This window comes from Pseudomonas sp. NBRC 100443, assembly GCF_030268185.1.
GTDB classification, from domain to species: Bacteria; Pseudomonadota; Gammaproteobacteria; order Pseudomonadales; family Pseudomonadaceae; genus Pseudomonas; species Pseudomonas citronellolis.
Map to the genome: position 1 here is coordinate 56145 of NZ_BSQE01000009.1, position 55226 is coordinate 111370.

51 protein-coding genes (1 of these 51 only partly in view) are annotated in these 55226 nt (G+C 67.9%); 26 read left to right on the forward strand and 25 right to left on the reverse strand.

All coding sequences use genetic code 11. The features are described from left to right. Positions 1-57: 57 nt before the first annotated feature. From QSJ95_RS13625 to QSJ95_RS13645, 5 genes are all read right to left on the reverse strand, one after another. Positions 58-1509 carry a hypothetical protein gene (locus QSJ95_RS13625; protein WP_285643014.1) on the reverse strand — a complete coding sequence of 484 codons (1452 nt, stop codon included), beginning with the start codon at positions 1507-1509 and terminating at the stop codon, positions 58-60. A gap of 82 nt (positions 1510-1591) precedes the next feature. Then, on the reverse strand, positions 1592-2815 hold the full coding sequence (locus tag QSJ95_RS13630) for an ArnT family glycosyltransferase (protein ID WP_285643015.1): 1224 nt from the start codon (positions 2813-2815) through the stop codon (positions 1592-1594). Further along, on the reverse strand, positions 2809-4266 hold the full coding sequence (locus tag QSJ95_RS13635; protein ID WP_064584175.1) for a UbiA family prenyltransferase: 1458 nt from the start codon (positions 4264-4266) through the stop codon (positions 2809-2811). Before QSJ95_RS13635 ends, QSJ95_RS13630 begins: the two co-directional genes overlap by 7 nt. Positions 4267-4269: 3 nt before the next feature. Next, entirely contained in the window at positions 4270-4665 is a 396-nt protein-coding gene (locus QSJ95_RS13640; protein WP_064584174.1) for a DMT family transporter, read from the reverse strand. Positions 4666-4982: 317 nt separating this feature from the next. Then, positions 4983-5768, reverse strand: coding sequence for a crotonase/enoyl-CoA hydratase family protein (locus tag QSJ95_RS13645; protein ID WP_285643019.1), 786 nt, complete (start codon positions 5766-5768; stop codon positions 4983-4985). Positions 5769-5977: 209 nt separating this feature from the next. Between QSJ95_RS13645 and QSJ95_RS13650 the strand changes: the two genes are divergently transcribed. Continuing rightward, positions 5978-7369, forward strand: a complete 1392-nt coding sequence (locus QSJ95_RS13650; RefSeq protein ID WP_285643020.1) for a multicopper oxidase family protein — start codon at positions 5978-5980, stop codon at positions 7367-7369. Then, a complete protein-coding gene (gene tadA / locus QSJ95_RS13655; protein WP_043314914.1) occupies positions 7357-7875 on the forward strand; it encodes a tRNA adenosine(34) deaminase TadA in 519 nt (172 codons plus the stop codon). Before QSJ95_RS13650 ends, tadA begins: the two co-directional genes overlap by 13 nt. A gap of 321 nt (positions 7876-8196) precedes the next feature. Here tadA and mltF read toward each other — a convergent pair whose 3' ends face one another. After that, on the reverse strand, positions 8197-9666 hold the full coding sequence (mltF, locus tag QSJ95_RS13660; RefSeq protein WP_043271429.1) for a membrane-bound lytic murein transglycosylase MltF: 1470 nt from the start codon (positions 9664-9666) through the stop codon (positions 8197-8199). A gap of 314 nt (positions 9667-9980) precedes the next feature. Here mltF and purL point away from each other — a divergent pair, with 314 nt between their 5' ends. Beyond that, positions 9981-13877 carry a phosphoribosylformylglycinamidine synthase gene (purL, locus tag QSJ95_RS13665; RefSeq protein WP_285643021.1) on the forward strand — a complete coding sequence of 1299 codons (3897 nt, stop codon included), beginning with the start codon at positions 9981-9983 and terminating at the stop codon, positions 13875-13877. A gap of 536 nt (positions 13878-14413) precedes the next feature. Then, entirely contained in the window at positions 14414-14731 is a 318-nt protein-coding gene (locus tag QSJ95_RS13670; protein WP_043271426.1) for a YqfO family protein, read from the forward strand. Positions 14732-14780: 49 nt separating this feature from the next. Here the strand turns inward: QSJ95_RS13670 and QSJ95_RS13675 are convergent, their stop codons facing one another. Both QSJ95_RS13675 and QSJ95_RS13680 read right to left on the reverse strand, forming a co-directional pair. Beyond that, complete coding sequence (locus tag QSJ95_RS13675; protein WP_009616312.1) at positions 14781-15281, reverse strand: L,D-transpeptidase family protein; 501 nt, start codon at positions 15279-15281, stop codon at positions 14781-14783. Positions 15282-15340: 59 nt separating this feature from the next. Next, the gene (locus QSJ95_RS13680; RefSeq protein ID WP_009616318.1) at positions 15341-15895 is read right to left on the reverse strand and encodes an NUDIX hydrolase; all 555 of its coding nucleotides are present in this window, start codon (positions 15893-15895) and stop codon (positions 15341-15343) included. 136 nt (positions 15896-16031) lie between these two features. Between QSJ95_RS13680 and QSJ95_RS13685 the strand changes: the two genes are divergently transcribed. From QSJ95_RS13685 to QSJ95_RS13705, 5 genes are read left to right on the forward strand one after another with little or no spacing between them, the layout of a single operon-like run. After that, a complete protein-coding gene (locus QSJ95_RS13685) occupies positions 16032-16628 on the forward strand; it encodes a CoA pyrophosphatase (RefSeq protein WP_009616320.1) in 597 nt (198 codons plus the stop codon). Positions 16629-16666: 38 nt separating this feature from the next. Then, positions 16667-17191, forward strand: a complete 525-nt coding sequence (locus QSJ95_RS13690; protein ID WP_043314918.1) for a gamma carbonic anhydrase family protein — start codon at positions 16667-16669, stop codon at positions 17189-17191. Then, positions 17188-17376 (forward strand): DUF1289 domain-containing protein, encoded by a 189-nt coding sequence (locus QSJ95_RS13695; protein WP_269962478.1) that lies wholly within the window; start codon positions 17188-17190, stop codon positions 17374-17376. The genes QSJ95_RS13690 and QSJ95_RS13695 overlap by 4 nt, the downstream gene beginning before the upstream one ends. A gap of 38 nt (positions 17377-17414) precedes the next feature. Continuing rightward, entirely contained in the window at positions 17415-18596 is a 1182-nt protein-coding gene (purT, locus tag QSJ95_RS13700; RefSeq protein WP_285643026.1) for a formate-dependent phosphoribosylglycinamide formyltransferase, read from the forward strand. Next, positions 18593-19324 (forward strand): SGNH/GDSL hydrolase family protein, encoded by a 732-nt coding sequence (locus tag QSJ95_RS13705; RefSeq protein WP_285643027.1) that lies wholly within the window; start codon positions 18593-18595, stop codon positions 19322-19324. The genes purT and QSJ95_RS13705 overlap by 4 nt, the downstream gene beginning before the upstream one ends. A gap of 326 nt (positions 19325-19650) precedes the next feature. Here the strand turns inward: QSJ95_RS13705 and QSJ95_RS13710 are convergent, their stop codons facing one another. From QSJ95_RS13710 to QSJ95_RS13720, 3 genes are all read right to left on the reverse strand, one after another. Continuing rightward, positions 19651-20952, reverse strand: a complete 1302-nt coding sequence (locus QSJ95_RS13710) for an MFS transporter (RefSeq protein ID WP_285643036.1) — start codon at positions 20950-20952, stop codon at positions 19651-19653. A 281-nt stretch (positions 20953-21233) separates the two neighbouring features. Then, positions 21234-22532: an HlyC/CorC family transporter gene (locus QSJ95_RS13715; RefSeq protein WP_043271416.1), complete on the reverse strand. Its 1299-nt coding sequence runs from the start codon at positions 22530-22532 to the stop codon at positions 21234-21236. A 46-nt stretch (positions 22533-22578) separates the two neighbouring features. Continuing rightward, a complete protein-coding gene (locus QSJ95_RS13720; RefSeq protein ID WP_009616342.1) occupies positions 22579-23379 on the reverse strand; it encodes a cytochrome C assembly family protein in 801 nt (266 codons plus the stop codon). A 192-nt stretch (positions 23380-23571) separates the two neighbouring features. Here QSJ95_RS13720 and ffh point away from each other — a divergent pair, with 192 nt between their 5' ends. From ffh to rplS, 5 genes are all read left to right on the forward strand, one after another. Then, positions 23572-24945, forward strand: a complete 1374-nt coding sequence (gene ffh / locus QSJ95_RS13725) for a signal recognition particle protein (RefSeq protein ID WP_009616344.1) — start codon at positions 23572-23574, stop codon at positions 24943-24945. A 142-nt stretch (positions 24946-25087) separates the two neighbouring features. After that, the gene (gene rpsP, locus QSJ95_RS13730) at positions 25088-25336 is read left to right on the forward strand and encodes a 30S ribosomal protein S16 (protein WP_009616346.1); all 249 of its coding nucleotides are present in this window, start codon (positions 25088-25090) and stop codon (positions 25334-25336) included. A 5-nt stretch (positions 25337-25341) separates the two neighbouring features. Further along, positions 25342-25875, forward strand: a complete 534-nt coding sequence (gene rimM, locus QSJ95_RS13735; protein WP_009616348.1) for a ribosome maturation factor RimM — start codon at positions 25342-25344, stop codon at positions 25873-25875. A 24-nt stretch (positions 25876-25899) separates the two neighbouring features. Beyond that, complete coding sequence (gene trmD / locus QSJ95_RS13740) at positions 25900-26643, forward strand: tRNA (guanosine(37)-N1)-methyltransferase TrmD (protein ID WP_009616361.1); 744 nt, start codon at positions 25900-25902, stop codon at positions 26641-26643. Positions 26644-26687: 44 nt separating this feature from the next. Further along, the gene (gene rplS, locus QSJ95_RS13745) at positions 26688-27038 is read left to right on the forward strand and encodes a 50S ribosomal protein L19 (protein WP_009616363.1); all 351 of its coding nucleotides are present in this window, start codon (positions 26688-26690) and stop codon (positions 27036-27038) included. Positions 27039-27388: 350 nt separating this feature from the next. Here the strand turns inward: rplS and QSJ95_RS13750 are convergent, their stop codons facing one another. Both QSJ95_RS13750 and QSJ95_RS13755 read right to left on the reverse strand, forming a co-directional pair. After that, positions 27389-28066: a cyclic di-GMP-binding domain-containing protein, MshE-related gene (locus QSJ95_RS13750; RefSeq protein ID WP_009616368.1), complete on the reverse strand. Its 678-nt coding sequence runs from the start codon at positions 28064-28066 to the stop codon at positions 27389-27391. Between the two features lie 116 nt (positions 28067-28182). Beyond that, a complete protein-coding gene (locus tag QSJ95_RS13755) occupies positions 28183-30015 on the reverse strand; it encodes a cation:proton antiporter (RefSeq protein WP_285643049.1) in 1833 nt (610 codons plus the stop codon). A gap of 95 nt (positions 30016-30110) precedes the next feature. On the opposite strand from QSJ95_RS13755, the gene xerD reads away from it, so the two are divergent. The 5 genes from xerD (at position 30111) to QSJ95_RS13780 (ending at position 35425) form a co-directional block, all read left to right on the forward strand. Beyond that, positions 30111-31007 carry a site-specific tyrosine recombinase XerD gene (xerD, locus tag QSJ95_RS13760; protein WP_009616372.1) on the forward strand — a complete coding sequence of 299 codons (897 nt, stop codon included), beginning with the start codon at positions 30111-30113 and terminating at the stop codon, positions 31005-31007. A gap of 297 nt (positions 31008-31304) precedes the next feature. Then, positions 31305-32033 (forward strand): DsbC family protein, encoded by a 729-nt coding sequence (locus QSJ95_RS13765; RefSeq protein ID WP_009616374.1) that lies wholly within the window; start codon positions 31305-31307, stop codon positions 32031-32033. Positions 32034-32205: 172 nt separating this feature from the next. After that, entirely contained in the window at positions 32206-33510 is a 1305-nt protein-coding gene (locus tag QSJ95_RS13770) for a homoserine dehydrogenase (protein ID WP_249917588.1), read from the forward strand. 89 nt (positions 33511-33599) lie between these two features. Further along, positions 33600-35009: a threonine synthase gene (thrC, locus tag QSJ95_RS13775; RefSeq protein WP_276216397.1), complete on the forward strand. Its 1410-nt coding sequence runs from the start codon at positions 33600-33602 to the stop codon at positions 35007-35009. Positions 35010-35140: 131 nt separating this feature from the next. Next, positions 35141-35425 carry a DUF3509 domain-containing protein gene (locus tag QSJ95_RS13780; protein WP_009616381.1) on the forward strand — a complete coding sequence of 95 codons (285 nt, stop codon included), beginning with the start codon at positions 35141-35143 and terminating at the stop codon, positions 35423-35425. Positions 35426-35484: 59 nt separating this feature from the next. Here the strand turns inward: QSJ95_RS13780 and QSJ95_RS13785 are convergent, their stop codons facing one another. Both QSJ95_RS13785 and QSJ95_RS13790 read right to left on the reverse strand, forming a co-directional pair. After that, a complete protein-coding gene (locus QSJ95_RS13785) occupies positions 35485-35808 on the reverse strand; it encodes a hypothetical protein (protein WP_285643054.1) in 324 nt (107 codons plus the stop codon). Positions 35809-36222: 414 nt separating this feature from the next. After that, a complete protein-coding gene (locus QSJ95_RS13790; protein WP_285643055.1) occupies positions 36223-37422 on the reverse strand; it encodes a CaiB/BaiF CoA transferase family protein in 1200 nt (399 codons plus the stop codon). Positions 37423-37680: 258 nt separating this feature from the next. Here QSJ95_RS13790 and QSJ95_RS13795 point away from each other — a divergent pair, with 258 nt between their 5' ends. From QSJ95_RS13795 to recJ, 3 genes are all read left to right on the forward strand, one after another. Continuing rightward, positions 37681-38853 (forward strand): GGDEF domain-containing protein, encoded by a 1173-nt coding sequence (locus QSJ95_RS13795; protein WP_009616385.1) that lies wholly within the window; start codon positions 37681-37683, stop codon positions 38851-38853. A 69-nt stretch (positions 38854-38922) separates the two neighbouring features. Continuing rightward, a complete protein-coding gene (locus QSJ95_RS13800) occupies positions 38923-39462 on the forward strand; it encodes a YaeQ family protein (RefSeq protein ID WP_009616386.1) in 540 nt (179 codons plus the stop codon). Positions 39463-39619: 157 nt separating this feature from the next. Beyond that, positions 39620-41335: a single-stranded-DNA-specific exonuclease RecJ gene (recJ, locus tag QSJ95_RS13805; protein ID WP_043314930.1), complete on the forward strand. Its 1716-nt coding sequence runs from the start codon at positions 39620-39622 to the stop codon at positions 41333-41335. 202 nt (positions 41336-41537) lie between these two features. Here recJ and QSJ95_RS13810 read toward each other — a convergent pair whose 3' ends face one another. From QSJ95_RS13810 to QSJ95_RS13825, 4 genes are read right to left on the reverse strand one after another with little or no spacing between them, the layout of a single operon-like run. Then, complete coding sequence (locus QSJ95_RS13810) at positions 41538-43055, reverse strand: tripartite tricarboxylate transporter permease (protein WP_285643057.1); 1518 nt, start codon at positions 43053-43055, stop codon at positions 41538-41540. A 10-nt stretch (positions 43056-43065) separates the two neighbouring features. Then, positions 43066-43536 (reverse strand): tripartite tricarboxylate transporter TctB family protein, encoded by a 471-nt coding sequence (locus QSJ95_RS13815; RefSeq protein ID WP_285643058.1) that lies wholly within the window; start codon positions 43534-43536, stop codon positions 43066-43068. A gap of 17 nt (positions 43537-43553) precedes the next feature. Further along, a complete protein-coding gene (locus QSJ95_RS13820; protein ID WP_285643059.1) occupies positions 43554-44534 on the reverse strand; it encodes a Bug family tripartite tricarboxylate transporter substrate binding protein in 981 nt (326 codons plus the stop codon). Between the two features lie 22 nt (positions 44535-44556). Then, positions 44557-45849, reverse strand: coding sequence for an OprD family porin (locus tag QSJ95_RS13825; RefSeq protein ID WP_285643060.1), 1293 nt, complete (start codon positions 45847-45849; stop codon positions 44557-44559). Between the two features lie 185 nt (positions 45850-46034). On the opposite strand from QSJ95_RS13825, the gene tctD reads away from it, so the two are divergent. Next, positions 46035-46706 carry a two-component system response regulator TctD gene (gene tctD, locus QSJ95_RS13830; protein ID WP_009616396.1) on the forward strand — a complete coding sequence of 224 codons (672 nt, stop codon included), beginning with the start codon at positions 46035-46037 and terminating at the stop codon, positions 46704-46706. Beyond that, positions 46699-48114, forward strand: coding sequence for a two-component system sensor histidine kinase TctE (gene tctE, locus QSJ95_RS13835; protein WP_052267731.1), 1416 nt, complete (start codon positions 46699-46701; stop codon positions 48112-48114). The genes tctD and tctE overlap by 8 nt, the downstream gene beginning before the upstream one ends. A 342-nt stretch (positions 48115-48456) precedes the next feature. Here tctE and QSJ95_RS13840 read toward each other — a convergent pair whose 3' ends face one another. Together QSJ95_RS13840 and ygfZ are read right to left on the reverse strand one after the other, a co-directional pair. Further along, on the reverse strand, positions 48457-49293 hold the full coding sequence (locus QSJ95_RS13840; RefSeq protein ID WP_009616407.1) for an HDOD domain-containing protein: 837 nt from the start codon (positions 49291-49293) through the stop codon (positions 48457-48459). A gap of 48 nt (positions 49294-49341) precedes the next feature. Then, positions 49342-50286, reverse strand: coding sequence for a CAF17-like 4Fe-4S cluster assembly/insertion protein YgfZ (gene ygfZ, locus QSJ95_RS13845; RefSeq protein WP_269962486.1), 945 nt, complete (start codon positions 50284-50286; stop codon positions 49342-49344). A 162-nt stretch (positions 50287-50448) separates the two neighbouring features. Here ygfZ and QSJ95_RS13850 point away from each other — a divergent pair, with 162 nt between their 5' ends. Continuing rightward, positions 50449-50703 (forward strand): FAD assembly factor SdhE, encoded by a 255-nt coding sequence (locus QSJ95_RS13850; protein WP_009616418.1) that lies wholly within the window; start codon positions 50449-50451, stop codon positions 50701-50703. After that, positions 50687-51139 (forward strand): protein YgfX, encoded by a 453-nt coding sequence (locus tag QSJ95_RS13855; RefSeq protein ID WP_058073181.1) that lies wholly within the window; start codon positions 50687-50689, stop codon positions 51137-51139. Before QSJ95_RS13850 ends, QSJ95_RS13855 begins: the two co-directional genes overlap by 17 nt. Positions 51140-51141: 2 nt before the next feature. On the opposite strand, the gene pdxA is transcribed toward QSJ95_RS13855, so the two are convergent. The 4 genes from pdxA to QSJ95_RS13875 all read right to left on the reverse strand — a co-directional run. Beyond that, positions 51142-52143, reverse strand: a complete 1002-nt coding sequence (gene pdxA, locus QSJ95_RS13860) for a 4-hydroxythreonine-4-phosphate dehydrogenase PdxA (protein ID WP_058073180.1) — start codon at positions 52141-52143, stop codon at positions 51142-51144. An 18-nt stretch (positions 52144-52161) separates the two neighbouring features. Then, positions 52162-53400, reverse strand: a complete 1239-nt coding sequence (locus QSJ95_RS13865) for a four-carbon acid sugar kinase family protein (RefSeq protein WP_285643062.1) — start codon at positions 53398-53400, stop codon at positions 52162-52164. Next, on the reverse strand, positions 53397-54401 hold the full coding sequence (locus QSJ95_RS13870; RefSeq protein ID WP_058073178.1) for a 2-keto-3-deoxygluconate permease: 1005 nt from the start codon (positions 54399-54401) through the stop codon (positions 53397-53399). Before QSJ95_RS13870 ends, QSJ95_RS13865 begins: the two co-directional genes overlap by 4 nt. A 215-nt stretch (positions 54402-54616) precedes the next feature. Next, positions 54617-55226: the 3' portion of a DeoR/GlpR family DNA-binding transcription regulator gene (locus QSJ95_RS13875; RefSeq protein WP_285643063.1), read on the reverse strand. Its footprint extends 173 nt past the window's final position; the window shows 610 of its 783 coding nt (coding positions 174-783); its start codon lies beyond the right edge, outside the window; the stop codon is at positions 54617-54619.

Consider the following 55226-nt stretch of genomic DNA (forward strand, 5'->3'; position numbering starts at 1 on the left):
GCAGCAATGGCGCCAGGTGCGAGAAGCCCCTGGCGCTTTTTTGTCTTCGATCCGGCCTCACCTGCCGGGGGGCTGCTTCAGTGGCGGCCCTGCCAGCGACAGGCGGCCTGTGCCGTTGTCGTTGCTGAGGACCAGGCTCGAGGTATATCGGGCTAGGTTTCCTTGCCCTACCGGCAGCCAGGTCCCGTTGTCATTCAACTGGAGCTCGCCGCTTTCCCGTTGCACCGCAAAGATGCCGTCGGGGCGTATCAGGCGTAGCGCCTGGGCGGAAACCCCTGGCCAGTCGACATAGACGATCAGTCGATCGGCGGGGGCCTTGGCCACAGCCACTTCCAGACGATCCCATGCCGTGTCCCTCGCGTTGAAATAATGGTGAGTGAGCCGATAAAGCGGCTGCGGCAGGCGCTCGTTGCCGAGCCAGAAGAAGCCCTGCCCCAGGGCCAGCAACACCGCCAGAGTGATAGCGATGGATTGAAGCCGATTGCGGGCAAGGTGGGTGATGGACCACCCGAGCAAGAGGCAAAGGGCCGGCTGGAAAATGATCTGATAGGTTGGCTTCAGGTAGTAGACCAATGTGTAGAAGGCGAGCGCCGGAAGCAGCCATGAGCTTGTCAACAGGCCCATGGCGAAGCCGTTGCTGGTGCATCCGCGGCGTACATACAGGGCCAGCGCCAGCAGGACGGGGGCGGACCAGAAGGCGAACCAGGTCAGCAGGTGCGCGACCATCGCGGCATGGGCCCGAAGCGGGGCGCCGCCGAGTACCGAACTTGAGCGGAACGCCTGGCCCATCACACGATCCGCGGCCGCATGGTAGAGCGTCGGGCCGCCAGCAAGCATGACGGTGAGCAGGTAGGCAGTCAGCAAGGCTGGCGCCGTCCCACCGGCCGCGATCAGGATCCTGCGCCAGCGTATGGCTGGTAGGTCGCCATGGGCGGCACCGGACAGCCAGATCGCGGCGAGCCCCGCTGGCAAGAGCAGCAGGCAGCTTGTCGGGCGCATCAGGCCCAGCGTGAATTCCAGGGCTATGAACAGCGCAAGGCTGCGCTTTTCGCCCCTGCTGACAGCCAGGCCGCACGCTACCAAGGCCGCGCCGCCGAAGGCGTCGACGATATAGCACTCCGGGATCACCGTGGCGGCCCAGATGAGCGGGTGCGCTGCAAAAAGGACGGCGGCGACGCTGCCGGCCTGGATCGAGTCCAACTGTGCGCCGATGTACGTCAGCAGCAGACTGGTGCCGAGCAGCATGGCCAGGTTGACAGACTGGTAGGCGTAGGTTGCGCCGAGCGGATGCTGTGCCAGCCAGGCGAGGCCCACGTATAGGGGATAGCCTGGGGCATGCGGTGCGTCGTTGCTCACCGAGTAGTGGCGCAACGCGGAGAGGAAGTTGATGGGGTCGATGTCCGGTGGGTGCGACGACCAGGCGCTGATATGCAGCAGGGCCATGGCGAAAAGCGCGAGCGCCAGGCCGCCCAGCCACAGCCGGGGGGATTCGGAGGCGGAACTGGGCATACATTTCCTCTGCCTCGGGCAGGTCTTGTCGGGGAGGGGGCCGGAATTGCCGGGAAGAGGTTGCTGCAGCTCCGGAAGATTTTTAGTACTGCGCCGTTGAAGCGCGCCGCTGCAGGATGTGCTTGATGAGAAAAGCCGCGAACAGGGCGATGAAGGGGGCCATCGGCATGTGGTAGCGGTCCTGGCCGACTACCAGCAAGGCGACGGCGGCAAAGAGGGCGGGCGTTATCACCAGCGGGTCGAGTATTCGCCAGGGGTTTTCCCGCAGGTACAGTCCGACACCGATCAGGGACAGGGCGAAGATCGCCAGCCAGTAGGCGGCGGAGCAGGCCTTGAGCAGCGGTTGCGCTGCCGGTGGCAGCGAGTTCTGGTTCCAGGCCACGCCGATGCTTTCGCGGTCGAAGCTGTGGGCGATCCGCTTCAGGCACAGGCGAAGATAGCGACCGGGGTTTTCGCGGATGAAGCTGAGCGCCAATGCCTTGTAGTGGGCGTCGCGCACGGCCTCGTTGCGCGGCCCGCTCTCGGGCAGCGGCATATATGCGCCGTCGGATTGCGGGTTGTTGCCCATCCACAGGTTGCTGCCGAAGTTCGTCGAGATCAGCACCGGCTCGCCGAACAGGGCACGATTGCGCTCCGCCCAGGGGGTCAGCAGCAGCGCCGCGACGGCCAGCGCCAGCACGACTTGCAGGGCGGTCTGCGCCGGTTTGCCGAAGCCCTGGCCCAGCAGCGGCAGCAGGATGATCAGCGGTAGGATCGTCGGCCGCATGAAGGCGGCGGCTACCAGCAGGGCCGTCGACAGGACGGTGCGTGCCCAGCGCGGCAACTGCCGCGTGCCCTGGGTGACGAAAGCCCAGACCATCAGCGTGGCGAAAGGCAGTTCGCTGTTGGGAACGGTGGTGAACTGCACCCACACCGGCCAGATGGCGAACAGCGCCGCGGCGATGCCGGCGACCGCGCGGTCGAAGTACAGCAGGCCCAACTGATAGATGCCGAGCACCAGCGCCGTGCCGAGGAACAGGTTCACCAGGGTGACGACCCAGCCCTGCGCGCCCAGCAGGGCGTAGAAGGCGCCGTAAAGCGCGGACGGCCCCACCGGCCAGTAGGCCGTGGCCCCGCCATCGGGAAAGACGTAGCCGTGGCCGGCGGCGATTTCCTGGGCGAAGCTGTGGTACATGGCGGCGTCCGACACCGGGCTTACCGGCACCAGCAGCCCCCATAGCAGGCGTAGCGCCGCGGCCAGCGCGAGGATCGGCAGCACGCCGGGCCCGAGGCCGGCCTGCACGGGCAGCGCGGAGCTACTCACCATAGCGACAGCCCACTCATTGCCAATAGGAAGGTGCAAGCCATGAGCGCCACCACCACCAGGCTCTGCCAGTCGCGTGCGGCGAACAGCACCGGGTCTTCGTCCACCTCGCCGCGCACCGTCTTCATCCACAGGCGCGCGGTCCAGTAGAGCATAAGCGTCGGCGCGAGCCACAGCCATTCTGGGGAGGGGTACATGGCCGGCACTATCTCGGCCTGGGTATACATGGCGAGGATCAGGACGCTGATCATGCCGCTGGACGAGCCCAGCGCCAGGACCACTGGCAGGTCTTCCGGGCGGTAACCGCGGCCGGGAAGCGTCTTGGCCGCCAGGGTCGCCTCGCGCAGTTCCGAATAGCGCTTCACCAGGGCCAGGCCGAGGAAGACGAAGATGGAAAAGGCGAGCAGCCAGAACGACGGCTTGATGTCAGTCGCGGCGGAGCCGGCGATGACGCGTATCGAATAGAGGCTGGCCAGCAGCATGACGTCGACTATCACCTGCTTCTTCAGCAGGAAGGAGTAGGCGATGGTCAGGAAGTAGTAGAGGCCCAGTACCACGAGAAAGCGCGGCGGCAATTGCAGCGCGAGAACCAGCGATGCGCCGAGCAGCAGGGGAATGGCGGCGACGCCCGACTTCACCGGCAGCGCCCCGGAGGCGAAGGGCCGGTTCTTCTTGCGGCGATGCTTGCGATCCGCGGGCAGATCGAGCAGGTCGTTCAGCAGGTACACCGACGAGGCGCACAGGCTGAACGAGAGGAAGGCCAGGGCCGCCCAGAGCAGCAGTGACAGGTTCGTCAACTGATGCGCAGCCAGCAGGGGGATGAAGATGAGGAAGTTCTTCAGCCACTGATGGATGCGCAGCGCCTTCGCCCAGACCCGCAGGCCGCCGCCGGGGTCGTCGATGAAGCCGATGTCGTGGTTGCGATCGCGCGCCGCCTGCCGCAGCCCGTCCCGGGACGAGACCAGGAACGCCCGGCGCGCCCGGGCGAACACCGGCAGGTCGGCCTTGTCGTTGCCTATGTAGTCGAAGCCGCGTTCGCCGAAGCGCTCGACGAGCGCCCTGGCTTTGGTATCGGCGGAAAGATTGGTGCCGCCGTCGCTGCACAGCACCTCGTCGAACAGGCCCAGGTGGCTGGTGATGACGTTGGCGACGCCGGCGCAGGAGGCGGTGGCGAGCACGATGGGGCGTCGCTGCGCGCGAGCGGCTTCGATCAGCGCCAGCACATCGGGGCGGTAAGGCAGGTTCGCGGCGTCGATGCTCACCCGTTCAGTGATGCGTTGCTTGAGGCCTGCCTTGCCGTGCCTGAGCCAGCCCGGCAGGGCGATGAGCGAGAAGGGCGAACTCTTGGCCAGCAGCAACACGGTCTCGTGCAGCATGTCGGTGCGCACCAGCGTGCCGTCCAGGTCCACGCAGAGGGGGATCGGCGCCCCACCGCCCTCGTTCAGGTCGGTCATGGTTCAGGCGCCGTTGGCCAGGACGACGACCCCGCTGACGATCAGCAGCGTGCCGATGACCTTGGCGGCGGAGAAGGTGTCGTTGAAGAAGAAGCGGCCGAGCAGGGCCGTCAGCACGAAGCCCAGAGCCACGAACGGGTAGGCGAAGCTGACTTGTACCTTCGACAGCACCAGCAGCCACACCGCCGCGCTGCCGAAATACAGGAACAGCCCCAGCAGCACGAGGGGGTTGAGGGCTACCGCGAGCAGGATCGACAGCCGTTCCCCGCCTTCGGCGAGGGCCTTCTGGACGGAGGGGGAGGCCATGCCGGCCTTCAGCGAGACCTGCGCGAAGGCCGAGATGGCGACGCTGATCAGGATGAGCGCATAGACGTTCTTCAGCAGCCCGAGCTTTGACAAAGCGAAGCACCCCGCCTGAACCGGTATCGATTCATAGTTCCTAGCAGCGGAACCGGGTGGCGTCAAATTGACATCAAGCCTTCCTGGTGTGCTTGTTTCATGTCGATTGCGTCAATAATTTTTCATGTATGACGGGTTTCTAACGTCCCGCGGTGCGCCTTTCCCCGGTGTGGCAGCCGAAGTGCAAGGCCTTATGGCGCCTGGTTCCGGGCAATTATCTGTATGTTTTTGGGTGCCAAAACATAATTCTGCTCTAACCGTTATCCGGCGCCGGCAGTCGGGGCGGTCGTGGTCATCCACGCCGCCCCGTCGTCGTTTCAGCGGCCGACGAAATTCGCCTCGCGGCGTTCGAGGAAGGAGGCGACGCCTTCCTTGACGTCGTCGCTGCCCATCAGCGGTTGCAGGTCCGGCAGCAGGCGGCGGGCGGCTTCCGCCTCGCCTTCGGCCAGGGCCAGGCGGGCGCTGGCCAGGGTGGCGCGCACGCCCAGCGGGGCCTGGCGGGCGATGCGTTCGGCGATGGCCAGGGCTGCGGCGAATTCCTCGCCGGGGGCCGTCACTTCCTGCACCAGGCCCATGCGCTGGGCTTCCCGGGCGTCGAATTCGTCGCCGGTGAGCAGGTAGCGCATGGTGTTGCCCCAGCCGATGTTCTGCACGAAGCGGATGGTCGCGCCGCCCACGGCATAGATGCCGCGCTTGACCTCGATCTGGCCGAAGCGCGCGTCTTCCGCGGCGACGCGCACGTCGGCGGCCAGCATCAGTTCCAGGGCGGCGGTGAAGCAGACGCCGCGGGCGGCGACCACGATCGGCTTGGCCACCCGCCGCGCCGGGTCCAGGCCGAAGGGGTCGCAGGCGCCTGGAGGCAGTTCGGGGAAGCGGCCGCTGGCGAACTGCGGGCCCCACTTGTCCAGTTCCAGGCCGGCGCAGAAGTGCTGGCCCTCGCCGTAGAGCAGGCCGCAGCGCAGTTCGTCGTCGCCTTGCAGTTCACCGTAGGCGTCGGCCAGCGCCAGGTACAGCTCCACGTCCATGGCGTTGTACTTCTCCGGGCGGTTCAGCCCGATGCAGAGCACATGGCCCTTGCGTTCCACCTTCAGTTTCTGGCTCATGCCTCGTCTCTCTCGTCGTCAATGGCGGTGTGCCGCCGTGGAAGCGAAGTTATCCAGATAGCCTTCCGTGGCGTCACTGTCCATGTCTGTCAGGCATTTGCTGCGGTTGCCCGGGATGCGACATCGCGCAGCGCCTTCGTGCTCGCCTTGCCACCGGGAAAATGAGAAAATCTTGCATTTGCGAGATACCCGCAGGGGTTGGGGGAGACATGAGCTTTACCCGCAGACAGGTACTGGGTGGCATCGCCGGCCTCGCCGTGGTCGGCCTCGGCGCCGGCGGCGCGCGTCTATGGCTGGCGCGTCCGCAGGTGACCGCGGAGCACGACTACGAACTGATCGCCGCGCCCATGGACCTGGAGCTGGTGCCCGGGCACAAGACCCCGGCGCTGCTCTACGGCAACCGCTTCCCCGGCTTCGAGATCCGCGCCCGCCAGGGCGACTGGCTGCGCGTGCGCTTCACCAACAAACTGGACCAGCCGACCACCATCCACTGGCACGGCATCCGCCTGCCCATCGAGATGGACGGCGTGCCCTACATCTCGCAGCCGCCGGTGCAGCCGGGGCAGAGCTTCGTCTACCTGTTCAAGACCCCCGACGCTGGCAGCTACTGGTACCACCCGCACCTGATGAGCAGCGAGCAGCTGGGCCGCGGTCTGGTCGGCCCGCTGATCATCGACGAACGCGAGCCCAGCGGCTTCAGCCACGAGAAAATCCTCTGCCTGAAGACCTGGCACGTGGACGAGCAGGGCGCCTTCACCGCCTTCAGCGTGCCGCGCGAGGCCGCCCGCGAGGGCACCCGCGGCAGCCTGTCGACCATCAACGGCGAGCACGTGCCGGTGATCGAGCTGCCCGCCGGCCAGGTGACCCGCGTGCGCATCCTCAACATCGACAACACCGTGACCTACCGGCTCAACCTGCCGGGCAGCGAGGCGAAGATCTACGCCATCGACGGCCACCCGGTGGAGCCGCGGGAACTCGACGAGCAGTACTGGATCGGCCCGGGCATGCGCCTGGAGCTGGCCATCCGCGGCCCGGCCGAGGGCCAGGAGCTGTCCCTGCGCGACGGCGTGGTGCGCCTGGGCACGGTGCGCGGCGTGGCGCCGCTGCAGGGTGGTTCCGCCGAATGGCCGCCGGCGCTGCCGCACAACCCGGTGAGCGAGCCGGACCTGGACAAGGCCGAGACCATCGACTTCAAGTTCGAGTGGGTGGGCGCCATGACCGACTACTCCAAGGGCCAGGCGACCCCGTCGCTGTGGCAGATCAACGGCGTGGCCTGGCAGGGCGGCGAGGAGCACAAGCACAACGCGCCGCCGCTGGCCAAGCTGGAGCTGGGCAAGAGCTACATCTTCACCCTGCGCAACCTGACGCAGTACCAGCACCCGATCCACCTGCACGGCATGACCTTCAAGGTGCTGGCGTCCAACCGCCGCAAGATCATCCCGTACTACAGTGATACCTACCTGCTGGGCAAGAACGAGAGCGCGAAGGTGGCGCTGGTGGCGGACAACCCCGGCCTGTGGATGTTCCACTGCCACGTCATCGACCATATGGAGACCGGCCTGATGGGCACCATCGCCGTGGGTGACGCCTGGTGCGGCTGACCAACAGCAAGGGCCACCCGACGGTGAAGGGGCTGGCCCCGGTGATCGACCGCAGCCGCGACCGCGAATTCATGCGCGAGGCCATGGCCCTGGCCGAGCAGGGCGCGGCCCTGGGCGAGGTGCCGGTGGGCGCGGTGCTGGTGCTGGAGGGCCAGGTCGTCGGCCGTGGCTTCAACCAGCCGATCACCGCCCACGACCCCAGCGCTCATGCCGAGATGGTCGCCATTCGCGAAGCCGCGGCGGCGGCCGGCAACTACCGCCTGCCCGGCAGCACCCTCTACGTCACCCTGGAGCCCTGCAGCATGTGCGCCGGCTTGCTGGTGCACGCGCGCATCCAGCGCCTGGTCTATGCCGCCACCGAGCCCAAGTCGGGGGTGGTGGTCAGCCGGGGGGAGTTCTTTGCCCAGGAGTTCCTCAACCACAAGGTGCTGGTGGAGGGTGGGGTGCTGGCGGAGGAGTGCAGTGCGATGCTGTCGGCCTTTTTTAAGGCGCGGCGCAAGGGATAGGGCGCGGCGTCCTACGCGAATCGCGGACGGAGTCCGCTCCTACGATAGTGCATTCCTGAAGACTGTCTTGCCGACGGCGCGCCGAGGCGCTTTTCGTAGGATGGGTATCGCTTCGCTCAACACCATCCTGCGGGTGTTGTGTTTGCCGGAGGCTCCGGCGCGATTCGCGGATGAGATCCGCTCCTACGCGCTGCCCCACTCGCGCCATTTCCATGCAGGAGCGCGCACTGCGCGCGAAATCGCGGGCAGGGCCCGCTCCTACAGTTGTCGTGGGGCATGGAGTTTCCTCGTGGCGGACTCCGTCCGCAGAGGCTCTGCGCTTCAGAGCTTCTCGTCGGGCTCTTCGCTGGGGCGGGTCTTGTTCACCCCGGGCAGGTGCAGGCCGCTTTCGGCCAGTTGGCCACCCTCGAGCTGCGGCTGGGTCACCCAGGTGAGGATGTCGTAGTAGCGCCGCACGTTCTGCACGAAATGCACGGTCTCGCCGCCGCGGGCGTAGCCGTAGCGGGTCTTGCGGAACCACTGCTTCTGCGACAGGCGCGGCAGCATCTTCTTCACGTCCAGCCACTTGTCCGGGTTCAGGCCTTCCTGCTGGGCCAGCTTGCGGGCGTCGTCGAGGTGGGCGCTGCCGATGTTGTAGGAGGCCAGGGCGAACCAGCTGCGGTCCGGCTCCTTGATGCTGTCCGGCAGCTCGTCGCGGATCTGGTCGAAGTACTTGCCGCCGCCCTGGATGCTCTGCTTGGCGTCGAGGCGGTTGGACACGCCCATGGCCTGGGCGGTGCGGTTGGTCAGCATCATCAGGCCGCGCACGCCGGTCTTGGAGGTGGCGTCGGGCTGCCACATGGATTCCTGGTAGCCGATGGCGGCGAGCAGGCGCCAGTCCATCTTCAGCGTCTGGGCGATCTGCTTGAAGTGCGTTTCGTAGCGCGGCAGGCGCTGCTGCAGGTGCTGGGCGAAGGTGTAGGCGCCGACGTAGCCGAGCACGTCGACGTGGCCGTAGTAGCGGTCCTTCAGGTGCTGCAGGGTGCCGTCCTGCTTGACCTTGTCGAGGAACTTGTTGACCTCGGCGTACAGGCTGTCGTCCGTCCCGCCGGGCAAGGCCCAGGCCAGGCCGCGGGCGTCGCCGAAGTCGAAGGCCACGCGCACGTTGGGGAAGTAGACCTGGTTCATCGCCAGCTCGTTGGAGTCGATCAGCGTCAGGTCGATGTCGCCGACGTCCACCATGCGCAGCAGGTCGACCATCTCGTCGGCGTCGGATTCCTTGTACTCCAGCTTCGGATACTTCTTCTTCAGCTCGGCCAGCTGCATGGCGTGGCTGCTGCCCTTGAGCACCACGATGCGCTTGCCGACCAGGTCGTCAGGGCGGGTGGGGCGCGGGTCGCCATTGCGGTAGACGACCTGGGGAGTGACGTCCAGGTAGGAGTGCGAGAAGCGTACGGAGGTCTCCCGCTCGCCGCCGGGGGTGAGGCCGGCGGCGGCCAGGTCGGGGCCGCCGGATTGGCCGAGCTTGCTGTAGAGGTCGTCGAGGTTGTCGGCGGTCTCCATCTGCAGCTTCACCCCCAGGTGATCGGCGAAGCGCTTGGCCAGCTCGTATTCGAAGCCGGTCTCGCCGTTGCGATCCTGGAAGTAGGTGGCCGGGCTGTTGCGGGTTATCACCCGCAGCACTCCGTCCTTCTGTACCCGCTCCAGAGCCGTGGGGGCTTTCGCCTCGCTACAGCCGGAGAGCAGCAGAAAGATACAGGTCGCCAGGATCCATACGGCGGAGCGCACGCGGGACGGGTTCAGGGCAAACATCGGCGCAGTATACGCCAAGGTCGCGGAGCCCAATATCTGGACAGCTCGGGGCATCTCTGCTAGCGGCTTCGTTTCAGGGGCCGTGCCAGACGCTGGCCGGGGGCCCGGGGCGCGCCTGGAGCGGGCGTGCGGCGAGTCCGCTCGAAAGCGTTCGAAGATGAATGGCGGCGCTCCCCCGCCCAATGGCAGAAAGCCCTTGCCGTCGGCCGAGCTGCAGGTGCCGCCGGGGCATGCTTTACGGTAGAATGCACGGCCTCTGCGGGCCGGCCCTCCCGGCCCTGCGAATTCCCCTGTCTCCAGAGGCTGTTCCGACAATGCTGATCCTGCGCGGCGCTCCCGCCCTTTCCGCCTTCCGCCACGGCAAACTGCTCGACCTGCTGACCCGGCAGGTACCCGCTGTCACCGGGCTGTACGCCGAGTTTGCGCATTTCGCCGAGGTCAGTGGCGTGCTGACCGCCGATGAGGAACAGGTGCTCGGACGGCTGCTCAAGTACGGCCCGAGCGTGCCGGTGCAGGAGCCCAAGGGCCGCCTGTTCCTGGTGGTGCCGCGCTTCGGCACCATCTCGCCGTGGTCCAGCAAGGCCACCGACATCGCCCACAACTGCGGCCTGGCGAAGCTCGAGCGCATCGAGCGCGGCATCGCCTACTACGTCGCCGGCGAGCTGTCCGAGGCCGACGCCGCGCAAGTCGCCGCGCGCCTGCACGACCGCATGACGCAACTGGTGCTGAACCAGATGGAAGAGGCCGCCGGCCTGTTCAGCCACGCCCAGCCCAAGCCGCTGACCGTGGTCGACATCCTCGGCGGCGGCCGCGCCGCGCTGGAGAAGGCCAACCTGGAGCTGGGCCTGGCCCTGGCCGAGGACGAGATCGACTACCTGGTGAAGAGCTTCGTCGAGCTGGGCCGCAACCCGCACGACGTCGAGCTGATGATGTTCGCCCAGGCCAACTCCGAGCACTGCCGCCACAAGATCTTCAACGCCAGTTGGGACATCGACGGCCAGGCCCAGGACAAGAGCCTGTTCGGCATGATCAAGAACACCTATGAAATGCACCGCGAAGGCGTGCTGTCCGCGTACAAGGACAACGCCGCGGTGATGGTGGGCTCGGTCGCCGGGCGCTTCTACCCCAACCCCGAGACCCGCCAGTACGGCGCCAGCGAAGAGCCGGTGCACATCCTGATGAAGGTCGAGACGCACAACCACCCGACCGCCATCGCCCCGTTCCCCGGCGCCTCCACCGGCTCCGGCGGCGAAATCCGCGACGAGGGCGCCACCGGCCGCGGGGCCAAGCCCAAGGCCGGCCTGGTCGGCTTCACCGTCTCCAACCTGAACATCCCCGGTTTCGAGCAGCCCTGGGAAGTGCCCTACGGCAAGCCCGAGCGCATCGTCACCGCGCTGGACATCATGATCGAAGGCCCGCTGGGCGGCGCCGCGTTCAACAACGAATTCGGCCGTCCCAACCTGACCGGCTACTTCCGTACCTTCGAGCAGGCCGTGGCGACCCCGCGCGGCGAGGAAGTGCGCGGCTACCACAAGCCGATCATGATCGCCGGCGGCCTGGGCAACATCCGCGAAGACCACGTGCAGAAGGGCGAGATCAGCGTCGGCGCCAAGCTCATCGTGCTCGGCGGCCCGGCCATGCTCATCGGCCTGGGCGGCGGCGCGGCTTCCTCCATGGCCACCGGCGCTTCCGCCGCCGACCTGGACTTCGCCTCGGTGCAGCGCGAGAACCCGGAAATGGAACGCCGCTGCCAGGAGGTCATCGACCGCTGCTGGCAGCTGGGCGCCGACAACCCGATCAAGTTCATCCACGACGTCGGCGCCGGCGGCATCTCCAACGCCCTGCCGGAACTGATCAACGACGGCGGCCGCGGCGGCCGCTTCGAACTGCGCGCGGTGCCCAACGACGAGCCGGGCATGAGCCCGCTGGAAATCTGGTGCAACGAGTCCCAGGAGCGCTACGTCCTGTCCGTCGACGCAGCCGACTTCGAGACCTTCAAGGCCATCTGCGAGCGCGAGCGCTGCCCGTTCGCCGTGGTCGGCGAGGCCACCGAGGAGAAGCACCTGACCGTCGCCGACAGCCACTTCGGCAACAAGCCGGTGGACATGCCGCTCGACGTGCTGCTCGGCAAGCCGCCGCGCATGCACCGCTCGGTCGCCCGCGAAGCCGAGATCGGCGATGACTTCAGCGCCGCCGCCCTGGACCTGGGCGAAGCCACCGAGCGCGTGCTACGCCACCCGGCCGTGGCCAGCAAGAGCTTCCTGATCACCATCGGCGACCGCACCATCACCGGTCTGGTGGCCCGCGACCAGTTCGTCGGCCCCTGGCAGGTGCCGGTGGCCGACTGCGCCGTCACCGCCACCAGCTTCGACGTCTACACCGGCGAAGCCATGGCCATGGGCGAGCGCACCCCGCTGGCCCTGCTCGACGCCCCGGCCTCGGGCCGCATGGCCATCGGCGAGACCATCACCAACCTGGCTGCCGCCAGCATCGGTGCGATCTCCGACATCAAGCTGTCGGCCAACTGGATGGCCGCCGCCGGCCACCCGGGCGAGGACGCGCGCCTGTACGACACCGTCAAGGCGGTGGGCATGGAACTGTGCCCGGCGCTGGGCATCACCATCCCGGTGGGCAAGGACTCCATGTCCATGAAGACCCGCTGGCAGGACGCGGGCGTGGAGAAGAGCGTCACCGCGCCCATGTCGCTGATCATCTCCGGCTTCGCCCCGGTCAACGACGTGCGCAAGACCCTCACCCCGCAACTGCGCCTGGACAAGGGCGAGACCGACCTGATCCTGATCGACCTCGGCCGCGGCAAGAACCGCCTGGGCGGCTCGATCCTGGCGCAGACCTACGGCAAGATCGGCCAGCAGGCCCCGGACGTCGACGACGCCGAAGACCTCAAGGCCTTCTTCGCGGTGATCCAGGGCCTCAACGCCGACGGCCACCTGCTGGCCTACCACGACCGTTCCGACGGCGGCCTGCTGGCCAGCGTGCTGGAAATGGCCTTCGCCGGCCACTGCGGCCTGTCCCTGCGCCTCGACGACCTGGCCTCCAGCCGCGAGGAACTCAATGCCGCGCTGTTCAGCGAGGAGCTGGGCGCGGTCATCCAGGTCCGCGAAGCGGCCACCCCGGAAGTGCTGGCGCAGTTCAGCGCCGCTGGCCTGGGCGACTGCGTGGCGGTGATCGGCCAGCCGGTCAACGGCGACGCCATCGAGCTGGGCTTCAACGGCGAGCCGGTGTACAGCGCCGAGCGCCGCCTGCTGCAGCGTATCTGGAGCGAAACCAGCTACCAGATCCAGCGCCTGCGCGACAACGCCGAGTGCGCCGACCAGGAGTTCGACGGCCTGCTGGCCGAGGACAATCCCGGCCTGTCCGCCAAGCTCAGCTTCGACGTCAACGACGACATCGCCGCGCCCTACATCAAGAAGGGCGTGCGTCCGCAAGTGGCGATCCTCCGCGAGCAGGGCGTCAACGGCCAGGTGGAAATGGCCGCGGCCTTCGACCGCGCCGGCTTCGCTGCGGTGGACGTGCACATGAGCGACATCCTCGCCGGCCGCGTCAGCCTGGAAGACTTCAAGGGCCTGGTGGCCTGCGGTGGCTTCTCCTACGGCGACGTGCTCGGCGCCGGTGAGGGCTGGGCCAAGTCGATCCTGTTCAACGCCCGCGCCCGCGACGGCTTCCAGGCCTTCTTCGAGCGCAAGGACAGCTTCGCCCTGGGCGTGTGCAACGGTTGCCAGATGATGTCCAACCTGCACGAGCTGATCCCCGGCACCGAGTTCTGGCCGCACTTCGTGCGCAACCGCTCCGAGCAGTTCGAAGCGCGTGTGGCCATGGTCCAGGTGCAGGAGTCGCAGTCGATCTTCCTGCAGGGCATGGCCGGTTCGCGCCTGCCCATCGCCATCGCCCACGGCGAAGGCCATGCGGAGTTCGAGAGCGAGGAAGCCCTGCTCGAGTCGGACCTGTCCGGCTGTGTGGCGCTGCGCTTCGTCGACAACCACGGCAAGGTCACCGAGAGCTACCCGGCCAACCCCAACGGCTCGCCGCGCGGGATCACCGGCCTGACCAGCCGCGACGGCCGCGTGACCATCATGATGCCGCACCCGGAGCGGGTGTTCCGCGCCGTGCAGAACTCCTGGCGCCCGGACGAGTGGCAGGAAGACGGCGGCTGGATGCGCATGTTCCGCAACGCCCGCGTCTGGGTGGGCTGAGGCCGCATCTGACGCAGCAGGAAAAGGGGAAGGCTTCGGCCTTCCCCTTTTTCGTTGCGGGCTCGCGAACCCGACCTCCTGTAGGAGCGCGCCCTGCGCGCGAATCGCAGGCAGGGCCTGCTCCTACAGGTGGCTCCGTATGAGCGAGCATGGCTTTTCGTAGGATGGTGTTGAGCGAAGCGATACCCATCAGCGCAACCGCATGGGTATCGCAAGCTCAACCCATCCTACGAAAAGCGCCTCGGCGCAGCCGGCAAGACAGTTGCTCCTACGAGCATCGCGGTGCAGCGAATCGGACCCCGCCAAAGGTTGGGCTGGGCGCTGGCGGCGCTTTATCGGAAAGTGATTCCGACTGAATCTGGACTCCATCACGTTTTACGAATCTTGGGAATTTTCCCTCAGAACGTGAAGGCAATCGCGCTGTCGATATTTGCCGAGCATGACCGCTGAGTCATTGAAGGCAAAATGCCATCACCTATGGCAGCATTCGCTCCTCGACTCCCCACCCGGTCCCGTTTTCCGCCACGGAGCGTCCGATGTACAAACTCTGCTTCTATGTTCCCGAGACTCACCTGGAGACGGTGAAGAAAGCGGTGTTCGCCGCAGGTGCAGGACGCATCGGTGCCTACGACAGCTGCTGCTGGCAGGTGCTCGGCCAGGGCCAGTTCCGCCCGCTGCAGGGCAGCAACCCCTTCCTCGGCTCGGCCGGCCTCGTCGAGCAGGTGGCCGAATGGAAGGTGGAGATGGTGGTGGCCGACGAGTTGATCCACGACTCGGTCAAGGCGCTGAAGGCCGCGCACCCCTACGAGACGCCGGCCTTCGAGGTGTGGCGATTGTCGGACATGGTCTTCTAGCCACCGCAAAATGAAAAAGGCGCCCGAGGGCGCCTTTTTCGTTCCACCGTCAGGGGCGGATCTCGATCAGCGTGCCGTCCTTGACCAGGCTCCAGACCTCCTGCATGTCCGGGTTGGTCATGGCGATGCAGCCGTTGGTCCAGTCCAGGGTGGAGAAGTACCACTCCGGGTACTCGTCGCTCAGCGGGGTGCCGTGGATCATGATCATGCCGCCGGGCGACAGGCCCTTCTCGCGGGCGCGCACCACGTCGCGGGCGTTGGGGTAGGAGATGTGCATGGAGAGGTTGAACTTGTCGCTGGTCTTGCGCCAGTCGATCCAGTAGAAGCCCTCCGGCGTGCGGTTGTCGCCCTCGGCCAGCTTGGTGCCGCGCGGGCTCTTGCCCAGGGAGATGCGGTAGCTCTTGAGAATCTTGCCGTTGCTCAAGAGGTGCAGCTTGTGCTCGGACTTGAGCACCAGCACCTTGTCGATGCGGCCTTCCAGGGTCGGCGTCGCATTGGCCTGCGATAGAGCGGCAAAGGTCAGGCACAGAAAGGCAAGCAGCCAGCGCATGGAAAGACTATCCCCCGGATGTTCGATAAAGCGCCGCGATGCACGGCCCTGCAAAGTGTTCAGGTCTTCTTGTAGTGGCCCGGCATGGGTGCAATGGCCTCGTTGCGCACCGGGAAGTCCTGCCTCTGCCGGTCGCTGAAGTAGCATTCTAAGGTACGGCCCACGGTGGGGAAAGCCAGCTCCGACCAGGGAATCGCCGATTCCTCGAACAGGCCCACCTCCAGGCTTTCCTCGCCGGCGGCGAAATCCAGGTCGGCTAGCTCGGCGCGGAAGAACATGTACACCTGGCTGATGTGCGGCAGGTCGAACAGGGTATAGAGCTGCAACTGGCGCACGCGGGCGCAGGCCTCCTCCAGCGTCTCGCGGGCGGCGGCCTGCTCGAGGGTCTCGCCGTTCTCCATGAAGCCCGCCGGCAGCGTCCAGAAGCCCTGGCGCGGGGCGATGGCGCGGCGGCACAGGAGGATGCGCCCCTCCCACACCGGCAGGCAGCCGGCGACGATGCGCGGGTTCTGGTAATGCACCGTATGGCACTGGTCGCAGATGTAGCGCGGCCGGTTGTCGCCGCTGGGGATGCGCAGGCTCACGCTGGCGCCGCACTGACTGCAGAATTTCATGCACTTTCCCTGGGAATCGATACAGCCATCTTGCTCGCCGGAAGGCCCGCGCAGCAAGGGGGTGGGGCTTGGGCGAGGCAGCCTTTCATGCCATGATTCCACAATTGAGAGAATGGCTTACACGCAGGATGTCCGCATGCTGGACGAGCTGCGCCGGCGCATCACGGCGCACACCCCCCAGGACCTGAACAGCGAGCAGCGCTTCCCCGAAGCGGCGGTGCTGCTGCCCATCACCCCCAGCGAGGAGCTGGTGCTGACCCTGCGCGCCACCGGGTTGTCCACCCACAGCGGCGAGGTGGCCTTCCCCGGCGGGCGCCGCGACCCCGAGGACGTCGACCTGATCCACACCGCCCTGCGCGAGGCCGAGGAGGAGATCGCCCTGCCGCCGAGCCTGGTGGAGGTGGTCGGGCCGCTGAGCACCCTGGTCTCGCGCCACGGCATCAAGGTGACGCCGTTCGTCGGTTTCGTTCCCGACTTCGTCGAGTACACCCCCAACGACGGCGAGATCGCCGCGGTGTTCAAGGTGCCGCTGGAGTTCTTCCGCGGCGACCCGCGGGAAATGACCCACCGCATCGACTACTTCGGGCGCAGCTGGTACGTGCCCAGCTACCGCTTCGGCGAATACAAGATCTGGGGCCTGTCGGCGATCATGGTCGTCGAGCTGGTCAACCTGCTGTTCGATGACCGCATCGACCTGCACCAAGCGCCGCCACAATTCATCAAGCTCAGCTGAGCGGCGCGTACAACAACGAGATGCCTGAGGAGCCACCGATGAAATACCGCCTGGGCGACGCCCGAGTCGAAACCCACCCCGACAGCTGGATCGCCCCGAACGCCGCGGTGATCGGCAAGGTGCGCCTGGACGCCGGCGCCAGCGTCTGGTTCAACGCCGTGCTGCGTGGCGACAACGAGCTGATCCACATCGGCGAGAACAGCAACGTCCAGGACGGCACCGTGATGCACACCGACATGGGCTTCCCGCTGAACATCGGCAAGGGCGTGACCATCGGCCACAACGTCATGCTGCACGGCTGCACGGTGGACGACTACAGCCTGATCGGCATCAACGCCGTGGTGCTCAACGGCGCGAAGATCGGCAAGTACTGCATCATCGGCGCCAACTCGCTGATCCCCGAGGGCAAGGTGATTCCCGACGGCTCCCTGGTCATGGGCTCGCCCGGCAAAGTGGTGCGCGAGCTGAGCGAGCAGCAGAAGAAGATGCTCGAAGCCAGCGCCGCCCACTACGTGCACAACGCCCGGCGCTACGCCCGCGACCTGGCCGGGCAGGAAGAATGAGCCAGGAACGCCCGGTGGCCTCGCCCTGCGTCTACGTCTGCACCCTGGACGACCAGGACCTGTGCATAGGCTGCCAGCGCACGGCCGACGAAATCACCCGCTGGGGCCGCATGAACAACGACGAGCGCCGCGAGGTGCTGCGCCTGTGCCATGAGCGCGCCCGCGAACAGGGCGTGCTGCTCTAGCGCGCCGACAGAACATCCCCTTCCCGAGGTTGCACGCAATGCCCCGTATTGGAACCCCCCTGTCGCCCACGGCGACCCGCGTACTGCTCTGTGGCTCCGGCGAGCTGGGCAAGGAAGTGGTGATCGAACTGCAACGCCTGGGCTGCGAAGTGATCGCCTGCGACCGCTACGCCAACGCCCCGGCCATGCAGGTGGCGCACCGCAGCCATGTGCTGAGCATGCTCGACGGCGCCGCCCTGCGGGCGGTGATCGAGCAGGAGAAGCCGCACTACATAGTCCCGGAAATCGAGGCCATCGCCACCGCGACCCTGGTGGAGCTGGAGGCCGAAGGCTACACCGTGGTGCCTACCGCCCGCGCCGCGCAGCTGACCATGAACCGCGAGGGCATCCGCCGCCTGGCCGCCGAGGAGCTGGGCCTGCCCACCTCGCCGTACCATTTCGCCGATACCTACGAGGACTACCTCGCCGGCGTCGCCTCGGTGGGCTACCCCTGCGTGGTCAAGCCGATCATGAGTTCCTCGGGCAAGGGCCAGAGCGTGCTCAAGTCCGACGCCGAGCTCAAGGCCGCCTGGGACTACGCCCAGGAAGGCGGCCGCGCCGGCAAGGGCCGGGTGATCGTCGAAGGCTTCATCGACTTCGACTACGAGATCACCCTGCTCACCGTGCGCCACGTCGGCGGCACCACCTTCTGCGCGCCCATCGGCCACCGCCAGGTCAAGGGCGACTACCACGAATCCTGGCAGCCCCAGGCCATGAGCCCGAAGGCCCTGGCCGAGTCCGAGCGCGTCGCCAAGGCGGTCACCGAGGCATTGGGCGGGCGCGGCCTGTTCGGCGTGGAGCTGTTCGTCAAGGGCGACCAGGTGTGGTTCAGCGAAGTCTCGCCGCGCCCCCATGACACCGGCCTGGTGACGCTGATCTCCCAGGACCTCTCCGAATTCGCCCTGCACGCGCGGGCCATCCTCGGCCTGCCGATCCCGGCGATCCGCCAGTTCGGGCCCTCGGCCTCGGCGGTGATCCTGGTGGACGGCGAGTCGCAGCAGGTCAGCTTTGGCAACCTGGGCGCCGCGCTGACCGAGCCGGACAGCGCCCTGCGCCTGTTCGGCAAGCCGGAAGTCTCCGGCCAGCGGCGCATGGGCGTGGCCCTGGCGCGCGCCGAATCCATCGAGGAAGCGCGGGCCAAGGCCACCCGTTCGGCCGAGGCGGTGGTCATCGAGCTGTGAACCGCCTGGCGGGGCTGGCCTGGTGGGCGGCGGCGCTGCCGTTGCTGCCGCTGGCCCTGCCGATGGCCGTGCGCACCCGGCGCACGGCGCTGCGCCTGGCCCCGGCCGCGGGGGCCTGTGAGCGTCTGGCCGGCGCGGAATTTCCCGGCGAGCCCCTGCGCCTGCTGTTGCTGGGCGAGTCGACCGTCGCCGGCGTCGGCGCCTCCTGCCTGGACTTCGCCCTGGCCGGGCGCCTGGCCACGGCCCTGGCGGCGCGCCTGCAACGGCCGGTGGCCTGGCGGGCGCTGGGGGAGAACGGCATTACCGTCGGTGAGGCCTGCGAGCGCCTGTTGCCGCTGGCCGACGGGGGGTATGACCTGGTGGCGCTGGTCTTCGGCGTCAACGACACCACCCATTTCAGTTCCGCCGAGCGCTGGCGGGCGGCCATCGCCCGGCTGATCGGGCATTTCCAGGCCGATGGCGCGCGAGTGGTGTGCACGGCGGTGCCGCCGCTACGGCATTTCCGCGCCTTGCCCTGGCTGCTGCGGCAGTTGCTGGGCTGGCGCGCTGCGTTGCTGGATGGCCAGTTGCGGGAATTGGCTGCGGTGCTGGGCGCTGGATACTGCGCGGTGGGGCTGGAGATGCAGCCGCAGTATCTCGCCATCGACGGCTATCACCCGTCGGCGCTGGGCTACCAGGTGTGGGGAGAGCACCTGGCCCAGTGGCTGGTGGCCGTGGAGCGCTGCTGAGGCCGGATCGCGGACGGAGTAGGAAGCACGGCTTTTCGTAGGATGGCGTTGAGCGAAGCGATACCCATCGCCGCAACCGCATGGGTTTCGCAAGCTCAACCCATCCTACGAAGAACACCTCGGCGCAAGACAGTTGCCCCTGCATCCCGCCACACCATGCCCCGTAGGAGCGGACCTTGTCCGCGATGGCCGGACGTATCGGCGCGATTCGCGGATGAGATCCTCTACGTATCCAGGAAACACGGCGCTTCCCCTGCTCTTGTAGGAGCGGGCCCTGCCCGCGATTCGCGCGCAGGGCGCGCTCCTACAGGAGATCGGTGGCGCTATCAGAGCTCCCGCTCCCGCGTCTCGTGCAGGCACAGCACCGCGATCAGGCTCAGCGCCGCCGCCACCGACACGTAGCCGCCGACCCAGCTCAGCCCGCCCATGCCCACCAGCTTCTGGGCGATGTAGGGCGCCACCGAGGCGCCGAGGATGCCGCCCAGGTTGTAGGCCGCCGAGGCGCCGGTGTAGCGCACGCGGGTGGGGAAGAGTTCCGGCAGCAGGGCGCCCATGGGGGCGAAGGTCACGCCCATGAGGAACAGCTCCAGGGCCAGGAAGGCCGCCACTTCCACCGACGAGCCCTGGTTCAGCAGCGGCTGCATGGTGAAGCCGGAGAGGATGGCGGCGATGCAGCCGACGATCAGCACCGGGCGGCGCCCGTAGCGGTCGCTCAGCCAGGCGGAGATCGGCGTGGCCGCGGCCATGAACAGCACGGCGAAGCACAGCAGGCCGAGGAACTGCTCGCGGCTGTAGCCCAGGCTGGTCACCCCGTAGCTCAGCGAGAACACGGTGGAGATATAGAAGAGCGCATAGCACACCACCATGGCCAGCGCGCCCAGCAGCACCGGGCGCCAGTGCTGGGCGAACAGCTCGGCGATCGGCAGGCTGGAGCGCTCCTGGCGTTCCATGGCCTTGGCGAACACCGGGGTTTCCGACAGCTTCAGGCGCACGTAGAGGCCGACGATCACCAGCAGCGCGCTGAGGATGAAGGGAATGCGCCAGCCCCAGGCGCGGAACTGTTCCTCGCTGAGGGTCATGGCCAGGCCGAGGAACAGGCCGTTGGCGGCGAGGAAGCCGATCGACGGGCCCATCTGCGGGAACATGCCGAACCAGGCGCGGCGGTGCCTGGGCGCGTTCTCCGTGGCCAGCAGCGCGGCGCCGCCCCATTCCCCGCCCAGCCCCAGGCCCTGGCCGAAGCGCAGCAGGCAGAGCAGCGCCGGGGCCCAGGCGCCGATGCTGTCGTAGCCCGGCAGCAGGCCGATCAGGGTGGTAGACAGGCCCATCAGCAGCAGCGAGGCGACCAGCGTCGACTTGCGCCCGATGCGGTCGCCGAAGTGGCCGAACAGCGCCGAGCCCAGCGGCCGAGCGAGGAAGGCGATGCCGAAGGTGATGAAGGCGCTGAGCATCTGCGCGGTGCCCGAGGTCTGCGGGAAGAACACCGGGCCGATCACCAGGGCGGCGGCGGTGGCGTAGACGTAGAAGTCGTAGAACTCGATGGCGGTGCCGATGAAACTAGCGACCGCGACCCGCGCGGTGGAGTTGGCGGGTTGCTGTTCGGCGGCAGCGGCAAGGCTGGCGGTGGTCATGGGATGTCCCTGTCAGTCATGGCCGGCACGGCTCTGCGGGCGTGTCCGGCGGCGATGGAGGCTATGCCCGTGCGCGAGGCGGGAAGCGCCACCCGGGTAGGGGCAGGGACGGGAACCTCGCGGCGGGTCGGGGCGAGGCCGGGTGCTTCGCCGGGCGCAGGCATGGGGCCGGGCTCGGGCTGGCGGGCGGTCGACCGGCGCCGGGCGTTGCGCGGGTAGCGCAGGCCCTGGCGCGGGATGCTGGGTAAGCAGGGGGCGATTATAGGGCGCGGGCCGGCCGCTCAGGCAAGCCCATCGGCGCTGCCCGGCGCCGGCGCGGCGGCGCGCCCGGTGAGCCAGACGCGCACGCTCTTCACGCGGTTCTCGCCGGACTGCAGGATTTCCAGGCGGTAGGGGCCGATGCGCAGGCACACCGGGCAGTCGGGGATTTGCTCCAGGGCCTCGGTGACCAGGCCGTTGAGGGTCTTCGGCCCCTCGCTGGGCAACTGCCAGCCCAGGGCGCGGTTGAGCTCGCGGATGTTCGCCGAGCCGTCGATCACGTAGGTGCCGTCGGCCTGGGGGTGGATGTCCGGGTTGCGCAGGGCGTCGGCGTTGCTGAACTCGCCGACGATCTCCTCGAGGATGTCTTCCAGGGTGATGATGCCGATCACCTCGCCATACTCGTCGACGACGATGCCGATGCGCCGCTTCTGCTTCTGGAAGTTGATCAGCTGGGTCGACAGCGGCGTGCTCTCGGGAATGAAGTAGGGCTCCAGGCAGGCGGCGCGCAGGCTGTCCTTGGTCAGCTGGTTGTGCGTCAGCAGGCGGGCGATCTGACGCATGTGGACGATGCCCTCGACCTGGTTGATGTCGTTGCGGAACACCGGCAGGCGCGTGTGGGTGGTGTTGCGCAGCTGGCCGATGATGCTTTCCACGTCATCGTCCAGGTCGATGCCCTGCACCTCGTTGCGCGGCACCATGAGGTCGTTCACGGTGATCTTTTCCAGGTCGAGGATGCTCAGCAGCATGTCCTGGCGGTTGGCGCTGAGCTTCTCGCTGGATTCGCTGACCACGCTGCGCAGCTCGTCGTTGTTCAGCGGCCGGCTGCGGCGCTGCGCCGGGTCCAGGCCGCACAGCCGGAGGATGCCGTTGCTCACCCCGTTCATCAGCCACAGCAGCGGGCTGAACAGGCGCTGCAGCCACAGCAGCGGCAGGCTGGCGGGGAAGGCCACGCGTTCCGGGCGCAGGGTGGCGTAGGTCTTGGGGGTGATCTCGCCGAAGATCAGCAGCACCAGGGTCAGCGCCAGGGCCGTGGGCGCCACCGCGAAGTCGCCCCACAGGCGCAGGGCCAGCAGGGTGGCCAGGGACGAGGCGATGACGTTGACCAGGTTGTTGCCGATGAGGATGGTGCCCAGCAGGCGGTCGGTGCGCAGCAGCAGCCAACTGGTGCGCCGCGCCGCGCGGTTGCCCTGCTTGGCCTGGTGGCGCAGGCGGTAGCGGTCCAGGCTGAGCACGCCGGTCTCGACGCTGGAGAAGAACGCCGAGCACAGCAGCAGGAAGACCAGCAGGCCGATCAGGTAGCCGGGATGGATGTCGCCCATGCGTCGGGTGCCCTCAGCGTTCCGTGGCGCCCAGGCGCCGTCGGCCTCAGATGTGCAGGATGAATTCCTTGACCAGCTTGCTGCCGAAGTAGGCCAGCATCAACAGGCAGAAGCCGGCCAGGGTCCAGCGGATCGCCTTGTGCCCGCGCCAGCCGAGCTGGTGGCGGCCCCACAGCAGCACGGCGAAGACCACCCAGGCGAAGCAGGAGAGGATGGTCTTGTGCGCCAGGTGCTGGGTGAACAGGTTGTCGAGGAACAGCCAGCCGGACACCAGCGACAGCGAGAGCAGCACCCAGCCGCCCCAGAGGAAGCCGAACAGCAGGCTTTCCATGGTCTGCAGCGGCGGGAAGTTGCGGATCAGCCCGGCCGGGTGCTTGTGCTTCAGGCGATGGTCCTGCACCAGCAGCAGCAGGGCCTGGAACACCGCGATGGTGAGCAGGCCGTAGGCCAGCACCGAGAGCAGGATGTGCGCGAGGATGCCCGGCTGCTCGTTGATCGGCTCCAGGGTGCCGTGGGGCACCAGCACCGACAGCGCGGCGGTCAGCATGCCCAGCGGGAAGAGGAACAGCAGCAGGTTCTCCACCGGGATGCGCAGGCAGGCCAGCAGGGTCAGGGCGATCACCGCCGCGGCGATCAGGTTGGCGGCGTTGAAGAAGTCCAGCACCAGCCCGGCGTCGGTCAGCAGTTGCGGGGTCAGGCCCAGGCACTGGGCGACCAGCGCGGCCAGGCCGAGCACCAGCAGCAGGGGTTTGTTCGGCGCGGCGCGGCGCGCCAGGCAGACACCGTGGTAGGCCGTGGCGCCCAGGTAGAGGAGGGCGGCGAGCAGGCTGGGCAGCAGAGGGTGCATAGCGTCTTGGGCGAATCCTTCGAAAGGTGCCGAGTTTGGCACAGAACGCCCATGCCTAGAAAGCAGCCGGGAACGCTTCGCTTTCTCGCTGCGGCGGGATCATCGGCGGTGTCTGTGGCCTTCGCAGTTGGTTATAATCCCGCGCTTGCTGCCACGCCCACCCCGGCCGCTCCCGGCCCGATAGGAACGCGCATGTTCGAAAACCTTACAGACCGCCTCTCGCAAACGCTGCGCCAGGTCACCGGCAAAGCCAAGCTGACCGAGGACAACATCAAGGATACGCTCCGCGAAGTGCGGATGGCCCTGCTCGAGGCCGACGTGGCCCTGCCGGTGGTCAAGGACTTCGTCAACCGCATCAAGGAGCGCGCGGTCGGCACCGAGGTGTCCAAGAGCCTGACCCCGGGCCAGGCCTTCGTGAAGATCGTGCAGGCCGAGCTGGTCGAGCTGATGGGCGCGGCCAACGAGGACCTGGCGCTCAACGCCGCGCCGCCGGCGGTCATCCTCATGGCCGGCCTGCAGGGCGCGGGCAAGACCACCACCGCCGGCAAGCTGGCGCGCTTCCTCAAGGAGCGCAAGAAGAAGTCCGTGCTGGTGGTTTCGGCGGACGTCTACCGCCCGGCGGCGATCAAGCAGCTGGAAACCCTGGCCAACGACATCGGCGTGACCTTCTTCCCCTCGGACACCAGCCAGAAGCCGGTGGCCATCGCCGAGGCGGCGATCCGCGAGGCGAAGCTGAAGTTCATCGACGTGGTGATCGTGGATACCGCCGGTCGCCTGCACGTCGACAGCCAGATGATGGACGAGATCAAGCAGGTCCACGCGGCGATCCAGCCGGTGGAAACCCTGTTCGTGGTCGACGCCATGACCGGCCAGGACGCCGCCAACACCGCCAAGGCCTTCAACGACGCCCTGCCGCTGACCGGCGTGGTGCTGACCAAGGTCGACGGCGACGCCCGCGGCGGCGCCGCGCTGTCGGTGCGCGCCATCACCGGCAAGCCGATCAAGTTCCTCGGCATGGGCGAGAAGAGCGAAGCGCTCGACCCCTTCCACCCGGACCGCGTGGCCTCGCGCATCCTCGGCATGGGCGACGTGCTCAGCCTGATCGAGCAGGCCGAGCAGAACATGGACCGCGAGAAGGCCGAGAAGCTCGCGAAGAAGATCAAGAAGGGCAAGGGCTTCGACCTCGAAGACTTCCGCGACCAGCTGCAGCAGATGAAGAACATGGGCGGCCTGGGCAGCCTGATGGACAAGCTGCCGATGCTCGGCGGCGTCAACCTGGCGCAGATGGGCAACGCCCAGGGCGCGGCGGAGAAGCAGTTCAAGCAGATGGAGGCGATCATCAACTCCATGACCCCCGCCGAGCGTCGCGACCCGGAAGTGATCAGCGGCTCGCGCAAGCGCCGCATCGCCATGGGTTCGGGCACCCAGGTGCAGGACGTCGGCCGCCTCATCAAGCAGCACAAGCAGATGCAGAAGATGATGAAGAAGGTCACCGCCAAGGGCGGCATGGCCAAGATGATGCGCGGCATGGGGAGCATGTTCCCCGGCGGCATGCCGAAGATGTGACCCGCAGGCCCGCCTGGCTGGCGGGCCGACGTGCTGCGGCTTGCGGCGCGGGGCTTTAGCTCATAGAATATGCGGCCTTTCGGGCTCCTTGCCCGAGGGCTGCATTTCTTTTTTGCAAGCAAACCATAGGAACAACGTACGCATGGTAACCATTCGTCTGGCTCGTGGCGGCTCCAAGAAGCGCCCGTTCTATCACCTGACCGTGACCAACAGCCGCAACGCTCGTGACGGCCGTTTCGTCGAGCGCGTCGGCTTCTTCAACCCCGTCGCCACTGGCGCCGAAGTCAAGCTCTCGGTCAACCAGGAGCGCGTCAACTACTGGCTGAGCCAGGGCGCTCAACCGTCCGAGCGCGTCGCTCAACTGCTCAAGGACGCCGCCAAGGCTGCCTGAGATTGATGAACACGATGCCTGCCGCCGAGGAAATGATCGTACTCGGCAAGATAGTTTCCGTGCATGGCATTCGTGGCGAGGTGAAGGTGTATTCCTTTACCGACCCGTTGGACAACCTGCTGGACTACCGGCGCTGGACGCTCAAGCGTGGCACCGAGGTTCGACAGGCTGAACTGGTCAGTGGCCGCGTGCAGGGCAATGTCCTGGTGGCGAAGCTGAAGGGACTGGACGATCGCGAAGTCGCCCGCACCTATGCGGATTTCGAGATCCTGGTACCGCGCAGCGAGCTCCCGGAGCTGGACGACGGCGAGTTCTACTGGAGCCAGTTGGAAGGTCTCAAGGTGATCGACACGAACGGGCAACTGTTCGGGATACTCGACCACATGCTGGAGACCGGCGCCAACGACGTGATGGTGGTCAAGCCCTGTGCGGGCAGCCTGGATGACCGCGAGCGCCTGTTGCCCTATACGGAGCAATGCGTGCAATCGGTGGACCTGGCGGCTGGCGAGATCAGGGTGGACTGGGACGCGGATTTCTGACCCGCAGGGTAGGAGTTTCAACCCATGTGGATCGGAGTCATCAGCATCTTTCCGGAGATGTTCCGCGCCATCAGTGACTACGGCATCACCAGCCGTGCGGTGAAACAGGAGCTGATCCGGCTCGAGTGTTTCAACCCACGCAACAACACTGATGACCGTCACCAGACGGTGGACGACCGGCCCTTCGGCGGTGGTCCGGGCATGGTGATGAAGATCAAGCCGCTGGAAGGCGCACTGGGCGATGCCCGGCAAGCCGCAGGCGGACCGGCGAAGGTGATCTACCTGTCGCCGCAGGGCCGCAAACTGACGCAGGCGGCCGTGAAGGAACTGGCGAACGAGGAGCGGTTGATCCTCATAGCCGGGCGTTACGAAGGCATCGACGAGCGCTTCATCGAAGAGCACGTGGATGAGGAATGGTCGATTGGCGATTATGTCCTGTCCGGGGGTGAGCTTCCGGCCATGGTGCTGATCGACGCGGTCACACGGTTGTTGCCCGGTGCATTGGGCCACGTGGATTCCGCCGAGGAGGACTCGTTCACCGACGGCCTGCTCGACTGTCCGCACTACACCCGACCCGAGGTGTACGCAGACAAACGTGTTCCCGAGGTGCTGCTAAGCGGCAACCACGAACACATCCGGCGCTGGCGTTTGCAGCAGTCCCTTGGAAGGACCTGGGAACGACGTGCCGATCTTCTGGATTGCCGCTCGCTTTCTGGAGAAGAGAAGAAGCTGCTGGAGGAATACATCCGCCAGCGGGACGATAGTTAACGTATCGATGGCGAGCGCCAGGCGCTTGTCTTAGGAGCACTGAGATGACCAACAAGATCATTCAGCAGATCGAAGCTGAACAGATGAACAAAGAGATTCCGGCGTTCGCCCCCGGCGACACCGTAATCGTCCAGGTGAAAGTGAAGGAAGGCGACCGTCAGCGTCTGCAGGCCTTCGAAGGCGTCGTGATCGGCAAGCGTAACCGCGGCCTGAACAGCGCGTTCACCGTTCGCAAGATCTCCAACGGCGTAGGCGTGGAGCGTACCTTCCAGACCTACAGCCCGCTGGTCGACAGCGTCAGCGTCAAGCGCCGCGGCGACGTGCGCAAGGCCAAGCTGTACTACCTCCGCGAACTGTCCGGCAAGGCAGCGCGCATCAAGGAAAAACTGGTCTGAGTCCACGACTCCCAGTCGATCCGGAAAAAAGCAGCCCTCGGGCTGCTTTTTTCATGCCTGGGATTTGCCGGGGACGCCTGTAGGAGCGGGCCCTGCCCGCGATTTCGCGCGCAGGGCGCGCTCCTACAACTGTGCCTCCGGAACCGTAGGGCGCATAACCGTTCGCGGTTATCCGCCGTTGGCCCGAAATGCCGCTGCCGAGAACGACGGCGTAGGTGCTCTTCGTAGGATCGAGGGGGACGCCTAGTTCTTGCTCGCGAACAAACATGGTGCCATGCGGTTCGCGAGCAAGCTCGCTCCTACGAAGAGCCGTGCCTGCCGGTACGGTAGGAGCGGGCTTCCCGGCTTCCTCAGGGCCGCATGCTGACGTGCAGCGAGGCCTGGGACAGGTCGATGTCCTGCAGGCTCAGGCTGCCCATGCTCTGGCTCTGCGGGGCGCCGGCGACGCGGATGTTGTCGAAGCGCATCTCGCCGATGGAGCTGGGCAGGCGCAGGCTGATCGAGCCGTCGGGGTTGAGGCTGGAGGCCATGTGCTCGGTGTCGTAGACCACGTCCTTCATCGAGGTCTCGGCCTGCAGGCTGTCCACCACCGGCAGCACCAGGCGCGCCAATTGCTTCATGGTGCCCACGCCGTCGCCGGCCTCGGCACTGACGAACAGGCTCTGCAGGGTTTCGTCGAAACCCTGGGCGTTGATGCCGCTCATCTCGCTGTCGCTCAGCGGCTTCAGCCCGCGCTGCTGGTGGCTCTGGCTGATCGCCGGGGCCTGTTGGCGCTGGATGTCCGCGCTGGCCAGCTGGAAGGGCCCGAGCAGGGCCGCCACCAGGGTGGCGGCCAGGCGCAGGTTGTTCTGCTTCTTCAGCGCTCGCTTGACCTGGCGTTCGCTGACCCAGCCCTGGGCGATCAGGGTTTCCCCCAGGCGCAGGCCGTTGCGCAATTGCAGCTGGATCGCCTGGTCCAGTTGGGCGGCGCTGATCAGGCCCTTGCTGACGAGAATCTGGCCGAGGCGGGAATTCTGGGTGTTGGGCATGGTTGTGGACCGTGGAGCTGAAAGAATGATGGCGTGGTGCAATCATTGCCTCCGGCACTCCGCCCTGTCACCCATCTTAGGATAGGCTGACGGACGATTCGCCAGCCGATCCCGGCTCATTCCGACTGCCGGTCGTCCTCCTTGCCGGCCGCGTGGGCGCCTTCCTCGATCAGCGCTATCACCAGCCAGCCTTCCGCGGGGTTCAGCGGCCGGGTGCTGCTGGCCACGTGCATCCAGCCCGACGGATCGCGGGCGAACAGCAGGGTGGCGGCGTTGCCGTACAGCGCCTGGTACTGCTCCCAGCCGAAGCTCTCGCTGAGCAGGGTGCTGCGCACTTCGGCGCCGCGGGACAGCAGGCCGGCGAACTGCGGGTAGCTCAGCTCGCGCGGGCTCAGGTTGTGCCCGCGGTGCTGGTCGCTGGCGCGGTGCTTGTCGGTGCGCCGGCTCTCCTGGCCGCTGGTCAGGCTGAAGAGGCGCGCGCCGAACTCGTGGCGGAAGCGCATGCAGGCCAGGGTGTTCAGCTCGCCGGAGGGCGACAGGGCCAGCAGGTGGCCGAGGCCGACCAGGTCCAGGTGCGCCTCGGCATGCTGTGAGGTGGGGTTGCCGAAGTAGGTGGGCAGGTTGTCCATGCGCGCGGCGCGGATGTTCTCCCAGCTGGAGTCGGTGAGCAGCACGCGGCTGCCGGCGTTCTTCAGCGCCGTGCCGATGGCCCGCGCCACCGGGTTGGCGCCGACGATGAGGAAGCCGCTGGGCGCCGGCTCCGCCACTTTCAGCAGGCGCGCCAGGGGCCGCGCGGTGGCGCTTTGCAGGACCACGGTGCCGATGATCACCAGGAAGGTCAGCGGCACCAGCAACTGGGCCTGTTGGTGACCGGCCTCCTGCAGACGGATGGCGAAGATCGCCGAGACCGCCGCCGCGACTATCCCGCGCGGTGCTATCCAGGCCAGCAGCGCCCGTTCGCGCCAGTTCAGCGACGAGCCGGCGCTGCTCACCAGCACGTTCAGCGGGCGGGCGACGAACTGGATCAGCGCCAGCACCAGCAGCGCCGCCGGGCCCAGGCCGAGCAGGGCGGACAGGTCCAGGCGCGCGGCGAGGACGATGAACAGGCCGGAGATCAGCAACACGCTGAGGTTTTCCTTGAAGTGCAGGATCTGCCGCACGTCCACGCCCTTCATGTTGGCCAGGCACATGCCCATCAGCGTCACCGCCAGCAGGCCGGACTCGTGCACCGTGAGGTTGGCGCCGATGAAGATGCCCAGCACCGCCGACAGCGCGGCCAGGTTGTGCAGGTAGTCCGGCAGCCACTGGCGGCGCAGCACCTGGCCCAGGGCCAGGCCGCCGAGGATGCCGAAGGCGCTGCCGCAGGCGATCACCCCGGCGAAGGCGCCAAGGCTGTGGCGCCAGCCGCTGCCGGTGTCGCTGGCGGCGATGAAGCTGTAGACCACCACCGCCAGCAGCGCGCCTATGGGGTCGATGACGATGCCCTCCCAGCGCAGGATGTTGGCGATGGCCGCCTTCGGCCGCACCACCCGCAGCATCGGCACTATCACCGTGGGGCCGGTGACCAGGGTGAGGGTGCCGAACAGCAGCGCCATCTCCCAGCTGAAGTCCAGCAGCCAGTGCACCGCCAGGGCGATCACGCCCCAGGTCAGCAGCGCGCCCCAGGTGACCATGCGCTGCACCACCTTGCCGATCTCGCGCCACTCGCTGAAGTGCAGGGTGAGGCTGCCTTCGAAGAGGATCAGCGCCACCGACAGCGAGACCAGGGGGAACAGCAGCGGGCCGAACAGCGCCTGCGGGTCGAGCAGGCCGAGCAGGGGCCCGGCGAGGATGCCGGACAGCAGCAGGAAGAGGATCGCCGGCAGGCGCAGGCGCCAGGCCAGCCACTGGCAGAGCAGGGCGCCGGCGCCGATGCCGCCGAGGGAAAGCAGAACTCGGGTTTCATCCATGCGGAGGATTCCTTGACGAGGGGATGGCTGGCCGCGGACGGCCTGCCTGTGGAAGACTAGCTGCGCCCCGTCCGCTTTAGAATCCGAAAACCGCCGTGAATCCCGTTGCGCACCCGCTGATCGACCGCTTCCTCGACGCCCTCTGGCTGGAAAAGGGCCTTGCCGACAACACCCGCCTGGCCTACGGCAGCGACCTGGCGCTGTTCAACGGCTGGCTGGGGGAGCAGGGCGTGAGCCTGGAGCGCGCCGGCCGCGAGGCAATCCTCGACCACCTGGCCTGGCGCCTGGCCCAGGGCTACAAGGCCCGCTCCACCGCGCGCTTCCTCTCCGGCGTGCGCGGTTTCTACCGCTACTGCCTGCGCGAGGGACTCATCGCCGAGGACCCGACCCTGCAGGTGGAACTGCCGCAACTGGGCAAACCGCTGCCCAAGTCGCTGTCCGAGGCCGACGTCGAAGCGCTGCTGGCCGCGCCGGAGACCGAGGACCCGCTGGGCCTGCGCGACCGCGCCATGCTGGAGGTGCTCTACGCCTGCGGCCTGCGCGTCAGCGAGCTGGTCGGCCTGACACTGGAGCAGCTCAACCTGCGCCAGGGCGTGGTGCGGGTGTTCGGCAAGGGCAGCAAGGAGCGCCTGGTGCCGCTGGGCGAGGAAGCCATCGTCTGGCTCGAACGCTACCTGCGCAACGCCCGCGACGACCTGCTCGGCGGCCGTCCCAGCGACGTGCTCTTCCCCAGCCTGCGCGGCGAACAGATGACGCGGCAGACCTTCTGGCACCGCATCAAGCACCACGCCAAGGTCGCCGGCATCGGCAAGTCGCTGTCGCCGCACACCCTGCGCCACGCCTTCGCCACCCACCTGCTCAACCATGGCGCCGACCTGCGCGTGGTGCAGATGCTGCTGGGCCACAGCGACCTCTCGACCACCCAGATCTACACCCACATCGCCCGCGCGCGCCTGCAGGAGCTGCACGCCCAGCACCACCCGCGTGGCTGAGCGTAGGAGCGGACTCCGTCCGCGATGGGCCGGACACCCCGTAGGATGGGTTGAGCGAAGCGATACCCATCACCACGACCGCATGGGTTTCGCCAAGGCTCAACCCATCCGTTGAGGCGCGCCTCGGCGCAGCCGGCAAGATAGGCCTGTCTGGTGTAGGACGAACAACCGTTCGCGTTATCCGCCGCTTGACCTGATCGACCAACGGCGCGCCCTGAAGCCTCGTGCTACAAGCTCGCGGTTCGGTCCGCAGGCTCTGCTGTGGTAGGCTGCGAGGTTCATCCACAGGAGTTTTCCATGCGTCTGTCCCGTTTCCTGGCTGCCGCGGCCCTGGGCCTCGCCAGCACCCTCGTCCTGGCCGCCGAGCCCGACCAGACCATCCGCAAGACCCTGCAGTCGCTGCAGCCCGACCTGCCCATCGAAACCATCAGCGCCAGCCCCGTGCAGGGCCTGTACCAGGTCCAGCTCAAGGGCGGCCGGGTGCTCTATGCCAGCGTCGACGGCAACTTCGTGGTGCAGGGCAACATCTACCAGGTGAAGGACGGCGCGGCCACCAACATCACCGAGGTCGCCGAGGCGGCCGGCGTGGCCAAGACCATCAATGCGCTGCCGGCCAGCGACATGGTGGTGTTCCCCGCCCAGGGCAAGGCCAAGGCGCACATCACCGTGTTCACCGACACCACCTGCCCCTACTGCCAGAAGCTGCACGCCGAGGTGCCGGAGCTGAACAAGCGCGGCATCGAGGTGCGCTACCTGGCCTTCCCGCGCCAGGGGCCGAAGTCCCCGGGTGACCAGCAACTGCAGGCGGTGTGGTGCTCCAAGGACCGCGCGGCGGCCATGACCGAGATGTTCCACGGCAAGGAAATCAAGGCCGCGCAGTGCCCCAACCCGGTGGACAAGCAGTTCCAGCTGGGCCAGATGGTCGGCGTGCAGGGCACCCCGGCGATCATCCTCGAAAGCGGCCAGATGCTGCCGGGTTACCAGAGCGCCGGCGAAATCGCCAAGCTGGTGCTGGACACCAAGTGAATCGGGCCCTGCGCCTGATTTGACTAATAGGGAGCCGCTTCGTAATGTGCGGTTCCTTTAACCATGAGGCCGGGCGTTCGCCCGGCCTTCGTACGGTACGTCCCCGCCCTCGCCGCGTATGCGTCGCGGGCCGGGACGTATCCCGTTTGCCGCGATGATGGGGAGTTTCAGCGTGAAACCGGTGAAAGTGGGAATCTGTGGGTTGGGGACCGTCGGTGGCGGTACCTTCAATGTACTCAAACGCAACGCCGAGGAGATTGCCCGCCGTGCCGGGCGTGGTATCGAGGTTGCGCAGATTGCCGCCCGTCGCCCCAATCCGAAATGCGAAACCGGCAGCACCCCCATCACTGCCGACATTTTCGACGTGGCGAACAACCCGGAAATCGACGTGGTCATCGAGCTGATCGGCGGCTACACCCTGGCCCACGAGCTGGTGCTCAAGGCCATCGAGAACGGCAAGCACGTGGTCACCGCGAACAAGGCGCTGATCGCCGTGCACGGCAACGAGATCTTCGCCAAGGCCCGCGAGAAGGGCGTGATCGTCGCCTTCGAGGCCGCGGTGGCCGGCGGCATCCCGGTGATCAAGGCGATCCGCGAGGGCCTGGCTGCCAACCGCATCAACTGGCTGGCCGGCATCATCAACGGCACCGGCAACTTCATCCTCACCGAGATGCGCGAGAAAGGCCGCGCCTTCGCCGACGTGCTCAAGGAAGCCCAGGCGCTGGGCTACGCCGAAGCCGACCCGACCTTCGACGTCGAGGGCATCGACGCCGCGCACAAGCTGACCATCCTGGCGTCCATCGCCTTCGGCATCCCGCTGCAGTTCGACAAGGCCTACACCGAGGGCATCACCAAGCTGACCACCGCCGACGTGAACTACGCCGAGGCCCTGGGCTACCGCATCAAGCACCTGGGCGTGGCCCGCCGCACCGACGCCGGCATCGAGCTGCGCGTGCACCCGACGCTGATCCCGGCCGACCGCCTGATCGCCAATGTGAACGGCGTGATGAACGCGGTCATGGTCAACGGCGACGCCGCCGGTTCCACGCTGTTCTACGGCGCCGGTGCCGGCATGGAGCCCACAGCATCCTCGGTGGTCGCCGACCTGGTCGACGTGGTCCGCGTGCTCACCACCGACCCGGAGAACCGCGTGCCGCACCTGGCCTTCCAGCCGGACGCGCTCTCCGACCACCCGATCCTGCCGATCGAAGCCTGCGAAAGCGCCTACTACCTGCGCATCCAGGCCAAGGACCACCCGGGCGTACTGGCCCAGGTGGCGACCATCCTCTCCGAGCGCGGCATCAACATCGAATCGATCATGCAGATGGAAGTCGAAGAGCATGACGGTCTGGTGCCGATGATTCTGGTTACCCACCGCGTGCTCGAGTCCCGCATCATCGAAGCCATCGCCGCGCTGGAAGCGCTGGATGACGTGGTCGGCAATGTCGTACGCATTCGTGTAGAGCAGCTCGCGTAAGGCTATAGGCTGAAGGCTGGACGAGAAGGCTTCTACGTCCAGCCTCAAGCCTCCAGCGCTTTTATCGGTTTTCAAGAAAGGTTTCTAACATGCGCTACATCAGTACCCGCGGCCAGGCGCCCGCGCTGAACTTCGAAGACGTGCTGCTGGCTGGCCTGGCCAGCGACGGCGGCCTGTACGTGCCGGAAAACCTGCCGCGCTTCACCGTCGAGGAAATTGCCTCCTGGGCCGGCCTGCCGTACCACGAGCTGGCCTTCCGGGTGATGCGCCCGTTCGTCGCCGGCAGCATCTCGGACGCCGACTTCAAGAAGATCCTCGAGGAGACCTACGGCGTCTTCGCCCACAACGCCGTGGCGCCGCTGCGCCAGCTGAACGGCAACGAGTGGGTGCTGGAGCTGTTCCACGGCCCGACCCTGGCCTTCAAGGACTTCGCCCTGCAACTGCTCGGCCGCCTGCTCGACCACGTGCTGACCAAGCGCGGCGAGCGCGTGGTGATCATGGGCGCCACCTCCGGCGACACCGGCTCGGCGGCCATCGAAGGCTGCAAGGCCTGCGAGAACGTCGACATCTTCATCATGCACCCGCACAACCGCGTGTCCGAGGTGCAGCGCCGGCAGATGACGACCATCCTCGGCGAAAACATCCACAACATCGCCATCGAAGGCAACTTCGACGACTGCCAGGAGATGGTCAAGGCCAGCTTCGCCGATCAGGGCTTCCTGAAAGGCACCCGCCTGGTGGCGGTCAACTCGATCAACTGGGCGCGGATCATGGCCCAGATCGTCTACTACTTCCATGCCGCCATCCAGCTCGGCGCGCCGGCCCGTTCGGTGGCCTTCTCGGTGCCCACCGGCAACTTCGGCGACATCTTCGCCGGCTACCTGGCGCGCAACATGGGCCTGCCGGTCAGCCAACTGATCGTGGCGACCAACCGCAACGACATCCTGCACCGCTTCATGTCCGGCAACCGCTACGACAAGGACACCCTGCACGCGTCGCTGTCGCCGTCCATGGACATCATGGTCTCGTCCAACTTCGAGCGCCTGCTGTTCGACCTCCACGGCCGCAACGGCAAGGCCATCGCCGAGCTGATGGACGGCTTCAAGGCCACCGGCAAGCTGTCCGTCGAGGATGACCGCTGGACCGAGGCGCGCCGCCTGTTCGATTCGCTGGCAGTGGACGACGAGCAAACCTGCCAGACCATCGCCGAGGCCTACGCCGAGTGCGGCGAACTGCTCGACCCGCACACCGCCATCGGCGTGCGCGCCGCCCGCGAATGCCGTCGCAGCCTGGCCATCCCCATGGTCACCCTGGGCACCGCGCACCCGGTGAAGTTCCCGGAAGCGGTGGAGAAGGCCGGCATCGAGGCGGCCCCGGCGCTGCCGACGCACCTGGCCGACCTGTTCCAGCGCGAGGAACGCTGCACCGTGCTGCCCAACGAACTGGCCAAGGTCCAGGCTTTCGTCAGCGCCCACGGCAACCGCGGCAAGCCGCTCTAAACCGGCCGCAGGAAGAGCCCGCCACCTTGGCGGGCTTTTTCGTTTGCGGGGCAAATATCTGAGGTTATTGAACTTTTTCCTTCAGATAGGGGTCTTTTGCTGACGTATCCGTTGTATCCCAGGAGAACCCCATGGACCGACTCGAGCCTCTGCTCGCAGCCATCTTCAGCCAGTACGCCCACGATCTCGGACCTGCGCGTCCGGACGGTGGCCGGGTGCTGAGCCTGAGCACTTCCGAAGGCGAGGTCGTCCTGCGTCGCGTCCTCAGTGGCGAACAACTGGCCGACGAGCGCAATTGCCAGGAGGCGCTGGAAGCCATCAGCCGCGACCTGGCGGTCCAGGAGGGGCGGATCTGCAACGACGTCATCCTGGCACTGCGCCAGCGCGCCGCCCAGGTGCTCAGCTACGACACCTGAGCCCGTCGGTTCCATCGCGAATGCCGCCGCCCCGCACCGGGGCGGCGGCATTCGCGTTTCTACAGGCGCCCGCATTGCGCCAGGCGGGCGCGGATGGCCCCGGTGGTGCGACTGTGAGCGCGGGCGATGGCGGTGATCGGCTCGCCCTCGTCGAAGCGCCGCAGCAGGGCCTGTTCCTCTTCCTCGCTCCAGGGCTTGCCGGCCTGCTCCGGCGGCGGGCGTACCTTGCTCTGGGCTTCGAGGGCCTGGATGGCCTGGAACAGGGCGCGGATCACCTCTGGCGCCTGGCAGGCATCCTCCTCGGGAAGCGGCAGGCCGCTACGCGGGTCGATGCCCTGGGCCAGCTTGCGCAGCGTGTCCAGGCAGTGCTGGTTCATCTCCATGGAGCCTTCTCCTCTGCGGAGCGCCCGGAATGGGCGCCGAAAGGATCAGGTAGTGGATTTTCCAGTGCGGATCAGTCGGGTGGTTCCGTTCTTTTCGTAGGAGCGAGCTTGCTCGCGAATGGGGCTTCGCCGGCAATCTCGGCGCTTGACCTGAAGAGCGCCCTCTCCCCAACCCTCTCCCTGAAGGGAGAGGGGGCTTATCCGTGCCGAGATAGGTCAGGATTCCAACCTTGAACTACGTGCTTGCCGGCTAACTCCAGAACAGCCGTTTCTGCCCAACGGTCCCCTGTCCCTTCAGGGCGGGGCGCGCAGCCGAGGGTTAGGGAGAGGGGCGGAGCCAAGCCATGGCGTCGAAGTCACCGGTGACTCCAGTTCGCGAGCAAGCTCGCTCCTACAAGAGCGTGCTCACCGCTATCAAACCGCCCCATCCCGCCGCAGCGCGGCGATCTGCCCGGCGTCGTAGCCCAACTCCGCCAGGATCGCATCGTTGTGCTCGCCCAGCTTCGGGCCTATCCATTCGGCCGAGCCGGGGGTTTCCGAGAGCTTGGGCACTATGCCGGGCATCTTGAAGGGCTTGCCGTCCGGCAGCTTCGCCGAGAGGAACATCTCGCGGGCGAGGAACTGCGGATCGGCGAACATGTCCTCGGCGGAGTAGATGCGGCTGGCCGGCACCTCGGCCTCGTTCAGCACCTTCAGCACCTCTTCCAGCGGCAGCGAACGGGCCCAGCGGTCGATCACCCCGTACAGCTCGTCGCGCCGCGCATCGCGGCCGTCGTTGCCGGCCAGCTGCGGGTCGTCGGCCAGGTCCTGGCGGCCGATGGCGAGCATGAAGCGGCGGAAGATGGCGTCGCCGTTGGCGGCGATCTGCACGTGCTTGCCGTCGGCCGTGGTGTGCACCGAGGACGGGGTGATGCCGGGCATGATGTTGCCGCTGCGCTCGCGGATGAAGCCGAACACGTCGAACTCCGGGACCATCGACTCCATCATGGCGAACACCGCCTCGTACAGCGCCACGTCCACCACCTGGCCCTGGCCGCCGTTGACCTCGCGGTGGCGCAGCGCCATGAGCGCGCCTATGACGCCCCACAGGGCGGCGATGGAGTCGCCGATGGAGATGCCGGTGCGCACCGGCGGGCGGTCCTCGAAGCCGGTGATGTAGCGCAGCCCGCCCATGGATTCGCCCACCGCGCCGAAACCCGGCTGGTCCTTGTAGGGGCCGCTCTGGCCGAAGCCGGACAGGCGCACCATCACCAGCCTGGGGTTCAGCGCGTGGAGCACGTCCCAGCCCAGGCCGAGCTTCTCCAGCACGCCGGGGCGGAAGTTCTCGATGAGGATGTCGGCCTCGGCCAGCAGCTTCTTCAGCACCTCGCGGCCGGCTTCCTGCTTGAGGTTGAGGGTCAGCGAGCGCTTGTTGCGCGCCTGCACGAACCACCACAGCGAGGTGCCCTCGTAGAGCTTGCGCCACTTGCGCAGCGGGTCGCCGCCGTCGGGCGACTCGATCTTGGTCACTTCGGCGCCGAACTCCGCGCACAGGCGCGCGGCGAAGGGGCCGGCGATCAGGGTGCCGAGTTCCACGACCTTGAGGCCGGCGAGGGGTTTGGCGGTGGCGTTCATCGAAGGTTTCCGTCAGTCGGGCAGTGGGGCGACTCTAGGGCCGTCGCCGGCCCGCCGCAAGCCATGGCCGGGGCGGCGGCGCGGGCAAAGCTGACCGATCGGTTGTGAAGGCGTTCCGCGATCGACGCCGGACGCGTAGAGTAGAGAGCATTCCCACACCCTTTTCAGGCCGGCCGGGTATCCGCTCATGGGCGCCGTTGATCTTCCTCCTTCCGTCGACCCTACGTCGCCTGCGCACGGGATGCCGAAGGAGGGCGCATGTCGCTGAGCCTGCCCACCCTGCTGCTGGTGGATCTGTACATCCTCGCCCTGGTCGGCGTGCTGATGTTCTTCGCCTGGTACGGCGGGCGCCGCGAGCCGACCCTCGGCTACATGGCCGCCATGCTCCTGCTCGGGGCGCTGTCCACCTTCCTCATCGCCCTGCGCAGCTTCGGCCTGGAGACGCTGGCCATCGTCGCCGGCAACATGGTGGTGGCGCTTTCCTGCGCGCTGCTGTGGACCAGTATGCGGGTGTTCGCCGGGCGCGCGCCCTACTGGCCCGGCGTGGCCGCGGGGGCCGTGCTCTGGCTGCTGCTGTGTCTGTGGCCGGTCTTCCTGCAGTCGATGGTCTTGCGCATCCAGGTCCACTCGGCGCTGACCGTGGTCTACTGCCTGCTCGCCGCCGCCGAGCTGTGGCGCAGCCGCCAGCGCCTGGAAGTGCCGCTGCGGCCGACCCTGGCCCTGTTGCTGTTCCACGCCGGCTTCTACACCCTGCGCATCTTCGTCGACCGCGGCGAGGTGCCGGTGGTGCCCGCCGGCACCTACACCACCCTGTTCACCCTGCTGGTGTTCGAGACCATGATGGTCGCCGTCGGCCTGGCCTTCACCACCCTGACCATGGTCAAGGACCGCGCCGAGCTGAAGTTCCGTTCGGCGGCCCTGAGCGACCCCCTGACCGGCATCGGCAACCGCCGCGCCTTCATGGATTCCGGCGAGCGCCTGCTGCGCCTGTGCGCCGAACGCGGCGAGCCGGTGGCGCTGCTGGTCTGCGACCTGGACAACTTCAAGCGCCTCAACGACGCCTACGGCCACCCGGTGGGCGACCGCGCCCTGCAGGAGTTCAGCCGCATCACCGCCTCGCGCATGCGCCGCCAGGACGTGTTCGGGCGCATCGGCGGCGAGGAGTTCGCCTGCCTGCTGATCGGCGCCGGCACCGAAGCCGCCTGCCAGGTGGCCGAACGCATCCGCCGGGAGTTCGCCGAGGTGCCGTTCGTCGCGGATGGCCTGCTCAGCGTCAGCATCGGCGTGGCCACCAGCGAGGAGGGCGGCTACGAGCTGGCGCGACTGCTGTCGCTGGCCGACCAGGCGCTGTACCTGGCCAAGGCCAAGGGCCGCAACCGCATCGAGCTGTCGGCCCCCGGGCCGGGGCGCGAGGGCCGCGGCCACCGCTGAGCGCGACGGGGGCGGCAGGGCCGGCGCAATCGGGGTAGACTTGCCGCCTTCGCATCGCTGGGATAGACCATGGCCCTCTCCGCCACCCCCTACAAGGCCGACATCAGCCTCACCGACCTGGATCGCGGCGTCTACGAGACGCTGCGCTTCACCGTCGCCCGCCACCCCTCGGAAACCGAGGAGCGCCTGGCGGTCCGCCTGATCGCCTTCGTGCTCTGGTACAACGAGCAACTGGCCTTCGGCCGCGGCCTGTCGGACGTCGAGGAACCGTCGCTGTGGGAGAAGAGCCTGGACGATCGCATCCTGCACTGGATCGAGGTCGGCCAGCCGGACAGCGAGCGCCTGGTGTGGTGCTCGCGGCGCTGCGAGAAGCTCTCGTTGCTGGCCTACGGCAACCTGCGCGTATGGACCACCAAGGTCCTCGACGGCGTGCGCCACCTGAAGAACCTGAATGTCGCCGCCGTGCCCCAGGAACCGCTGGAGGAGCTGGCCCGCGACCTGCCGCGCTCGATCAACTGGACCGTGATGATCAGCGAGGGGACGATCTTCGTCACCGACGAAAACGGCCAGCATGAACTGCAACTCGAATGGCTGATGGGCGAACGCTGAGTTGCGCTAGCTGCGCTTCGGCCCGGCTGTGTCGAAACAGGCCCGGGCTTGCTCATTTACACTCGGTAAACTCCGCGCCCGTGCCTGTTTTCGCCTAGCCGTGCTCTAGCTCGCAAGGCGCAAGGTCAGGCTGAAATGGAAGGATTGGAAAGCTCTGATGCGCATCGACCCCCGCCCGTTGCCGGAAACCCTGCCCGACCTCGGCGACCTGCCGCCACTGCTGACCCGCCTGTACGCCGCCCGCGGCGTGAAGTCCGCCGAGGAGCTGGACAAGGGCCTGGCGCGGCTGATCCCGTACCGCCAGCTCAAGGGCATCGATGCCGCCGTCGAGCTGCTGGTCGACGCCCTGGAGAAGCGCCAGCGCATCCTCTACGTCGGCGACTTCGACGCCGACGGCGCCACCGCCAGCAGCGTCGGCGTGCTGGCCCTGCGCCTGCTCGGCGCGGCCTGGGTCGACTACCTGGTGCCGAACCGCTTCGAATACGGCTACGGGCTGACCCCGGAGATAGTCGCGGTCGCCCTGGAGAAACGCCCGGAGCTGCTGGTCACCGTGGACAACGGCATCTCCAGCATCGACGGCGTGGCCGCGGCCAAGGCCGCCGGGCTGCGCGTGCTGGTCACCGACCACCACCTGCCGGGCCCGGAACTGCCGGCGGCGGACGCCATCGTCAACCCCAACCAGCCGGGCTGCGAATTCCCCAGCAAGGCCATGGCTGGCGTCGGTGTGATCTTCTACGTGATGCTCGCCCTGCGCGCGCGCCTGCGCGAGCTGGACTGGTTCGCCCGCAGCGGCACGCCGGAGCCTAACCTGGCCGAGCTGCTCGACCTGGTGGCCCTGGGCAGCGTCGCCGACGTGGTGCCGCTGGACGCCAACAACCGCATCCTGGTGCACCAGGGCCTGGCGCGCATCCGCGCCGGCCGCGCCCGACCGGGCCTGCGCGCGCTGCTGGAAGTGGCCGGGCGTGACGCCCGGCGCATCACCTCCACCGACCTGGGCTTCATCCTCGGCCCGCGGCTGAACGCCGCCGGGCGCCTGGACGACATGTCCCTGGGCATCGAATGCCTGCTCTGCGAGGACGAGGCCCTGGCCCGCGACATGGCGGTGCAGCTCGACCAGCTCAACCAGGACCGCAAGGCCATCGAGCAGGGCATGCAGCGCGAGGCCCTGGCCCAGCTCAAGGAGCTGCCGGTGGAGGAAATGCCCTTCGGCCTGTGCCTGTTCGACCCGGACTGGCACCAGGGCGTGATCGGCATCCTCGCCTCGCGCCTGAAGGAGCGCTACCACCGCCCGACCATCGCCTTCGCCGATGCCGGCGACGGCAGCCTCAAGGGCTCGGCGCGCTCGGTGCCGGGCCTGCACATCCGCGATGCGCTGGACGCCGTGGCCGCGCGCCACCCGGGGCTGATCAGCAAGTTCGGCGGGCATGCCATGGCCGCCGGGCTGTCGCTGCCGCAAGGGCATTTCGGCGCCTTCGCCGCAGCCTTCGATGCCGAGGTGCGCCGCCAGCTCAGCGAGGACGACCTCACCGGGCGCATCCTCTCCGACGGCCAGCTGAGCCTGACCGAGTTCCACCTGGAACTGGCCCGCGCCCTGCGCCAGGCCGGCCCCTGGGGCCAGCACTTCCCCGAGCCGCTGTTCCACGGGGTGTTCCAGATCGTCCAGCAGCGCATCGTCGGCGAGCGCCACCTGAAGCTGGTGCTCAAGACCGAGTGCGGCTCGCTGCAGCTGGACGGCATCGCCTTCAACGTCGACCGCGAGGTCTGGCCGAACCCGACGGTGCGCTGGGCGGAAGTGGCCTACAAGCTGGACGTCAACGAATACCGCGGCAACGAGAGCGTGCAGTTGATGGTGGTGCACCTGGCGCCGCGCTGAGCTCGCCGGCCGATGGGTATCGCAAGCTCGAGCCATCCTACGAAAGCGCCCTGGCGCACCTGCAGTCCCTTGTAGGATGGGTTGAGCGAAGCGATACCCATCGTAGGGTTTTACCCGCGCCCACCCCAGGCAAAAAGAGACCCGCGCAAGGCGGGTCTGAAATCGCCGCAGGAGAGAACGCGGCGAGCGTGGTTGGTCTTTCTCAGGCGCCGGCCAGCGCCGCGTTGCGCCGGGCCAGGCGGCGGCGCCAGGCGCGGTACAGCGGCAGCACGAGCATCGCCGCTACCAGGGTCCAGGTGCCGATGGCGATGGGGCTGGACCAGAGGATGCCCAGCTCGCCGTTGGAGATCGACAGCGCTCGGCGCAGGTTCTGTTCCATCAGCCCGCCGAGGATGAAGCCCAGCAGCAGCGGCGACAGTGGGAAGTCGAGCTTGCGCAGGATGTAGCCGAGGATGCCGATGCCGACCATCAGGAACAGGTCGAAGGTGGTGGCGTGCACGGCGTACACGCCGATGGCGGTGATGATCGCGATGCCCGGCACCAGCGCCCAGTTCGGCACCGAGAGGATGCGGGTGAACACCCGCACCATCGGCACGTTGAGGATGATCAGCATCAGGTTGGCGATGAACAGCGAGGCGATCAGGCCCCAGACGATGGTCGGCTGCTCCTGGAATAGCAGCGGGCCGGGGGTGATGTTGTACAGGCTGAGCGCGCCGATCATCACCGCGGTGGTGCCCGAGCCGGGCACGCCGAGGGTCAGCATCGGCACCAGGGCGCCGCAGGCGGAAGCGCCGATGGCGGTTTCCGGGGCGGCCAGGCCGCGCATGTCGCCCTGGCCGAACTTGCCGCTGGCGCCGGCATAGCGCTTCTCGGTCATGTAGGCCACGGCGCTGGCCAGGGTGGCGCCGGCGCCGGGCAGCACGCCCATGATGAAGCCGAGCAGGCCGCAGCGCAGGTTGACGACGAACACCGAGGCCGCCTCCTTGAGGTTGAACAGCATGCGCCCGCTGGCTTCCACGGCCTTGTGCCCGTGGTGGGTCTTCTCCAGCAGCAGGAGGATCTCGCTGACCGAGAACAGGCCCAGCACCAGCACCACGAACTGGATGCCGTCGGCGACGTGGATGCTCTCGAAGGTGAAGCGGTACACGCCGCTGTTGGCGTCGATGCCCACGCTGGACAGGAACAGCCCGAGCAGCGCCGCCAGCAGCGTCTTCAGCGGGCGGTCGCCGGCCAGGCCGCCGAGCGCGACTATGGCGAAGACCATCAGCACGAAGTATTCCGCCGGGCCGAAGGCGATCGCCCATTTCGCCAGCAGCGGGGCGAACAGCACCATGCCGCAGGTGGCGATGAAGGCGCCGATGAACGAGCTCCAGGCCGACAGCGACAGGGCCACGCCGGCCAGGCCGTTGCGCGCCATGGGGTAGCCGTCCAGGGTGGTCATCACGGTGGAGGCCTCGCCGGGGATGTTCAGCAGGATCGAGGAGATCCGCCCGCCGTATTCGCAGCCCAGGTACACCGCGGCCAGCAGGATCAGCGCCGACTCCGGCGGCAGGCCGAGGGCGAAGGCCACCGGGATCAGCAGGGCCACGCCGTTGATCGGGCCCAGGCCCGGGAGCAGGCCGACCACGGTGCCGATCAGCGTGCCGATCAGCGCGGTGACCAGGTTGTAGGGGCTCAGGGCGACGCCGAAGCCCTGCCCGAGATAGCTCAGGGTATCCATGACGGTGTCCTCAGAAGGGCAGGAAATCGAGCACGCCGCGCGGCAGCGGGACGTCCAGGGTGCGGTCGAAGAGCAGGTACAGGCCGATGCTCAGCAGCGTGCAGGTGAGCACGCTGACGGCCGGCTTGCCGCCATAGAGCAGGGCAATGAAGCTGCCCACCAGGGCGCTGGCGAGGATGAAGCCCAGCGGCTCGAAGAGCCCGGCGTAGACCAGCAGCAGGCCGATGCACGCCACCACCTTGCGCAGCAGCGCGCCTTCCAGCGGCGCCTCGTCGTCGTAGCGAGCCGGCGTCGGCCGCAGGATCAGCCAGGCCAGGCCGATCGCCATCAGCGCCAGGCACAGCAGCGGGTAGGCGCGCGGGCCCACCGGTTCGTAGGAGAAGGGCGCCTGGTAGTTCCAGGCCACGGCGGCCAGGCCGAGGCAGGCCAGCAGCCAGGCACCGGCGAACAGCCGCTGCGGCAGCGAGTGGGGGGCGTGCATGTCGGGAACCTCGCGGCTTACTGGATCAGGCCGAAGTCATGGGCCATCTGCCGATAGCGGGCGACCTGCTGCTTGACGTAGCTGTCCAGCTCGGGCCCGGTCATGGCGAAGGGGAACAGCTCGCGCTGGTCGCGCAGCTTGGCGAAGTCCTCCGAGGCCAGCAGCTTGTCGAACGATGCCTTCCAGAACTGGTAGTCCTCGTCGCTGACCTTGGGCCCGACGTAGAAGCCGCGCACCACCGGCCAGACGATGTCGAAGCCCTGCTCCCTGGCGGTGGGAATGTCGGCCATACCTTCGTCCTGCAGGCGCTCCTCGGCGAACACCGCGAGCAGGCGCATCTTGCCGGCGCGGATGTGCGGCATGGAGTCGGAGATGTCGGTGCTGCCCACCTGGATGTGCCCGCCCAGCAGCGCCGTGGCGATCTCGCCGCCGCCTTCCAGGGCGACGTAGCGCAGCCGCTTCGGATCGATGCCGGCGGCCTTGGCGATCAGCGCGGTCTGCATCCAGTCCTGGCTGCCGACGGTGCCGCCGGAGCCGATCACCACCTTGCCCGGGTCGGCCTTGAGCGCGGCCACCAGGTCGGCGAGGTTCTTGTAGGGCGAGTCGTCGCGCACGGCGATGGCGCCGTAGCTGGTGCCGATGGCCGCCAGCCACTTCACCGCGTTCTCGTCGTAGCGGCCGAACTTGCCCTGGGCCAGGTTCAGCAGCGAGCCGCTGGAGAAGGCGGTGATGCTGTTGCCGTCGGCCGGGCGCTGGGCGACCACGGCGTTGTAGGCCACCGCGCCGACGCCGCCGGGCATGTAGGTGACGCGCATCGGGCTGCTCAGCAGCTTCTCGTCCAGCAGGGCGCTCTGCGCCAGCTTGCAGGTCAGGTCGAAGCCGCCGCCGGGGGCGGCCGGGGCGATGCATTCCGGGCGCTTGGGCTCGGCGTGGGCGACGGCGGTGAACAGCGCGCCGGCGGCGAGGAGCAGGGGGAGGGTGCGGAGCTTGGTCATCATCGGGGCCTCTTCTTGTTGTTGTTTACCAGATCGCCAGGGAATAGGTGAGGTAGACGCGGGTTTCGTCGGCGTTGCGCGCGAAGTTGGAACGGTAGGTGGCGTTGCGCAGGCGCACGCCGAAGTCCTTCAGCGGGCCGCTCTGCACCACGTACTTGAGGTCAGTGTCGCGTTCCCACTCGCGGCCTTCGCCGGCGCGCCCGTTGATCTCGGCGTTGTCGCCCTTGAGGTAGCGGTTCATCAGGGTCAGGCCGGGGATGCCGAACACGGCGAAGTCGAAGTCGTGGCGCAGCTGCCAGGAGCGTTCCTTGGTCTCGGCGAAGTCGCCGACCTGGACGAAGTTCACCAGGTAGGGGTTGCTGCCGTCGATGTAGGGGAAGGCGCTGTCGCCGTCCATCTGCTGCCAGCCGATGCTGAACTTGTTGGCGCCGAGGGCGTAGCCGAGCATGGCGTTGAAGGCGCGGTTGTCGATCCTGCCGCCGCGGGCGGCGCCGTCGTCGTCGCTGATCGCCAGGCGCCAGTCGGTGGTCAGCTTGCCGTCGCCCAGCTTGTGGCTGCTGAGCAGGCCGACGAAGTGCTGGCGGTACACCTCGTCCAGCTCGGCATAGTGGTAGCGGCCGGTGAAGTGCTCGTCGAACTTGTAGTCGCCGCCGGCCAGGTCGTAGTGCTCGCCGGCGACGCTGCCTGTGAAGCGCTTGTTCTTGTTGTTCAGCGCCAGGTCCTGGGCGTCGGTGGAGTCGCGGTCGATGGCCTTTTCCAGGCGCCCGCCGGTGAAGGTCAGGCCGGGCAGGTCGCGGGACTCCAGCAGGCCGCCCTCGAATATCTGCGGGAACAGGCGGCTGTCGTTGGGCTGCAGGGTGGGCAGGTCGGGGATCAGGCTGCCGAGCTTGAGTTCGGTCTGCGAGACCTTGAACTTGGCGGTCAGCCCGAGCTTGCTGTACTCGTCCGCGGCGCGGCCGTCGTCGTGGGTGGGCAGCAGGCCGCTGCCGGTGCGGTCGGGGCTGGAGTCGAGCTTGAGGCCGAGCATGCCCAGGGCGTCGAGGCCGACGCCGACGGTGCCGTCGGTGTAGCCGGACTGGAAGTCGAGGATGAAACCTTGCGCCCACTCCTCGCGCTTGGACTGGCCGGCGCCGTCGCGGAAGTCGCGGTTGAAGTAGATGTTCTGCGTCTGCAGCTTCAGGCTGCTGTCTTCGATGAAGCCGGAAGCCTCGGCTTCCCCGGCCAGGCCGCCGAGGGCCAGGGCCGCGCCGAAACCGGCGGGGAAAACACGGAACAGGACGGGATTGGCCCCACGGGCCGGGTGCTGGACAGTCAGCATCGGTGGACTCCATTTCTTGTTCTTGTGTGGATGGCGCCACGCCGCCAGCCGATTTTGGGACGATCTGCGTCGTCTGACGGGCGATCCTAGCGCCGCTGCCTTTCACCAGGCTTTCAGCCGTTCACAGGCGCCCGTGGGCGGGTAAACTGCGTGCACCTGTCCACATCCGAGCGAGGAATACCGCCGTGCGCATCCTTCTGGTCGAAGACCATCCGCAACTGGGCGACAGCGTGCAGCAGGCGCTCAAGGGCGCGGGCTGGACGGTCGACCTGCTGCGCGACGGGGTGGCCGCCGACCTGGCCCTGGCCAGCGAGGAATACGCCCTGGCCATTCTCGACGTCGGCCTGCCGCGCCTGGACGGCTTCGAGGTGCTGGCGCGCCTGCGCGGCCGCGGCAAGACCCTGCCGGTGCTGATGCTGACCGCCCGCGGCGAGGTCAAGGACCGCGTCCATGGCCTCAACCTCGGCGCCGACGATTACCTGGCCAAGCCCTTCGAGCTGAGCGAACTGGAAGCGCGGGTGAAGGCCCTGCTGCGGCGCAGCGTGCTCGGCGGCGAACAGCAGCAGCGTTGCGGCGAGCTGGTCTACGACCTGGGCGCGCGGCGCTTCAGCCTGGCCGGCGAGGCGCTGACCCTGACCTCCCGCGAGCAGGCCGTGCTGGAAGCGCTGATCGCCCGCCCCGGGCGGGTGCTGAGCAAGGAACAGCTGGCCGCCCAGGTGTTCGGCCTGGACCAGGACGCCAGCGCCGACGCCATCGAAATCTACGTGCACCGCCTGCGCAAGAAGCTGGAAGGCGACGCGGTGCGCATCGTCACCTTCCGCGGCCTGGGCTACCTGCTCGAGGCCGTGGATGCCTGAGGTGCTCCGGCGCCTGGCCCTGCCCGGTTCCGGCAGCCTGCGCTGGCGCCTGCTGTGGCGCCTGGGCGGGTTGCTGCTGGTGCTGCTCCTGCTGGGCAGCCTGGCCACCTACCAGCGGGCCCGCCACGCCTCGGACATCGCCTACGACCGCACCCTGCTGGCCTCGGCGCGGGACATCGCCGACGGCCTCTACGACAGCGACGGCAGCCTGCGCGCCAACGTGCCCTACGTGGCCCTGGACAGCTTCGCCTACGACAGCGCCGGGCGCATCTTCTACCAGGTGATCGACACCCGCGGGCAGTCCATCTCCGGCTACGAGAACCTGCCGGCGCCGCCGCCGGGAACTCTGCGCACCGACGACTACCCGGCGCTGGCGCGCTTCTACGATAGCGAATACCAGGGCCAGGGCGTGCGCGTGGTCAGCCTGCTGCAGCCGGTCAGCCAGCCGACGGTCAACGGCATGGCGGAAATCCGCGTGGCCGAGACCCTCGGCGCGCGCGAGCGCCTGGCCCGCGAGCTGCTCACCGACACCCTGCTCAACCTGGCGCTGTCGGCGCTGGCCGCGCTGGTCATGGTCTGGTACGCGGTGAGCGCCGGCCTGCGCCCGCTCGACCGCCTGCGCGCGGCGGTGGAGGAGCGCCAGGCGGACGACCTGCGGCCCCTGCCGCCGGTGGCGGTGCAGCGCGAACTGCGCCCGCTGGTGGCGGCGCTGAACCATTTCACCGTGCGCCTGCGCAGCCTGTTCGAGCGCCAGTCGCAATTCATCGCCGAAGCCTCCCACGAACTGCGCACGCCGCTGGCGGCGCTCAAGGCGCGGCTGGAGCTGGGCCTGCGCGAGCAGGAGCCGCAGCGCTGGCGCGAGACGCTGGAAGAAGCGGTGCAGTACACCGACCGCGTCACCGGGCTGGCCAACCAGTTGCTGTCCCTGGCGCGGGTGGAAAGCGGCGCCCGGGCCATCGCCGAGGGCGGCGGCGAGGCCATCGAACTGGGCGCCCTGGCCCGCGAGCAGGGCATGGTGCTGGCGCCGCTGGCCCACGCACGCGGCGTGGCCCTGGCCCTGGAGGCCGAGCGGCCGGTGTGGATCAAGGGCGATCCGACGCTGCTCCACGAACTGCTCGACAACCTGGTGGCCAACGCCCTGGCCCATGCCGCCGGCAACGTGGTGATCCGCGTCGAGTCGCCGGCCGTGCTGGAGATCGAGGACGACGGCCCGGGCATCCCGGCGGAGGAGCGCGACAAGGTCTTCGGCCGCTTCTACCGCAAGCGCCAGGAGGGCACCGGGCTGGGGTTGGCGATCGTCGGGGAGATCTGCGCGGCGCACCGGGCGCGCATCGAGCTGGCCCATGGGGAGCTGGGTGGGTTGCTGGTGCGGGTGAGTTTTCCGCTGGAGGACGCGAGGGGCGGCTAGGCGCTTTTCGTAGGAGCGAGGGGGACGCCTGGTTCTTGCTCGCGAACAGCGCTTGCCGGCGGGCTTCGGTGTTTGGATTGACTCCGCTCCCTCTCCCCAGCCCTCTCCCTGAAGGGAGAGGGGGCTTGTTCGTGCCGAGAACAGGCATGGCTTCAGCCGGAAACCACCGTGATTGCCGGCTAACTCGGTAAAACCAGCCCACTCCGAACGGTCCCCTCTCCCTTCAGGGAGAGGGTTAGGGAGAGGGCGCTCTTCGGAGCGACACCAAACCTTTCCGGTAGAACGCTATTCGCGAGCAAGCTCGCTCCTCCGAAGAGCCCGCGCCAATGCCGGACCAGCAGCCTACTGCAACATCCCCATCGCCGCCTCCATGGCGGCCGACAGGTCCTCGTCCTCGTTGAGGTTGGCCTGCGGGTCGATGCCCAGCTTGGCGAACGACGGGATGTCGCTCCAGTCCATTTCGGTGAAGGGATGCTGGCTGCCCAGGTAGCTCTGCAGGGTAGCGACTTGGACGATGTCCACGTAGTCGGCCTTGGCGGAGTCGCGGGTGAAGTCCAGGTAGTGGCCGGGCACTTCGGCGATGGGCGCGGGGAATTCCCAGGCCTTGAGGATGCGGTCGCCGATGACCGGGTGGATGCGCTCGATCACGTGGTTGAGGCTGATGGAGTCGGCCAGCAGCTCGCTGTTCTCCTCGGCGTAGGTGAGGATCGGCAGCACTCCGATCTGGTGCACCAGGCCGGCGAGGGTCGCCTGGTCGGGCATCAGCCGGGTGTAGTGGCGGCACAGCGCGTGGCAGATGCCGGCGACCTCGACGCTCTTGTTCCACACCTCGCGCATCTTGCGGTCGACCACGTCGGAGGTGGCCTGGAACATCTGCTCCATGGCCAGGCCCGTGGCCAGGTTGCTGGTGTAGTTGATGCCCAGGCGGCCGATGGCCATCTGCAGGTCGGTGATCTCCTTGTTGGTGCGCAGCAGCGGGCTGTTCACCACCTTGATGATGCGCGCGGTGAGCGCGGCGTCGTTGCCGATCACCCGGGCCAGGTCATGGATGCTGACGTCCGGGTCCTCCGCCGCCTCGCGGACCCGCAGCGCCACTTCGGGCAGGGTGGGCAGCACCAGTTCGTCGTTGTCGATGGCCCGCAGCAGTTCCTGTTGTACTTTTTCGGCAAGCTTGCTCATGGCAGTTCCTTGAGGGACGCCGGGCTCCCCACCCGGCAGGCGATTCGGTCAGCGCTGGATTTCGCGGTCGCTGTCGAGAACGTAGGGCAGCGTCAGCAGGCGCAGGGCCGGGCCGTCCTCGGCCTGGCCGAGGCGCACGCGGCCGTCGGCCACGGCGTCGTCCTGCAGCACCGCCAGCAGCTCGATGCCTTCGGCGGCGCGGGCGGCCAGCACCACTTCGCCGACGCTGCTGCCGTGCACCGGCGAGAACAGCGCGGCGCCCGGCTCGGGCAGCTCGGCGGCGTCCAGCGCCAGGCGGTGCAGGCGGCGCTTGAGGCGGCCGAGGTACTGCATGCGCGCGACGATTTCCTGGCCGGTGTAGCAGCCCTTCTTGAAGCTCACGCCGCCGACCGCCTGCAGGTTGATCATCTGCGGGATGAACAGCTCGCGGGTGGCGCCGAAGACCTGGCCTACGCCGGCGCGCACCTGGCCCAGCAGCCAGTCGTTGAGGGTGCCTTCGTCCAGGCCGGCGTCGAGCGCCTCGCGCACTTCGCCGGCGCGGACCGCCGGCACCCAGAGTTCGGCGCGGCCATGGCCCAGGCCGATGGCCAGCAGGTCGCCGTTGCGCGCCACGCGGTCGGCTTCGGCGGGCGGTTCCAGGCCGAGGCCGGCGAGCACGGCCTCGCCGCCGCTCAGGCCGAAGCGGAGCCAGGCGACGCTGTCGTCGCTCAGGCTGGCCTTGGAGAACACGGCGTACTTCTTCAGGTCGGCCAGTTGCGACTCCAGCAGCTCGGCGGCCAGCGCCAGCAGGTAGCCGTCGCCCTCGGCGACGATGCGGAAGCTGGAGGTCATGCGCCCCTTGGGCGTGCAGCGGCCGCCCAGGCTGGAAGTCGTGGCATCGAGGTAGTTGAGGTTGCAGGTCAACTGCCCCTGCAGGAACTTGGCGGCGTCCGCGCCACGGACGGCGAGGACTCCTTCGTGGGTCAGGGCGGTGTAGAACGCGGAATCGGCCATTGCGGGTCGCTGGAAGAAAGTTAGGCTTTCCATGATAGAGCCGGGGCCTGCGCTTGTCAGCGGGTGCCGCCGGGCGAGGGCATGCGTATAATGCCGCTCGCTTCACGGAATCCGGCTGGCGCCGCGCCGTGGGGTTTCCGATGTAGCGCCGAGGACCCGCAGATGACCGACGAAACCGAACTGAAACGACTCTTCTGGCACAGCCGCCGCGGCATGCTGGAGCTGGACGTGCTGCTGGTGCCCTTCGTGCAGGAGGTCTACCCGGGCCTGGACGCCGAGAACCAGGCGCGCTTCCGTATGCTGCTGGAATGCGAGGACCAGGACATGTTCGGCTGGTTCATGCAGCGCGGCGAGCCGGAAGACGCCGACCTGCGCCACATCGTGCGCATGATCCTGGACCGTGTCCAACCGAAGTGAGCCCTTCGAGTGCCACTGGCGGCCGTCCGAGCGGCTGCTGGCGGCCTACCTGGCGAGCCTGGCGCTCGCCGTGGCGGCGCTGTATCTGGCCGCCATTCCCGCCTTCTGGCAGGCCGCCGGCCTGCTGCTCTGCCTGATCCATGCCCTGTGGGTGCTACCGCGCCAGGTCCTGCTGCGCAGCCGCCACGCCTACCGCGCTTTACGCCACGACGCCGACGGCTGGCAGCTATGGAGCCCGGCCGACGGCTGGCAGGCGGTGCAACTGCGCGCCGACAGCCTCGCGCTGCCGGCGCTGATCGTGCTGCGCTTCCGCTTGCCGGGCCAGCGCCTGAGCCGCGGCCTGTGCCTGCCGGCCGACAGCCTGGCGGCGCAGGCCCATCGCCGTTTGCGCGTGCGGCTGCGCTTCAGTCGGGGAAGATGGGCGGCGCCGCAGTAGCTTCAGCGCGGCCTGTTCGCCAGCTCCGCGCCCTGGCGTAGCGCCTCCAGCAGGCTGCGTTCGTCGGCGATGCCCTTGCCGGCGATGTCGAAGGCGGTCCCGTGGTCCACCGAGGTGCGCACCACGTCCAGGCCGACCGTGACGTTCACCCCGGCTTCCAGCCCGAGGACCTTCACCGGGCCGTGGCCCTGGTCGTGGTACATGGCCACCACCAGGTCGAAGTCGCCGCGGCCGGCGCGGTAGAACAGGGTGTCGGCCGGCAGCGGGCCGGTGACGTCCAGGCCCCGCGCCTGCAGCAGGCTGACGGCGGGGATGATCTTCTCTTCCTCTTCGCCGTAGCCGAACAGGCCGTTTTCCCCGGCGTGCGGGTTGATGCCGCAGACGCCGATGCGCGGCTGCGGGATGCCGGAGCGCACCAGGGTCTCGTGGCCGCGTTCGATGGTGCGCTGCACCAGGCCGGGCTCGATGCGGCGTATGGCGTCGATGATGCCGATGTGGGTGGTGACGTGGATGACGCGCAGCTTGGGGGCCACCAGCATCATGGACACTTCGTCGACGTTGGTCAGGTGGGCGAGCAGCTCGGTGTGGCCGGGAAACTTGTGGCCGCCGGCGTGCAGGGCCTCCTTGTTCAGCGGGGCGGTGCAGATGGCGTCGATCTTCCCGGCCTTGGCCAGGTCCACCGCACGGGCGACGTACTGGTAGGCCGCATCACCCGCCACGGGGGAGAGCACGCCGAAGGGCAGGTCGTCGGGGATGAGCCCGAGGTCGATGCAGTCGATCACGCCCGGCTCGAAGCGGGCGTCGTCGGCATCCTCGATGCGCCGTACCCGGGCCAGCCCGCCGAGCAGCCGGTCGGCCTTCTCCAGGCGCTGCGCATCGCCGATCACCAGGGGGCGGCAGAATCGGTGGAGCCCGGCGCTGGCCAGGCTCTTGACGATGATCTCCGGTCCGACGCCGGCGGCGTCGCCCATGGTGATGCCGATTACGGGAAGATAGTCGTTCATGGGTGGGGCACTCTGAATTCAGGAGGGGGACTGTTGCGCGTCGCGCAGGTGGCGCCACGCGCGATAGAGGGCTTCGGGGCTGCCGAAGGCGCCGGCCTTGGTGACGATGCCGGGCCGGTGGCCGCCCGCCGGGGCCAGGGGATGGCTGAGGACGCTGCCGGCCTCGATCTCGCCGACCAGCTGCAGGCCGTCGATGCCGACCGCGCCGAGCATCGCCCGCGCGGTTTCGCCGCCGGTGGCGACCAGGCCGCCGACCCGATGGAAATACGGCTTGAGCAGGGCGGCGAGATTGGCCGAAAGCAGGGCGCCTTCGGCGGGATCGGGGCGTTCGTCGCGGCCGATGCGCAGCAGCAGGTCGCGGCCTTGGTCGAGCAGCGCGCCCACCTGCGCCTGCCAGTCCGGCCAGTCGGCATGCTCGCTGCCCTGGCGCAGCACGGCCGGCGGCAGGCTGAGCTGGCGGATGTCGCTGCGCCGCTGGAGTTCCTCGCATTGCCGGTCGGCGACGGCGGAAAGGCTGCCGGCCAGCACCACGGTCGCCAGTTGCGATGGGAGATGGCCGGTCTCGACGGCTGCTGTTTGCGAAGGGGAGGGCGCAGGCGCTTCGGTTATCTGCCTTGCCAGGCCCCCGGAGCCGATCCAGAACGCCCGGAGTTCCGCCTCCGCCGTTTCCCGTGCCAGCAGGCGCAGGTCCTCGGCCGTCTCGGCGTCGAAGATCAGGGCCTGGACGCCGCGCTCCAGGGCCGACTGGATGACTCGCCCCGCCGACCGGCGCAGCTGTTCCAGAGCGCAGTGTTCGACGCGCAGCCCGGCGGCGCCGAGCATCCTGGCCATGTCGGCCGGCGCATCGGCATGTTCCAGGCGCCAGGTGTCGGTGCTTTCCAACGGCGCGCCGTGTACCAGCACCTGGCCGTCACGCACCGTGCGGCCCATTTCCGGAAAGGCGGGGGCGACCAGCGCCAGGCCCGCCAGGGGATGCAGCGCGGCGACTTCCGCGGCCCAGTTGCCGCGCAGGGTCGAGTCGATCTTCTTGTACAGCCGCTGGCCCGGCCTGGCCAGGGCATGGAAGGCCGCGACGCTGCGCTGCGCGGCCTGTGTGGCGTCCAGGCGGCGGCTGTCGGTATCCACGGCGATGACCTCGACCTGCGCCTGCGTCGGCCGGGCGTCGAGCATCACCAGGCTTCGCCAGCCGCGGCTGGCGAAGCCCACGGCGCAGTCCGCCGCGCCGGACAGGTCGTCGGCGATGATCAGCATGTTCATCGGGGCGACTCCGACGCCATCGAGTCGCGCTGCCCGGCGCTTTCGGCCCGCTGCCTGACACGCTTGGCCAGGGTGGAGACCAGCACGGGCGTGAGGATGGCGGTGACCACCACGCAGGAGGCGACCAGCATGGTGGCGCTGGCGGCGGCCGGGGCGTAGACCGGGTTGGCGGCGGCGACCAGGGCCGGCACGGCTGCGGCATTGCCCGCCGTGGTGGCCGCCGCGGCGCCGGCGACGCCAGTGCCACCGGTCAGGCGGTCGGCGAAGTACAGCGGGATGCCGGTCAGCACCACCACCGCCACGCCCATCAGAAGGCCGAGCACGCCGGCCTGCCAGACCTTGTGCAGGTCCAGGCTGGCCCCTAGGGCGAGGGCGAAGAAGGGGATCAGCACCGGCACCGCCTTGCCGAGGAATTCGCGCATTTCACGGTCGAGGTTGCCGATGAGGATGCCCAGCAGCAGCGGCAGTATCGCCCCCAGCAAGGTCGGCCAGGGGAAGGCCGAGAGCCCGGCGACGCCCAGGGTGAGCATGGTCAGGAAGGGGCCGGACTCCAGGGACATCACCGAATAGGCGCCGACGTCCTCGGGGCGGCCGTATTGGCCCATCAGCGCCATGTACAGGCCGCCGTTGGTGTCGTTCATCGCCGCCACCACGGCCAGCGTGGACAGGCCGGCGAAGAAGCCGGCCGAGATGGGTTGTTCCCCCAGGAACTGGCCGAGCAGGATGCCGAGGAGCATCGCCGTGCCGACCTTGGTCGCGAACAGCGCGCCGCCTTTCTTCAGCAGGTAGGGCGTGGTGCGGACGTTGATGCTCGCGCCCATGCAGACGTAGAACACCGCGAGTATGGGCAGCGCGCCGGTGAACAGGGCATTGGTGAAGGAGCCGAAGAATTTCGGCGTGTCCGGCGCGAAGGTGGCCACCAGCGAACCGAGCAGCAGCGGGACGATCATCATGCCGCCGGGAATACGCTCGATCGTGCGCTTGATCGGGATCTGGATCATGGGCAGGTACCTGTTCGTTCTTGTTCGACTTGTTGTAGGGGGATTTGATCGAATCGCTCATGCATTTGATTGATTTGATCATCAGGATGCGATTTAAAGGATAAGTTCTGCGCAAGTCAATCATGAGCTTGCGCATTTCGATCAGTAGAGGATGGCTGGCAGGTCGCGGAGGGCGGCGGCTGGAGGGCTGGGCGGGGTGCGAGAAGGGGCGGGCTTCAGCGGGCGGACGAGCTGGCCGGCGCCAGTTCGACGGTGGCCATGGGCAACTGGCGGAAGGGTTCGAGCGTTCTTTCGTCCGGCGTCGAGGTGATCAGGCGCCATTCCCGCTCCAGCGGCGTCCAGTGCTGCTGGCGCGCGCGGCCCAGCTTCTCGGCGTCGGCCAGTATGTACACCTCGGCCGCCCGCCTGATCACGCATTCCTTGAGGTAGGCCTGCTGGGCGTTGGCTTCGCAGAGGCCGAACCCGGCGACGACGCCGTCGGCGCCGAGGAAGGCGCGGTCGAAGCTCAGCCGGCTCAGCGACAGTTCCGCCAGCGGGCCGAAGGTGCTCATGCCGGTGCTGCGCAGGTCGCCGCCGATCAGGGTGATGCGCACGCCCGGGGCATTGGCCAGCGCGGTGAGCGCCAGCAGGTTGTTGGTGATGACGTGCAGGTTCTGCAACGTGCGCAGATGCGCCGCCAGCGCCGCGCAGGTGGTGCCGCTGTCGAGGAAGATGCTGTCGCCCTCGCGGATGTGCGCGGCCGCGGCCCGGGCGATGGCCATCTTTTCCTCGCGGTGGCTGGCGTTGCGCTCCTCCAGGCTGGCTTCCGGCTCGTGGGTGCCGATC

Excerpts from the sequence above, each read along its gene's own strand:
- QSJ95_RS13840 (WP_009616407.1), bottom strand. The coding sequence starts at position 49,293 with ATGAGCAAGCTTGCCGAAAAAGTACAACAGGAACTGCTGCGGGCCATC.
- QSJ95_RS13635 (WP_064584175.1), bottom strand. The coding sequence starts at position 4,266 with ATGACCGACCTGAACGAGGGCGGTGGGGCGCCGATCCCCCTCTGCGTG.
- purL (WP_285643021.1), top strand. The coding sequence starts at position 9,981 with ATGCTGATCCTGCGCGGCGCTCCCGCCCTTTCCGCCTTCCGCCACGGC.
- rplS (WP_009616363.1), top strand. The coding sequence starts at position 26,688 with ATGACCAACAAGATCATTCAGCAGATCGAAGCTGAACAGATGAACAAA.
- QSJ95_RS13685 (WP_009616320.1), top strand. The coding sequence starts at position 16,032 with ATGCTGGACGAGCTGCGCCGGCGCATCACGGCGCACACCCCCCAGGAC.
- pdxA (WP_058073180.1), bottom strand. The coding sequence starts at position 52,143 with ATGAACGACTATCTTCCCGTAATCGGCATCACCATGGGCGACGCCGCC.
- QSJ95_RS13800 (WP_009616386.1), top strand. The coding sequence starts at position 38,923 with ATGGCCCTCTCCGCCACCCCCTACAAGGCCGACATCAGCCTCACCGAC.
- QSJ95_RS13790 (WP_285643055.1), bottom strand. The coding sequence starts at position 37,422 with ATGAACGCCACCGCCAAACCCCTCGCCGGCCTCAAGGTCGTGGAACTC.
- ygfZ (WP_269962486.1), bottom strand. The coding sequence starts at position 50,286 with ATGGCCGATTCCGCGTTCTACACCGCCCTGACCCACGAAGGAGTCCTC.
- QSJ95_RS13865 (WP_285643062.1), bottom strand. The coding sequence starts at position 53,400 with ATGAACATGCTGATCATCGCCGACGACCTGTCCGGCGCGGCGGACTGC.
- mltF (WP_043271429.1), bottom strand. The coding sequence starts at position 9,666 with ATGTTTGCCCTGAACCCGTCCCGCGTGCGCTCCGCCGTATGGATCCTG.
- QSJ95_RS13825 (WP_285643060.1), bottom strand. The coding sequence starts at position 45,849 with ATGCTGACTGTCCAGCACCCGGCCCGTGGGGCCAATCCCGTCCTGTTC.
- QSJ95_RS13785 (WP_285643054.1), bottom strand. The coding sequence starts at position 35,808 with ATGGAGATGAACCAGCACTGCCTGGACACGCTGCGCAAGCTGGCCCAG.
- QSJ95_RS13850 (WP_009616418.1), top strand. The coding sequence starts at position 50,449 with ATGACCGACGAAACCGAACTGAAACGACTCTTCTGGCACAGCCGCCGC.
- recJ (WP_043314930.1), top strand. The coding sequence starts at position 39,620 with ATGCGCATCGACCCCCGCCCGTTGCCGGAAACCCTGCCCGACCTCGGC.
- QSJ95_RS13650 (WP_285643020.1), top strand. The coding sequence starts at position 5,978 with ATGAGCTTTACCCGCAGACAGGTACTGGGTGGCATCGCCGGCCTCGCC.
- QSJ95_RS13870 (WP_058073178.1), bottom strand. The coding sequence starts at position 54,401 with ATGATCCAGATCCCGATCAAGCGCACGATCGAGCGTATTCCCGGCGGC.
- QSJ95_RS13815 (WP_285643058.1), bottom strand. The coding sequence starts at position 43,536 with ATGCACGCCCCCCACTCGCTGCCGCAGCGGCTGTTCGCCGGTGCCTGG.
- trmD (WP_009616361.1), top strand. The coding sequence starts at position 25,900 with ATGTGGATCGGAGTCATCAGCATCTTTCCGGAGATGTTCCGCGCCATC.
- thrC (WP_276216397.1), top strand. The coding sequence starts at position 33,600 with ATGCGCTACATCAGTACCCGCGGCCAGGCGCCCGCGCTGAACTTCGAA.
- rpsP (WP_009616346.1), top strand. The coding sequence starts at position 25,088 with ATGGTAACCATTCGTCTGGCTCGTGGCGGCTCCAAGAAGCGCCCGTTC.
- QSJ95_RS13675 (WP_009616312.1), bottom strand. The coding sequence starts at position 15,281 with ATGCGCTGGCTGCTTGCCTTTCTGTGCCTGACCTTTGCCGCTCTATCG.
- QSJ95_RS13690 (WP_043314918.1), top strand. The coding sequence starts at position 16,667 with ATGAAATACCGCCTGGGCGACGCCCGAGTCGAAACCCACCCCGACAGC.
- QSJ95_RS13750 (WP_009616368.1), bottom strand. The coding sequence starts at position 28,066 with ATGCCCAACACCCAGAATTCCCGCCTCGGCCAGATTCTCGTCAGCAAG.
- QSJ95_RS13715 (WP_043271416.1), bottom strand. The coding sequence starts at position 22,532 with ATGGGCGACATCCATCCCGGCTACCTGATCGGCCTGCTGGTCTTCCTG.
- QSJ95_RS13795 (WP_009616385.1), top strand. The coding sequence starts at position 37,681 with ATGTCGCTGAGCCTGCCCACCCTGCTGCTGGTGGATCTGTACATCCTC.
- QSJ95_RS13630 (WP_285643015.1), bottom strand. The coding sequence starts at position 2,815 with ATGGTGAGTAGCTCCGCGCTGCCCGTGCAGGCCGGCCTCGGGCCCGGC.
- QSJ95_RS13780 (WP_009616381.1), top strand. The coding sequence starts at position 35,141 with ATGGACCGACTCGAGCCTCTGCTCGCAGCCATCTTCAGCCAGTACGCC.
- QSJ95_RS13810 (WP_285643057.1), bottom strand. The coding sequence starts at position 43,055 with ATGGATACCCTGAGCTATCTCGGGCAGGGCTTCGGCGTCGCCCTGAGC.
- QSJ95_RS13670 (WP_043271426.1), top strand. The coding sequence starts at position 14,414 with ATGTACAAACTCTGCTTCTATGTTCCCGAGACTCACCTGGAGACGGTG.
- QSJ95_RS13765 (WP_009616374.1), top strand. The coding sequence starts at position 31,305 with ATGCGTCTGTCCCGTTTCCTGGCTGCCGCGGCCCTGGGCCTCGCCAGC.
- ffh (WP_009616344.1), top strand. The coding sequence starts at position 23,572 with ATGTTCGAAAACCTTACAGACCGCCTCTCGCAAACGCTGCGCCAGGTC.
- QSJ95_RS13625 (WP_285643014.1), bottom strand. The coding sequence starts at position 1,509 with ATGCCCAGTTCCGCCTCCGAATCCCCCCGGCTGTGGCTGGGCGGCCTG.
- QSJ95_RS13680 (WP_009616318.1), bottom strand. The coding sequence starts at position 15,895 with ATGAAATTCTGCAGTCAGTGCGGCGCCAGCGTGAGCCTGCGCATCCCC.
- purT (WP_285643026.1), top strand. The coding sequence starts at position 17,415 with ATGCCCCGTATTGGAACCCCCCTGTCGCCCACGGCGACCCGCGTACTG.
- rimM (WP_009616348.1), top strand. The coding sequence starts at position 25,342 with ATGAACACGATGCCTGCCGCCGAGGAAATGATCGTACTCGGCAAGATA.
- QSJ95_RS13820 (WP_285643059.1), bottom strand. The coding sequence starts at position 44,534 with ATGATGACCAAGCTCCGCACCCTCCCCCTGCTCCTCGCCGCCGGCGCG.
- QSJ95_RS13645 (WP_285643019.1), bottom strand. The coding sequence starts at position 5,768 with ATGAGCCAGAAACTGAAGGTGGAACGCAAGGGCCATGTGCTCTGCATC.
- QSJ95_RS13755 (WP_285643049.1), bottom strand. The coding sequence starts at position 30,015 with ATGGATGAAACCCGAGTTCTGCTTTCCCTCGGCGGCATCGGCGCCGGC.
- QSJ95_RS13710 (WP_285643036.1), bottom strand. The coding sequence starts at position 20,952 with ATGACCACCGCCAGCCTTGCCGCTGCCGCCGAACAGCAACCCGCCAAC.
- tctE (WP_052267731.1), top strand. The coding sequence starts at position 46,699 with ATGCCTGAGGTGCTCCGGCGCCTGGCCCTGCCCGGTTCCGGCAGCCTG.
- QSJ95_RS13720 (WP_009616342.1), bottom strand. The coding sequence starts at position 23,379 with ATGCACCCTCTGCTGCCCAGCCTGCTCGCCGCCCTCCTCTACCTGGGC.
- QSJ95_RS13695 (WP_269962478.1), top strand. The coding sequence starts at position 17,188 with ATGAGCCAGGAACGCCCGGTGGCCTCGCCCTGCGTCTACGTCTGCACC.